52 protein-coding genes (1 of these 52 running past the window's edge) are annotated in these 56,609 nt (G+C 66.0%); 35 read left to right on the forward strand and 17 right to left on the reverse strand.

Annotation, left to right across the window (positions count from 1 at the left end; genetic code table 11):
* Positions 1-19: 19 nt before the first annotated feature.
* A complete protein-coding gene (locus tag PVW49_RS17775) occupies positions 20-589 on the reverse strand; it encodes a sulfatase-like hydrolase/transferase (protein WP_274591192.1) in 570 nt (189 codons plus the stop codon).
* Positions 590-725: 136 nt separating this feature from the next.
* Here PVW49_RS17775 and PVW49_RS17780 point away from each other — a divergent pair, with 136 nt between their 5' ends.
* The 5 genes from PVW49_RS17780 to PVW49_RS17800 all read left to right on the forward strand — a co-directional run bounded on the left by PVW49_RS17780 (position 726) and on the right by PVW49_RS17800 (position 5,603).
* Positions 726-1,949: an ABC transporter substrate-binding protein gene (locus PVW49_RS17780; RefSeq protein WP_274591193.1), complete on the forward strand. Its 1,224-nt coding sequence runs from the start codon at positions 726-728 to the stop codon at positions 1,947-1,949.
* Positions 1,950-2,013: 64 nt separating this feature from the next.
* The gene (locus PVW49_RS17785; protein ID WP_274591194.1) at positions 2,014-2,883 is read left to right on the forward strand and encodes a carbohydrate ABC transporter permease; all 870 of its coding nucleotides are present in this window, start codon (positions 2,014-2,016) and stop codon (positions 2,881-2,883) included.
* A complete protein-coding gene (locus tag PVW49_RS17790; RefSeq protein WP_211568850.1) occupies positions 2,880-3,761 on the forward strand; it encodes a carbohydrate ABC transporter permease in 882 nt (293 codons plus the stop codon). Before PVW49_RS17785 ends, PVW49_RS17790 begins: the two co-directional genes overlap by 4 nt.
* The gene (locus tag PVW49_RS17795) at positions 3,758-4,516 is read left to right on the forward strand and encodes an SDR family NAD(P)-dependent oxidoreductase (RefSeq protein WP_274591195.1); all 759 of its coding nucleotides are present in this window, start codon (positions 3,758-3,760) and stop codon (positions 4,514-4,516) included. Before PVW49_RS17790 ends, PVW49_RS17795 begins: the two co-directional genes overlap by 4 nt.
* Before the next feature lies 1 nt (position 4,517).
* Complete coding sequence (locus tag PVW49_RS17800) at positions 4,518-5,603, forward strand: ABC transporter ATP-binding protein (protein WP_274591196.1); 1,086 nt, start codon at positions 4,518-4,520, stop codon at positions 5,601-5,603.
* Between the two features lie 10 nt (positions 5,604-5,613).
* On the opposite strand, the gene PVW49_RS17805 is transcribed toward PVW49_RS17800, so the two are convergent.
* Complete coding sequence (locus PVW49_RS17805) at positions 5,614-6,468, reverse strand: SMP-30/gluconolactonase/LRE family protein (RefSeq protein WP_274591197.1); 855 nt, start codon at positions 6,466-6,468, stop codon at positions 5,614-5,616.
* 98 nt (positions 6,469-6,566) lie between these two features.
* On the opposite strand from PVW49_RS17805, the gene PVW49_RS17810 reads away from it, so the two are divergent.
* Positions 6,567-7,277, forward strand: a complete 711-nt coding sequence (locus PVW49_RS17810) for a GntR family transcriptional regulator (RefSeq protein WP_274591198.1) — start codon at positions 6,567-6,569, stop codon at positions 7,275-7,277.
* 107 nt (positions 7,278-7,384) lie between these two features.
* Here PVW49_RS17810 and PVW49_RS17815 read toward each other — a convergent pair whose 3' ends face one another.
* Positions 7,385-8,422, reverse strand: a complete 1,038-nt coding sequence (locus PVW49_RS17815) for a LacI family DNA-binding transcriptional regulator (RefSeq protein WP_274591199.1) — start codon at positions 8,420-8,422, stop codon at positions 7,385-7,387.
* A gap of 283 nt (positions 8,423-8,705) precedes the next feature.
* On the opposite strand from PVW49_RS17815, the gene PVW49_RS17820 reads away from it, so the two are divergent.
* From PVW49_RS17820 to PVW49_RS17860, 9 genes are read left to right on the forward strand one after another with little or no spacing between them, the layout of a single operon-like run.
* Positions 8,706-9,497 (forward strand): ABC transporter permease, encoded by a 792-nt coding sequence (locus PVW49_RS17820; protein WP_274591200.1) that lies wholly within the window; start codon positions 8,706-8,708, stop codon positions 9,495-9,497.
* 5 nt (positions 9,498-9,502) lie between these two features.
* A complete protein-coding gene (locus PVW49_RS17825; protein ID WP_274591201.1) occupies positions 9,503-10,297 on the forward strand; it encodes an ABC transporter permease in 795 nt (264 codons plus the stop codon).
* Positions 10,298-10,332: 35 nt separating this feature from the next.
* Positions 10,333-11,121, forward strand: coding sequence for an ABC transporter ATP-binding protein (locus PVW49_RS17830; RefSeq protein ID WP_048530960.1), 789 nt, complete (start codon positions 10,333-10,335; stop codon positions 11,119-11,121).
* 31 nt (positions 11,122-11,152) lie between these two features.
* Positions 11,153-12,163 (forward strand): ABC transporter substrate-binding protein, encoded by a 1,011-nt coding sequence (locus PVW49_RS17835; protein ID WP_274591202.1) that lies wholly within the window; start codon positions 11,153-11,155, stop codon positions 12,161-12,163.
* Between the two features lie 29 nt (positions 12,164-12,192).
* Positions 12,193-14,457, forward strand: coding sequence for an arylsulfatase (locus tag PVW49_RS17840; RefSeq protein WP_274591203.1), 2,265 nt, complete (start codon positions 12,193-12,195; stop codon positions 14,455-14,457).
* Between the two features lie 27 nt (positions 14,458-14,484).
* Positions 14,485-14,841 carry an FGGY-family carbohydrate kinase gene (locus tag PVW49_RS17845; RefSeq protein ID WP_274591204.1) on the forward strand — a complete coding sequence of 119 codons (357 nt, stop codon included), beginning with the start codon at positions 14,485-14,487 and terminating at the stop codon, positions 14,839-14,841.
* A complete protein-coding gene (locus tag PVW49_RS17850; protein ID WP_274591205.1) occupies positions 14,838-16,412 on the forward strand; it encodes an FGGY-family carbohydrate kinase in 1,575 nt (524 codons plus the stop codon). Before PVW49_RS17845 ends, PVW49_RS17850 begins: the two co-directional genes overlap by 4 nt.
* The gene (locus PVW49_RS17855; protein WP_048530969.1) at positions 16,409-17,449 is read left to right on the forward strand and encodes a 2-hydroxyacid dehydrogenase; all 1,041 of its coding nucleotides are present in this window, start codon (positions 16,409-16,411) and stop codon (positions 17,447-17,449) included. The genes PVW49_RS17850 and PVW49_RS17855 overlap by 4 nt, the downstream gene beginning before the upstream one ends.
* A 9-nt stretch (positions 17,450-17,458) precedes the next feature.
* Entirely contained in the window at positions 17,459-18,118 is a 660-nt protein-coding gene (locus PVW49_RS17860) for a class II aldolase/adducin family protein (RefSeq protein WP_274591206.1), read from the forward strand.
* A 184-nt stretch (positions 18,119-18,302) separates the two neighbouring features.
* Here PVW49_RS17860 and PVW49_RS17865 read toward each other — a convergent pair whose 3' ends face one another.
* Complete coding sequence (locus PVW49_RS17865) at positions 18,303-19,232, reverse strand: LysR family transcriptional regulator (RefSeq protein WP_074835108.1); 930 nt, start codon at positions 19,230-19,232, stop codon at positions 18,303-18,305.
* Between the two features lie 111 nt (positions 19,233-19,343).
* Between PVW49_RS17865 and PVW49_RS17870 the strand changes: the two genes are divergently transcribed.
* The 5 genes from PVW49_RS17870 to PVW49_RS17890 are packed head-to-tail and all read left to right on the forward strand — an operon-like array spanning position 19,344 to position 25,145.
* A complete protein-coding gene (locus PVW49_RS17870) occupies positions 19,344-20,285 on the forward strand; it encodes a tripartite tricarboxylate transporter substrate binding protein (RefSeq protein WP_074835106.1) in 942 nt (313 codons plus the stop codon).
* Between the two features lie 29 nt (positions 20,286-20,314).
* Positions 20,315-20,875: a hypothetical protein gene (locus PVW49_RS17875; RefSeq protein WP_074835104.1), complete on the forward strand. Its 561-nt coding sequence runs from the start codon at positions 20,315-20,317 to the stop codon at positions 20,873-20,875.
* The gene (locus PVW49_RS17880) at positions 20,875-22,458 is read left to right on the forward strand and encodes a tripartite tricarboxylate transporter permease (protein ID WP_083415939.1); all 1,584 of its coding nucleotides are present in this window, start codon (positions 20,875-20,877) and stop codon (positions 22,456-22,458) included. The genes PVW49_RS17875 and PVW49_RS17880 overlap by 1 nt, the downstream gene beginning before the upstream one ends.
* 19 nt (positions 22,459-22,477) lie before the next feature.
* Positions 22,478-24,004 carry a sulfatase-like hydrolase/transferase gene (locus PVW49_RS17885; protein ID WP_274591207.1) on the forward strand — a complete coding sequence of 509 codons (1,527 nt, stop codon included), beginning with the start codon at positions 22,478-22,480 and terminating at the stop codon, positions 24,002-24,004.
* Between the two features lie 10 nt (positions 24,005-24,014).
* Complete coding sequence (locus PVW49_RS17890) at positions 24,015-25,145, forward strand: alpha-hydroxy acid oxidase (protein WP_274591208.1); 1,131 nt, start codon at positions 24,015-24,017, stop codon at positions 25,143-25,145.
* Positions 25,146-25,225: 80 nt separating this feature from the next.
* Here the strand turns inward: PVW49_RS17890 and PVW49_RS17895 are convergent, their stop codons facing one another.
* The 3 genes from PVW49_RS17895 to PVW49_RS17905 are packed head-to-tail and all read right to left on the reverse strand — an operon-like array spanning position 25,226 to position 27,781.
* Positions 25,226-26,467 carry a saccharopine dehydrogenase family protein gene (locus PVW49_RS17895; RefSeq protein WP_274591209.1) on the reverse strand — a complete coding sequence of 414 codons (1,242 nt, stop codon included), beginning with the start codon at positions 26,465-26,467 and terminating at the stop codon, positions 25,226-25,228.
* Positions 26,468-26,511: 44 nt separating this feature from the next.
* Positions 26,512-27,606 (reverse strand): carboxynorspermidine decarboxylase, encoded by a 1,095-nt coding sequence (locus tag PVW49_RS17900; RefSeq protein WP_274591210.1) that lies wholly within the window; start codon positions 27,604-27,606, stop codon positions 26,512-26,514.
* A 46-nt stretch (positions 27,607-27,652) separates the two neighbouring features.
* Positions 27,653-27,781 carry a hypothetical protein gene (locus PVW49_RS17905; RefSeq protein WP_274591211.1) on the reverse strand — a complete coding sequence of 43 codons (129 nt, stop codon included), beginning with the start codon at positions 27,779-27,781 and terminating at the stop codon, positions 27,653-27,655.
* Between the two features lie 137 nt (positions 27,782-27,918).
* Between PVW49_RS17905 and dusA the strand changes: the two genes are divergently transcribed.
* From dusA to PVW49_RS17920, 3 genes are all read left to right on the forward strand, one after another.
* Complete coding sequence (dusA, locus tag PVW49_RS17910; protein WP_074835095.1) at positions 27,919-28,920, forward strand: tRNA dihydrouridine(20/20a) synthase DusA; 1,002 nt, start codon at positions 27,919-27,921, stop codon at positions 28,918-28,920.
* Between the two features lie 59 nt (positions 28,921-28,979).
* The gene (locus PVW49_RS17915) at positions 28,980-29,804 is read left to right on the forward strand and encodes a sulfite exporter TauE/SafE family protein (RefSeq protein WP_074835094.1); all 825 of its coding nucleotides are present in this window, start codon (positions 28,980-28,982) and stop codon (positions 29,802-29,804) included.
* Between the two features lie 118 nt (positions 29,805-29,922).
* Entirely contained in the window at positions 29,923-30,684 is a 762-nt protein-coding gene (locus tag PVW49_RS17920) for a hypothetical protein (protein ID WP_274591212.1), read from the forward strand.
* A gap of 7 nt (positions 30,685-30,691) precedes the next feature.
* Here the strand turns inward: PVW49_RS17920 and PVW49_RS17925 are convergent, their stop codons facing one another.
* On the reverse strand, positions 30,692-30,928 hold the full coding sequence (locus PVW49_RS17925; protein WP_074835091.1) for a DUF1289 domain-containing protein: 237 nt from the start codon (positions 30,926-30,928) through the stop codon (positions 30,692-30,694).
* A gap of 14 nt (positions 30,929-30,942) precedes the next feature.
* Positions 30,943-31,416, reverse strand: a complete 474-nt coding sequence (gene ruvX / locus PVW49_RS17930) for a Holliday junction resolvase RuvX (protein WP_048530996.1) — start codon at positions 31,414-31,416, stop codon at positions 30,943-30,945.
* A 162-nt stretch (positions 31,417-31,578) separates the two neighbouring features.
* Between ruvX and PVW49_RS17935 the strand changes: the two genes are divergently transcribed.
* From PVW49_RS17935 to PVW49_RS17965, 7 genes are all read left to right on the forward strand, one after another.
* On the forward strand, positions 31,579-32,823 hold the full coding sequence (locus PVW49_RS17935) for a sarcosine oxidase subunit beta family protein (protein ID WP_048530998.1): 1,245 nt from the start codon (positions 31,579-31,581) through the stop codon (positions 32,821-32,823).
* Between the two features lie 109 nt (positions 32,824-32,932).
* Entirely contained in the window at positions 32,933-33,193 is a 261-nt protein-coding gene (locus tag PVW49_RS17940; protein ID WP_274591213.1) for a hypothetical protein, read from the forward strand.
* A 252-nt stretch (positions 33,194-33,445) separates the two neighbouring features.
* A complete protein-coding gene (locus PVW49_RS17945; protein ID WP_048531007.1) occupies positions 33,446-33,664 on the forward strand; it encodes a hypothetical protein in 219 nt (72 codons plus the stop codon).
* 78 nt (positions 33,665-33,742) lie between these two features.
* Positions 33,743-34,066 (forward strand): sarcosine oxidase subunit delta, encoded by a 324-nt coding sequence (locus PVW49_RS17950; RefSeq protein ID WP_048531008.1) that lies wholly within the window; start codon positions 33,743-33,745, stop codon positions 34,064-34,066.
* A gap of 61 nt (positions 34,067-34,127) precedes the next feature.
* Positions 34,128-37,118, forward strand: coding sequence for a sarcosine oxidase subunit alpha family protein (locus tag PVW49_RS17955; protein ID WP_274562997.1), 2,991 nt, complete (start codon positions 34,128-34,130; stop codon positions 37,116-37,118).
* Positions 37,111-37,689, forward strand: a complete 579-nt coding sequence (locus tag PVW49_RS17960) for a sarcosine oxidase subunit gamma (protein WP_048531012.1) — start codon at positions 37,111-37,113, stop codon at positions 37,687-37,689. The genes PVW49_RS17955 and PVW49_RS17960 overlap by 8 nt, the downstream gene beginning before the upstream one ends.
* Before the next feature lie 146 nt (positions 37,690-37,835).
* The gene (locus tag PVW49_RS17965; protein WP_274591214.1) at positions 37,836-38,444 is read left to right on the forward strand and encodes a superoxide dismutase; all 609 of its coding nucleotides are present in this window, start codon (positions 37,836-37,838) and stop codon (positions 38,442-38,444) included.
* An 88-nt stretch (positions 38,445-38,532) separates the two neighbouring features.
* On the opposite strand, the gene PVW49_RS17970 is transcribed toward PVW49_RS17965, so the two are convergent.
* Positions 38,533-39,087 (reverse strand): TIGR00730 family Rossman fold protein, encoded by a 555-nt coding sequence (locus PVW49_RS17970; protein WP_074835084.1) that lies wholly within the window; start codon positions 39,085-39,087, stop codon positions 38,533-38,535.
* A gap of 281 nt (positions 39,088-39,368) precedes the next feature.
* Here PVW49_RS17970 and PVW49_RS17975 point away from each other — a divergent pair, with 281 nt between their 5' ends.
* Complete coding sequence (locus tag PVW49_RS17975; RefSeq protein WP_274591215.1) at positions 39,369-41,555, forward strand: LysM peptidoglycan-binding domain-containing protein; 2,187 nt, start codon at positions 39,369-39,371, stop codon at positions 41,553-41,555.
* Between the two features lie 45 nt (positions 41,556-41,600).
* On the opposite strand, the gene PVW49_RS17980 is transcribed toward PVW49_RS17975, so the two are convergent.
* From PVW49_RS17980 to PVW49_RS17990, 3 genes are all read right to left on the reverse strand, one after another.
* Positions 41,601-43,430, reverse strand: coding sequence for an ABCB family ABC transporter ATP-binding protein/permease (locus PVW49_RS17980; RefSeq protein WP_274591216.1), 1,830 nt, complete (start codon positions 43,428-43,430; stop codon positions 41,601-41,603).
* 107 nt (positions 43,431-43,537) lie between these two features.
* On the reverse strand, positions 43,538-47,248 hold the full coding sequence (locus PVW49_RS17985) for an efflux RND transporter permease subunit (RefSeq protein WP_274591217.1): 3,711 nt from the start codon (positions 47,246-47,248) through the stop codon (positions 43,538-43,540).
* Positions 47,245-48,567, reverse strand: coding sequence for an efflux RND transporter periplasmic adaptor subunit (locus tag PVW49_RS17990; protein WP_048531022.1), 1,323 nt, complete (start codon positions 48,565-48,567; stop codon positions 47,245-47,247). The genes PVW49_RS17985 and PVW49_RS17990 overlap by 4 nt, the downstream gene beginning before the upstream one ends.
* Positions 48,568-48,826: 259 nt before the next feature.
* Between PVW49_RS17990 and PVW49_RS17995 the strand changes: the two genes are divergently transcribed.
* The 4 genes from PVW49_RS17995 to PVW49_RS18010 all read left to right on the forward strand — a co-directional run bounded on the left by PVW49_RS17995 (position 48,827) and on the right by PVW49_RS18010 (position 52,922).
* Positions 48,827-49,483, forward strand: a complete 657-nt coding sequence (locus tag PVW49_RS17995) for a tetratricopeptide repeat protein (protein ID WP_274591218.1) — start codon at positions 48,827-48,829, stop codon at positions 49,481-49,483.
* Positions 49,484-49,583: 100 nt separating this feature from the next.
* The gene (locus PVW49_RS18000) at positions 49,584-50,867 is read left to right on the forward strand and encodes a PQQ-like beta-propeller repeat protein (RefSeq protein ID WP_338020396.1); all 1,284 of its coding nucleotides are present in this window, start codon (positions 49,584-49,586) and stop codon (positions 50,865-50,867) included.
* 41 nt (positions 50,868-50,908) lie between these two features.
* A complete protein-coding gene (der, locus tag PVW49_RS18005) occupies positions 50,909-52,372 on the forward strand; it encodes a ribosome biogenesis GTPase Der (protein ID WP_274591219.1) in 1,464 nt (487 codons plus the stop codon).
* A gap of 313 nt (positions 52,373-52,685) precedes the next feature.
* Positions 52,686-52,922 (forward strand): hypothetical protein, encoded by a 237-nt coding sequence (locus tag PVW49_RS18010; RefSeq protein ID WP_048531031.1) that lies wholly within the window; start codon positions 52,686-52,688, stop codon positions 52,920-52,922.
* A gap of 124 nt (positions 52,923-53,046) precedes the next feature.
* Here the strand turns inward: PVW49_RS18010 and PVW49_RS18015 are convergent, their stop codons facing one another.
* From PVW49_RS18015 to secF, 4 genes are all read right to left on the reverse strand, one after another.
* The gene (locus PVW49_RS18015) at positions 53,047-53,760 is read right to left on the reverse strand and encodes a hypothetical protein (protein WP_074835075.1); all 714 of its coding nucleotides are present in this window, start codon (positions 53,758-53,760) and stop codon (positions 53,047-53,049) included.
* A gap of 28 nt (positions 53,761-53,788) precedes the next feature.
* Positions 53,789-55,081, reverse strand: coding sequence for a serine--tRNA ligase (serS, locus tag PVW49_RS18020; RefSeq protein WP_074835074.1), 1,293 nt, complete (start codon positions 55,079-55,081; stop codon positions 53,789-53,791).
* A 73-nt stretch (positions 55,082-55,154) separates the two neighbouring features.
* A complete protein-coding gene (locus PVW49_RS18025; protein ID WP_048531037.1) occupies positions 55,155-55,907 on the reverse strand; it encodes a sulfite exporter TauE/SafE family protein in 753 nt (250 codons plus the stop codon).
* Positions 55,900-56,609: the 3' portion of a protein translocase subunit SecF gene (gene secF, locus PVW49_RS18030; RefSeq protein ID WP_074835072.1), read on the reverse strand. Its footprint extends 259 nt past the window's final position; only the last 710 of its 969 coding nucleotides appear in the window; its start codon lies beyond the right edge, outside the window; it ends in the stop codon at positions 55,900-55,902. The genes PVW49_RS18025 and secF overlap by 8 nt, the downstream gene beginning before the upstream one ends.

Consider the following 56,609-nt stretch of genomic DNA (forward strand, 5'->3'; position numbering starts at 1 on the left):
CCTGATTGTCGCGCTGATCTCACCCTGATTGTCGCGCTATAGTCAGCCGGTCCTTGGCCCGGTCCCAGCGCCTCTGGCCGCCGCCGTGCAGATCGAGCCAGTATTCGTAATGCAGCGCTTCGGGCGGCGCGTACCATTGGGTGTGGTGATGCGGCCGCAGCATCAGTTGCACATCTTCAAATCCCATGTAGCTGCCCCGCCAGTCGGGGGCGAAATCGCCGGCGCTCTTGTAACATTCGGGTCGGCCGGTGGGCGCAAAGGTCTGCTGGCTGGAGAGATGCGCCTTGCCGATGAAATGCGTGGCATATCCGGCCTTGCCAAAGGTGCCGCCGAGGCCCGCCGCGGCCAGCGCCTCGTCCAGGTCGCGGCCATTGTCACGCACGCCGTGGCTGTAGGGTAGCTTGCCGGTCAGAATCGATGCCCGCGCCGCCTGACACATGGGATGCGGGGTGATGCATCTGGAAAACCGCACCCCGGCCCGGCCGATCCGGTCAAGGTTGGGGGTGCGGACGCCGCGCCCCTCCGCGCCGATGCAATCGCCACGCTGCTGATCGGTCGAGATCAGGATGACATTGGGTTTTCGCGTCATGACAGGGCTCCTTGCGTCGGTCTTGGCATCGGGCCTGGGCAGGCTTTGCCGTGAGTTCAGGTTAAACATATTATGAAAGATGTACAATTCCAAAAATATAATGTACGAAATGTCAGAAGAGAGAGGAGCTTCAGAAATGATTCGTACTTTTGGCATTGCGGCAACCCTGACCGCTGGTCTGATCGGCGCGGCGCAGGCGCAGACCGTGCTTGATGTGGTTGCCTGGAAGGGCAATGAGGCCGAGCCCGCGGGGCTGCCCGGGCTGATCGAGAAATTCGAGGCCGCGCACCCCGATATCGAGGTCGAGCTGACTTATGTGGCGCGCAAGGATGTGGACAAGGTGATCCCGCCGCGTCTGCAAGGCGGCAATCCGCCGGATGTGACGATGGTCGACAGCGCGCTGGTCGATCTCTGGGGCGGGGCGGGATTTCTGACCGATCTGGGCACCGACAGCCCCTGGTATGACCGCATGGTGCCAGCGGTGCGCGAGGTGATGACAAGCGACGGGCAGATCCTTGTCTATCCGCTGGAAGTCATCGGCATGGGCAATTTCGTCAACATGGACCTCTTGGCCAAGGTGGGGATCGAGACCGCGCCGGTCACCCTCCAGGCGCTGAAAGCCGCCTGCCGGACGCTGGCGGAAGAGGGGATCGCGCCGATGATCTTTGCCGGCGGCTTTCCCGCCATGCTGTTTGTCGGCGCAAACGGCATCGATCCCAAGGGCATCTCGCCAGCGGAATACGGCACGGGCGCGCGGATGTTCGTGGAGGACGCCAATTTCAATGCGTCGCTGGATTCGGTGCGCGATCTTGTGGCCGCCGAGTGTTTCGACCCCGCGCTTCAGGCCGGGCTGGACCCCTGGGCCACCGCGCCGCAGGAGTTTCGGGCCGGCAATGTGGCGATCCTGCCGCAGGGCGCATGGAACATCGGCAACTTCTCCGATGTCGAAGGTCTGACCTATCAGTTCGCGCCGATGCCGTCGGCCTTTTCCGATCACGGCCTGGCGCTCGATCTGGTGGGGCCGGGCTGGGCCATTCCGCGCGACGCCGAACATCCCGAGGCCGCGCGTGCCTGGATCGATTTCTTCGCCGAAGAGGAAAACCTGCGCGTGTTCCTCGAGGCCGAGGGCGCCTACAGCCCCTATGTCGGCGGCCGCGACACGATGCCGGACCTGGCAGCCCCCTATACCGCCGCCCGGGCCGCAGGCAGCCTGATCCTCTGGCCGTTCTCGACGCTGGCCTTTCCCAAGCCGCTGCAATCGGAGTGGGAAGACAGCATCACCGGCTTCCTGCTGAACATCGACAAGCCCAACGAGGACACGTTGCAGCGTTGGGATGACGTGGTCGAAGACAATCTCTGACCCATGGGTGGCCCGGCGCAACCATGCTGGGCCACCACCACCATCAACAGTGCAGGAGGGGGCCATGCGGGCGCGACACTCACTTTACCTTTTCACCATACCGGCGCTGCTGGTGATCGGGCTGTTCTTTGTCCACCCGATCATTCTGACCTTCGACATGAGCCTGACCAACTTCAAGGGCATCGGCGAGGCCAAGGAGGTGGGCTGGCGCAACTACGAACGCATCTTCGGCCGTGACCGCTACCTCCGCGAAATCTGGCTGACGCTTTGGTATACGGTGATCGTGGTCTCGGCGCTGACCGTGACGGGGCTGTTCTTTGCCGCCATGCTGCACCGGTTGCCGCTGATCCGCAATTTCAGCCGCGCCGCGCTTTATACCCCGGCGATGATGTCTTTTGTCGTGGTGGGGTATGTCTGGCAGTTCCTCTATTCGCCCCTGAACGGCGGCATCAACGTGGCGCTGCGCGATCTGGGGCTTGGCGGCTGGGAGCAAAACTGGCTGGGCGATCTGGCGCTGGCGCTCTATTCCGTGGCCTTCACCCAGGTCTGGATGTTCACCGGCTTCACCTGTGCCATCTTTCTGGCCGGCTTTGCCGGCATTCCCGAAGAGATCAACGAAGCCGGGCGGCTCGAGGGCGCATCCTCATGGCAGCGCTTTCGCTATCTCGAGCTGCCGCTGCTGGGGCCGTCGATCACCGTCTCGGTGATGCTGACAACCATCGGCACGCTCAAGACCTTCGAACTGCCGTTCATCCTGACCAAGGGCGGGCCGGATGGTGCCACTCGGCTGTTGTCCATCGACATCATCGACAACCTCTTTGGCCAGTACAAGTTCGGCTTTGCCAGCGCGCTGTCGATCGTCATGCTGGTGATCGTGCTGGCGGTGGCCTTCCTTCAGAACAAGATCCTGCGGGATCGGGAGCACGCGCAATGAGCATGACAGATGTACACAGCGCGCCGCGCGCAAACCATGGTGCGGACTGGGACCAAATCCGGCGCCGGGCGAAATCCATCCTCGTGCATGGTATCGTGCTGGCCCTTGTCGGTCTTATGCTGCTGCCGCTGGTCTACATGGTGATGATGTCCTTCAAGACCTCGACCGAGATCGCGCAGGACCCGCTGGGCCTGCCTGACAGCCTTTACTGGGGCAATTACATGGCGGCGCTCAGCTCGATGGGCTATCTTCGGTCGGTGCTGAACTCCCTGGGCATCACGCTTTCGGTGATCGTCGTGGTGGTCTTTGCCGGCGCCATGGCCGCCTATCCGCTGGCACGCCTGGAAAACCGCATCAGCCGCGTGATCGTCATGGTCATGGCGCTGGGGCTGGCGACGCCGAATTTTGTCACCATCACCCCGATCTACGTGATCTTCCGCGATCTCGGGCTTCTCGACAGCTATCTCGGCATCGTGCTGGCCTTTGCCGCGCTGAAACTGCCGCTGGCGGTGTTTTTCTACACCAGCTTCATCGCCGCCATTCCGATCGAGCTGGAAGAGGCCGCGCGGCTCGACAATTGCAATAACTGGCAGATCTTCTGGCACGTGATCCGGCCCTTGCTGGCGCCGGTGACGGCCACCCTGTCGCTTTTCGTGATGATCATGGTGTGGAACGATTTCATCTATCCGCTGCTGCTGCTGACCGACAAGGACAAGCTGACGGTGATGATCGCGGTCTACAAGTTCGTCGGCAACACCGGGATAGACCCGACCAAGCTGTTTCCGGCCGCAGTCCTCGGTTCGCTGCCGCTGCTGATCATGTTCGCCCTGTTCCAACGCAAGATCATGGCCGGGGCCACGGCGGGAGCGGTGAAATGAACCTCGACGGCAAGCATATCATCGTCACCGGCGCGGGGGCGGGCATCGGGCTGGGCATTGCCCGGGCCTGCCGGGCGGCGGGCGCCGAGGTGACCGGCTTCGACTGGAAGACCGACGGCGCCGGCAGGCTCGCAGAGATCGGCGCGCGTTTCATGCAGGTCGATGTCACCGACCTCGACGGGTTCGAGGCTGCGATAGCCGCGGCCCATGCCCGTGAAGGCCGGCTCGACGGCATGGTCAACAACGCCGGTGTCACCATCAAGGTGCCATTCCTCGACATGACCCGCGCGCAGATGGAAACGCTCTGGACGGTCAACCAGCGTTCGGTGCTGGTCGGCTGTCAGGCGGCGGGGCGGATCATGACCGGGGCCGGGGGCGGGGCCATCGTCAACCTGTCTTCGGTCCACGCCCGCGCCACCAACCCCGGGCATGAGGCCTATGCCGCCACCAAGGCCGCCATCGCCGCGATGACCCGCGCCATGGCCTGGTCGCTGGGCCCGAAGGGCGTGCGCGTCAATGCGATCTGCCCGGCGCTGGTGCGCACCGAGATCGTCGATGCGGCGATGCAAGACCCGAACCAGGCGGCGCAGTTCCGGCGCTACAACCCCGAAGGCACCGTCACCACGGTGGACGAGATCGGTGCGCTGGCGGTGTTCCTGCTGTCGGATGCGGGCGCGGCGCTGAACGGGTCTGAGGTGATGGCCGACCGCGCCATGTCGGCGCTTCTGGATGTATTCGATGCGAGGAGGGATTGAGATGGCCGAACTGGCGCTCAACAACGCGATCAAGCGCTACGGCGCGACACAGGTCATCCACGGGGTGGATTTGCAGGTCGAGGATGGCGATTTCTGCGTCTTTGTCGGCCCTTCGGGCTGTGGCAAGTCCACGCTCTTGCGGATGATCGCCGGGCTCGAGGACACCACCGAGGGCCGCATGACCATCGGCACCCGCGATGTCACCCATGCCGATCCGGCCCGGCGCGGCGTTTCCATGGTGTTTCAGACCTATGCGCTCTATCCGCATATGACGGTGCGGGAGAACATGAGCTTCGGGCTCAAGATCGGCGGCACGCCCAAGGCAGAGATCACCCGCAAGGTCGATGAAGCGGCGCAGATTCTCAAGCTGACCGACTATATGGACCGCAGGCCCAAGGCGCTTTCCGGCGGCCAGCGCCAGCGGGTCGCCATCGGCCGTGCCATCGTGCGCCAGCCCGATGTGTTTCTGTTCGACGAACCCCTGTCGAACCTCGATGCGGAACTGCGCGTGGAAATGCGGGTCGAGATCGCCAAGCTGCACAAGCAATTGGGCGCGACGATGATCTATGTCACCCATGATCAGGTCGAGGCGATGACAATGGCCGACAAGATCGTGGTGCTGCGCGCTGGGCGGATCGAACAGGCCGGGCCGCCGGCCCGGCTTTACGAAGACCCCGACAATCTCTTTGTGGCGGGGTTCATCGGATCGCCGCGGATGAATTTCTTTGAGGGCGTGGTGGAGCGGACCGAGAGCGGCCAGGCGCTGGTCTCCTTGCCATGTCTTGGCGGCGTGGCCGTGCCGGTCGCCGTCACAGCGGCGTTGCGGCCGGGGCAGGCGGTGAAAATCGGCCTGCGGCCCGAGCATTTCGAGCCCGGCGGCCAGATACAGGTCGATCTGAACATCGAGGTGATCGAGAATCTTGGCGGCGTGTCTTATGCCTATGCGGCCGGCGCGCAGGACACCCATCCGGTGATCGTCGAGATGCGCGGCACGTCCAGGCCGACCGAGGGCGGCGCGCTGACCATGGGCTTCGATCCCGCCGTCGCCCTGCTGTTCGACAGCGAGACCGGGCTGCGCCTGCGCTAGCCTGCCGGTCTCAGCCCGGCCAGTGCGCGCGGTAGGGCGCCGTGCCGGGCACCGCCATCTCCACCGCGAACAGCCCGCCGGCCTGGGGGTTGGCGGCTTTCTCGGCCGCACTCATGCTGAAGGTGCCGGTGGTGATGTAGAGCGTGCGCAGATCGCTGCCGCCAAAGCAGCAATTGGTGACGATTTCACAGGGCAGGTCGATCCGGGCCGTGATCTCGCCGTCGGGTGTCAGGCCCAGCACCTGGCCGCGGTCGCAGATCGCCACCCAAAGGGTGCCCCGCGCATCCACCGCCATGCCATCCGGTTTGCCGGTGAGCGCGTCAAAGGCGCACAGGACACGCCAGACGCCGTTTTCCAGCACATGCATCACACCCGGCACGCTGTCGACAAAGTAGAGCCGGCTGCCGTCCGGGCTCCACCCGAGGCCGTTCGAGATCGACGTGCCCGTCATCATCGCGCGCGGCCGGCCGGCGTCATAGCGATAGAGGCTGCCGGTCGGGCCTCTGGCGCCCTCGGACATGCTGCCCACCCACAGCGCCCCGTCCGGCCCGGCGATCATGTCGTTCAGCCGGTTTCCCCGGCTCTCGGGTTCGGGATCATGCAGGAGGGCAATCTCGCCCGTCGCCGGATCGACCCGGCCCAGCCCGCGGGCCGTGGCGATCAGCAGGCCGTCATTCTGGTCCAGCGCCAGGGCGCTGATCAGCCAGGGCAGGGCGATGCGCCTGGCGCGACCGGTGGCCGGTTCGTAGCAATGCAATGCCTCGCCCGAGATGTCGACCCACCACAGGCAACCTCGCGTGACGTCCCAAAGCGCGCCTTCGCCGCATCCGGCCTTGGCCGCGTCCACGCATCTGGGTACGGGCATTCCGATATCCTTCTTGAAATAATGTACGAAAAGTTATACTTCATGCGTAAACTGGCGAAAAGCCTTGGCGTCAAATTTTCCTCGATCTGCGGATTCTCATGAGCAACACCGGTCCCATAGCAATTGCCGCAGAAAAGGAGGGCACCGGCACGTCCTCTTCCTCGATCTACGACGCGATCCGGCACGACATCCTGTCAGGCGCGCTGGAGGCGAATGCGCGCCTCAAGGTGTCCGAACTGGCCAGAACGCACAACACCTCGACCAACCCGGTGCGCGAAGCGCTGCAACAGCTGCGGGGGGAAGGGCTGGTGCTGATCACGCCGAACCAGGGCGCGCGGGTGCGGCCGATCGACATGGAGTTCGTGCGCGACGTGGCCGAGGTCGGCTATCAGCTCGAGCCCTATCTGCTGCGGTTCTTCGTCGAAACCGCCAGCGCCGAGGACATCGCCGAGCTCCAGCGCATCCAGTCCGAGATCGAGGCGCTGAACTTTTCCGACAAGGCGCGGCATACCGAACTCAACCATCAGTTTCACGAAACGATGTATGACCGGCATTACAACCGCGTCGCCTTTGGCGTCTGGAGGCAGCATCGCGAAATCCTCGGCTCGATCAGCACGCGGATCCCGATCGCCATTGGCCGGCAGGAGGCGATCATCACCGAACACCGGGCCCTGATCGCGGCGATCAAGGCGCAGGATGTGGCGGCAGCGGTGACCGTGCTGGATCAGCACATTCAGGATGCCGGGCGCCATGTGGTGGACCAACTGCGCATCGCCGAGGCCCGGGCGTCGCACAGACGTATCGGGTGACGGTGCGCTCATCCGCGCGGCGGGCCGGAATGCACCTGCCAGCGCTGCGGTAAATGGCCGGCGGCGCTGTCGCAATCGCGGCCCGGCACGCAGGCATCAGCGCCAGCTCAGCGGGCGCCCGGCACCTCCTGCTGTCGCGCCGCGGTGCCGGCGCAGGTCGAGGCGCGGGCGATGACCTCGCTTTTGTAGACGATGTTCTGCACCGGGCCGGTGTCGGCCTCGAGCCGGGCGCGGATCCTGTCCCAGACGGCTTTGGCGACGGCATCGACCGGTTGCGCCACGGTGGTGACGGGCACCCGGCGGGCGGTCATCCAGAGCGAGTCGTGAAAGCCCGCCAGCATGATGTCGTCCGGCGGCTCGATCGCCCGCGTCGCAAAGGCCGACAGCGCCGCGAGGGTCATCACGTTGGTCAGCCCGATCAGCGCGCAGGGCCGGGGTTGGGCGTCAAGCCAGTGTCCCAGCGCCGCGGCCGCGGGCTCCGGCGCGGGGCCGGCGATCAGCGACGAGACGGTGACGCCCCGGGCCTCGGCCGAGCGGCTCTCGATCCCGCGCATCCGTTCCTTCTGGGTGAAGATCAAATCGCTCGAGGCCAGCATCAGAAGTGACGTGGCGCCGCGCCCGATCAGATGGTCTGCCACCGCCCGCCCGGCGGCAAAATCGTCGATGGTAACGGTGTCATATTGCGACAGCGCCGGGTTGACGCGGTCGACGGCGACCACCGGCACCTCGGGATGTTCTTTCTCGAGCAGCGCCGGTACGGTGTCGATGCAGGGCACGATGATCAGGCCGCTGGGCCGCCAACCCATCAGTGCGCGCAGCCGCTCGCGTTCGATCCTCGGGTCGTCGCGCGAGCAAGAGACAATCACCTGAAATCCGGCCTCCTCCGCCAGCGCCTCGATCAGCGAGATGAACCGGTTGAGAAACAGGTCTTCGAGGCTGGGCACCAGCACGGCGATGATATTGGTGCGCCGCGAGCGAAGCTGCGCGGCCATCCGGTCGACGGTATAGCCCAGCCGGTCCGCCGCCTTGCGCACCTTGTCGGCCGAGGCCGGGTTTACCCGCTTTTTCCCCGAGAAGACATGTGAAACAGTTGCCGTCGAGACGCCCGCCTCGCGCGCCACATCCTTGATCGATGGCTTTTTCACTGCGGACCTCATTTCCCCGAGATGCTTGATATATAATCGATTAACCAGAATCCCGGAAATCGGCAAGGAAAATGCGACTTTGGTGGCGGTTTTTCGGAGCTTTTCAGAAGGAAATGTGTTTGGAGTAAAGATTTATTATGATTATTTACAGAATGATAGATCGACAATCTCTGCTTGACGGCAAGAATTTCGGTTTCGCCAGCTTGACAGTTAAACGATTAACTGCAAGCTTGCCGCCACATCCCGACAACTCGGGAGAGGGGTTCGGCAAGGGGAGGGACCGATGCGGCGACCAGCCAATGGCAGCCTGTTTGTGATCAGCGTGATGGCAAGTTTCGCCTGGGTCGCGGCCTGGGCCTGGATCACCCGGAGCGAGGGGCCGGTGTCCTCGCTGTTCCTGGCGTCGCCGGGCGATGTGCTCGACCGCTTCGCCCGCATGTGGGTCAAGCCCTATATCGGCAGCACTCTGCTCGGCCATGTCTTCAGCTCGCTGTCGATCGTGCTGGCCGGCTGGGCGCTTGGCGGCGTGATCGGCGTGCCTCTGGGCATTGCCATGGCCTGGTGGCCGCGGGTCAAATGGATCGTCTTTCCGATCTTTCAGCTCGTCCGGCCGGTGCCGCCATTGGCCTGGATTCCGCTGACCCTGGTCTGGATGGGCATTGGCGAGCCGGCGCGGATCTTCGTGGTCTTCATCGCCGCCCTTGTGCCCTGGCTGATGAACTCGATGCAGGCCGTCGGTTCGGTCGATCCGCTGCTGATCAACGCCGGCCGCACGCTGGGCGCCAGCGACCGCCGGATTCTGACGCGGATCGTCTGCCGCACGGCGCTTCCGACACTGATCGCCGGGGCACGGATCGCGCTTGGCAATGCCTGGACAACGCTGGTCGCGGCCGAGCTGCTCGCGGCGACCGCCGGGCTTGGCTACGTGGCGCTCAATGCCTCGCGGATGCTCGACACCGATGTGCTGGTGGTGGCGATGCTGCTGATCGGCCTGCTCGGCGTGCTGCTCTCGGTCCTCATGCAACTGGCCACCCGGGTGCTCGCCCCGTGGTCTCTGCCGCAGAAGAAGGGGTGAGCAAGATGCCTGCCACAAAATCCATCAGACCTGTCCTGCCACGGCCGCTGGCCTATGGCGCCGGTTCGCTGGCCTTGCTGGGGGCGCTCTGGGTGCTCACCACCAGCGGTCTCGGTTGGGTCGGCCCCGAGGTGCTGCCGTCGCCCGCCGCCGTCTTCGCCCGCTTTGGCAGCCTGATCGCCACGCCCTTTGCCGGCGCCGATCTCTGGGGCCACATCCTCGCCTCGCTCGAGCGCTGGTCCTACGGCGTGCTGCTGGCGATTGTCTTCGGCGTGCCGATCGGTGTCTTCTTTGCCTGGGCGCCGTGGTTTCGTGCCGTCGTCAACCCGCTGTTCGAGACCCTGCGTTACATTCCGCCGTTCGCCTGGGTGCCGATTGCCATCCTGTGGTTCGGCGCCTCGACCACGACCCAGGCGATGGTGGTCTTCATCGCGGCCTTTCCAGCCTGCGTGATCAATGCCCAGCTTGGTGTGCAGCAGGTCAACGGCATCCTGGTCCAGGCCGCCCGGGTGTTTGGTGCCGGCCCGGCGCAGACCCTGCACCGCGTTGTCGTGCCGGTGGCCACGCCCAGCATCTTTACCGGCATCCGCATCGCCATCAGCAACGGCTGGATGGCGCTTGTCGGGGCAGAGCTGGTGGTGGGCAAGACCGGTCTCGGCTTTCTCATCGCGCAGGGCCAGCAGAACGACTCCGTCTCGACGATCTTCGTCGGCATCATCTCGATCGGCGCCCTCGGTATGCTGATCGACCTGCTGGTGCAGCGCTCGGAACTTCGCCTCATGCCGTGGAGACAGAGATGAACGCCCCCAGACCCGATTTTTCAAGGAACCGCCCGATGACCGACACGCCCAAGCTCGAACTGCGCAACATCACCAAATGGTACGGCCCCGAAGGCAAGGGCGTTCTGGCGGTCGACGATTGCTCTGTCTCGGTGCGCAAGGGCGAATTCGTCTGCGTCGTCGGCCCCTCGGGCTGTGGGAAATCCACCCTGATGACGGTGGGCGCCGGGTTGGAAGCGGCGACGCGCGGCGAGATCTTGATCGATGGTGAGCCGGCCGGCAAGCCCGGGCCACGGCGCAGCGTGGTGTTTCAGAAATTCGCGCTCTTTCCGTCAGAGACGGTGGCCCAGAACATCAAGTTCGGGTTGCAGATGACCCAGGTGCCGCGCGACGAACAGGAGCGGCGCTTGCAGCAGCAGCTCGAGATCATGGGGCTGACCCAATTCCGCGACAGCTATCCCAGCCAGTTGTCGGGCGGCATGCAGCAACGGGTGGCGATTGCCCGCGCGCTGGCGATGCAGCCCGAAATCCTGCTGATGGACGAACCCTTCGGCGCGCTCGATGCCCAGACCCGGACGCTGTTGCAGGAAGAGGTGCAGCGGCTCAGCCACCAGATGAATTATACCGTGCTCTTCATCACCCATTCAGTGGAAGAGGCGGTCTATCTCAGCGACCGGGTGATCGTGATGTCGCGCCGTCCCGGGCGCATCAAGAAGGAAATTCACCTGCCGCGCGATGTGGTCTGGAAACGCGGCGATATCGAACAGGCCGCCGAACACCCCGAATTCATCGAGGCCCGCCGCGAGATCTGGTCGCTCGTGCGCGAGGAAATCATGGCGGCCTGAGCCGTCGAACGACCAACAGGAGGATACCCCCATGACTTTCAAACGAATGCAGCGCCTTGTCGCTGGCGTGGCACTGGTGGCGTTGACCGCCGGCGGCGCGCTGGCGGAGACCCGGCTCAACCTCAACAGCCAACCCAACGAGGCCGGTTATCCGATGTGGCTGGCCGATCATCTGGGCCTGTTCGCCGATCACGGGCTGACGGTCGAGACCACTTATTTCCCCAATGGCGGCGCGGCGTTGGCCTCTGGTGTTTCGGGCGGCTGGCAGGCCGGCTGGACCGGCGGGCCGCCGGCGATCTCGGGCTGGGACAAGTTCAAGCTGATCTCTTTCGGCACGATGCAGAAGGAGAGCCGCAATCTCAAGCTGGTGATGCGCAAGGATGCCATGGCGGGCATGACCCCGGCCGAGGCGCTGGCGCAAGTGCGCATCGGCACCGTTCCGAATTCGACCTGGAGCCAGGTGCTCTTTGCCTGCGCCGATCATCTGGGTGTCGCACATGGCGATCTGGAAATCGTGCCGCTCGATCCGCCGGTGACGCGCCAGTCCTTGCGCAATGGCGAGGTCGGCGCCGGCACCACCGCCGCCTCGGCCGATTTCGACATTGTGATGGACAAGGCGCAGTTCGAGGTGATCTGCGACGGTGAAATTGCCGGAACCTCGGTGATCGCGCCCTGGATCGTCACCAGCCGGTTCTGGCAGGACGATCCCGAGGCGGCGGCGAAATTCGTCGATGCGGTCTACAAGGCCAATGAATTCATCCGAGACAATCCGGACAAGGCGGTCGACCTCGCGCTTCAATATTACGCCGACACCGGCATCGAGGGCGACAAGGAAACCGCCGCCTATGCCTTCAGCCTGCGCGATTTCCAGACCCTCGACGAAGCCATCGCCGACATGCAGTCGGGCGCCACGATCGACACGCTGATCGCCGGGGCCAAAGTGCTGGTGGCGGCGGGCGCCTATGACGATGTGCCCGATCTCGAATCCATGCAGCCGGTCGCGCTCGAGGTGCTGATGGCTGCCAAGTCCCTGCGAAACTAAGGCCTCAGGCCCAACCAAGGAAAGACATGATGAGCATCACGAGCGATACGGTGACCGAAGATTTCAAGGGCCAGATCGGCCGGACCTACCGGGACTCGACCCCCTGGTGGCCCGAGGTCAAGCGGGCCCGGCCTGACAGTCCCAATGTCCTCGTGATCCTCTTCGACGATCTCGGGTTCGGCAGCCTCGGCTGTTATGGGGGTGACGCCGAAACGCCCAATATCGACCGGCTGGCCAGGGGCGGGCTGAGGTACAACAATTTCCACACCACGGCCCTCTGTTCGCCCACCCGGGCCTCTCTCCTGACGGGCCGGGATCACCACGCTGTCGGCATGTCGATCATCGCCAATGCCGACAGCGGCTTTCCCAGCAAGCGCGGCGCGATCCGGCACAATGCCGGAACCATCGCCGACATGCTGGCGGGCGAGGGTTACAATTCTTATGCGGTCGGCAAATGGCATCTGGCGCCCGCCGATCAGATGTCGGCGGTCGGCCCCTTCGATCACTGGCCGCTGGGCCGCGGCTTCAACAAGTTCTACGGCTTTCTCGAGGCGCTGACCGATCAGTTCCGCCCCGCTTTGGTGCGCGACAACCAGCATGTCGCGCCGCCGCGCACCCCCGAAAAGGGGTATACGTTGAACGCGGACCTGGCCGACAATGCCTGCACCTTTCTCACCGATCACGTGTCGCTGGCGCCGGACAAGCCATTTTTCATGTATTACGCGCTTGGCGCGATGCATTCGCCGCATCAGGCGCCGAAAGACTACCTCGACAAGTACAAGGGCCGTTTCGACGAAGGTTGGGATGTGGCCCGCGAACGCCGGCTGAAACGGCAGATCGAAATGGGTATCGTGCCCGAGGGCACCAAGCCGGTGCCGCGCAACGACGGCGTCGAGCCCTGGGATAGCCTGAGCGACGATCAGAAGCGGCTCTATTGCAAGTTCGAGGAGGCCTATGCCGCCTTTCTTGATCACGCCGACGCCGAGCTGGGCCGGGTCTTCGACCATCTCGAGAAACTGGGCAAGCTCGATGACACGATGATCTTTCTGATGTCGGACAATGGCGCCAGCCAGGAAGGCCAGATCCACGGCTCGACCAGCACCACGTTCTACGAGAACATGGATGCCGAGAGCTTTGACTACAATCTCGAGCGGATCGATCAGATCGGCACCATGTATGCCAAGAACAACTATCCGATCGGCTGGGCCCAGGTCGAGAACACGCCGTTGCGCCGCTACAAGCAGAACACCCATGCCGGCGGGGTGCAGGACCCGCTGATCGTGCATTGGCCCAAGGGCCTCAAGACGCCCGGCGTGCGCGGCCAGTTTCACCACGTGATGGATATCGTGCCGACCATCCTCGGCGTGCTGGGCGCCGAGGCCCCGGCCGAGATCAAGGGCATTCCACAGATGAACATCCACGGCACCAGCATGAAGTATTCCTTCGACGATGCCGCCACGCCGACCCGCAAATCGGCGCAGATCTTCGAGATGTTTGGCCACCGCGCGATCTGGCACGACGGCTGGAAGGCGGTGGCCTATCACCGCCGCTATTCCGATTACGACGAGGATCAATGGGAGCTCTACCATGTCGCCGAGGATTTCTCGGAAAGCACCGATCTGGCGCGGCAGGAACCGGAGCGGCTGCAAAAGCTGATCGAGCTGTGGTGGGCCGAGGCCGGGCGCTACGACGTGCTGCCATTGGATGACAGGGGCTTTGCCGAACGCCGCGCCATGTCGCGCCCGCGCGCGGAATCGCCGCGCATCCAGCAGGAATTCACCTTCTATCCGGGCATGACCAATATCCCCGGCGGCGCCGCGCCCTTTACCATGGATCGCTCTTACGAGCTGGCGGCGCGCGTCCGGGTGCCCGAGGGCGCCGAGGGCGTCATTGCCGCCTGCGGCGGGCTCTGTGGCGGCTATACGCTGTACGTCAAGGACGGCCGCATCGTGCATGCCTACAACTACTACCAGCAGATGTTCGAGGTCGGCGCCGATGTGCCGAAGGGCGGCGACTGGATCGACGTGCTCTACAAGTTCGACAAGACCGGGGTGCGGCAGGGCGCGGGCCGGCTGCTGATCAACGGGGCCGAAGTGGCGCGGATCACCCTGCCGGAAACCTATCGCTATTTCATGGACTGGGAGGGATTCAGCCTCGGGCGCGATTCCGGATCGCCGGTCAGCCCGGTTTACGAGGGCAGGCAGGGCTTTGCCTTTACCGGAGAGATCGACCGCCTCCGCATCACGCTGGGCGATGATATCGCAGGGCCCGGCGATTACGAAGGCGAGGATTGAGGCGCGGTGCAAGGACAGGACAGGCGGATGACACGCTCACTTGACGGAAAGACAATCGCCATCACCGGCGCGGCCTCTGGCGTCGGGCTGGCCTCGGGCGGGGCCGGGGCCAGCCCGCTGATTAAGCAACTGCTCGCCGATGCCACCGGGATCGCCACCGCCGAGCCGGCCACCTCGGAACCGGTGCTTCTGGGCAGCGCGATGCTCGGCGCGGTGGCTTCTGGCCGTTTTGACACGCTGATGACGGCGATGGCGGCTATGTCGCGCATCGCCCGGCGGTTCGACCCGGCGCAGGGCCGGATCCGGGCGCTGCACGATCGGCGATATCGCCGCTTCACCGCCTTGCAGGCGGCGGCCGGCGCCGGTGCGGAGGGCGCCGCGTGAGCCGGGACATCCTGATCGGCCTCGACGCCGGCACCTCGGTGATCAAGGCGGTGGCCTTCGATCTGGCCGGGCGCCAATTGGCGGTCGCGGGAACGCGCAACCAATACCGCAGCGGCGGCGATGGCGCCGTCGAGCAGGACATGACCCGGACCTGGCAACAGGCGGCGCGGATGCTGCGCCAATTGTCCGAGACGATCCCCGATCTGGCGGGCCGCGCGCTGGCCATGGGCGTCACCGGACAGGGCGACGGCACCTGGCTGATCGACGGGCAGGGCGCGCCGCTGGGGCCGGCGATGCTCTGGCTGGACGCGCGCGCCCGGGAGGACGCCCGCGCCATCACCGAAGGCGCGGGGCATGACACGATCTACCGCGCCACGGCAACAGGGGTGAACCTCTGCCAGATGCGGGCGCAGCTGCGCTGGCTGCAACGGACCGATCCGGCGCGGCTCGGCGCCGCGCGCCATGCGCTGCATTGCAAGGAGTGGCTGTATCATCGCCTGACCGGCGCGCTTGTCGCCGATGTCAGCGAGGCGGTGCTGAACTTTGGCGATATCCGCAGCCGCGCCTACAGCGATGCGGTGATCTCGGCGCTGGCGCTTGACGGGCTGCGGCATCTGCTACCGCCGATTGTCGATGGCAGTGAGACCGCGCATTCGCTGGAGGCCGCTGCGGCGGCCGAGATCGGGTTGCCCGAGGGCCTTCCGGTCTGCCTCGGCTACATGGACATCGTGACCTCGGGGATCGCTTCGGGGCTGTGTGACCCGCATACCCGGCCGGGGCTGTCGATCCTCGGTTCGACCGGGGTGCACACCCGGTTTGCCGCCGGCGCCGATGAGATCGTGCTAAACCCGGACCGGACCGGTTATACCGTGGCGCTGGCCGGCGACGCCTTTGGCCAGGTGCAGACCAACATGGCGGCGGCGATCAACATCGACTGGATCGCCGGCATCGCGCGCGATGTGCTGAACGCCGGCGGTCGGCCGGGAGACAGCGCCGAGATCCTCGCCGGCTTTGACGAACTGGTCGCCGGCGCGCGGCCGGGCGCGGTCACCTATCATCCCTACATCGCGACGACGGGTGAACGCGGGCCGTTCTCCGATCCCTGCGCTAGGGCCAGCTTTACCGGGCTCGACCGCAGCGTCGGCTGGGCCGAGCTGCTGCGCGGCGTCTATGAGGGGCTGGCGATGGCGGCGCGCGATTGTTACGCCGCCATGGGCGAGACGCCGGCAGAGATCCGGGTGGCCGGTGGCGCGGCGCGCTCGGCGCAACTGGTGCATATCCTCGCCGCGACACTGAACCGCCCGGTGCGCGCGGTGGCGCGGGATGAGGCCGGCGCCGCCGGGGCGGCGATGATCGCGGCGGTGCAATCGGGGGTCTTCGTCTCGCTGGCCGAGGCCGATGCCGCCTGGGTCCGGCCGCTGCTGCGCGCGCCGGTGCCGCCCGATCCCGATCTCGGCCCGCTGTACGACAGGCTTTACCTGGCCTTCCGGGAGGGGCGGGCCCTCATGCGGCCGCTTTGGCACAGCCAGGCCAGAAACAGCCAATCCAGCACAAGGAAACACATCACATGACGACGCAAGTGGCGATCATCGGCGACCGGTTCATGCTGTCGGAGACCTTCGAAGAGCACATCCTGTCGGCCTGCGGCGACCGGGTTTCGGTGCGCCGAATGGATTACGACTGGCCAGACGCGCCGCTGGAACAGGGCTATCAGGGCTCGCGCATCGCGGGCATCCTCGAATTTCAGGGCGACCCCGACGAGGTGGTTGCCCATATCGGCAGCGCAGAGGTGGCGGTAATCCATCACGCGCCGCTTTCGGCCGCGATGATCGCGGCGCTGCCGGGGCTGAAACTGGTGGCGGTCAGTCGTGGCGGGCCGGTCAATGTCGACATGAAGGCGGCCCGGGCGCGCGGCATCACCGTGGTCAACACCCCCGGCCGCAACGCCAGCGCGGTGGCCGAATTCACCATTGCCGGCATGCTGGCCGAGCTGCGCAATCTGGCGCGTGGCCACGAGGCGCTGCGCCAGGGCGACTACCGGACCGACCTGTATCGCGCCGCCGTCACCGGCGACGAACTTTGCGACATGACCGTCGGGGTCATTGGCTACGGCGAGATCGGCAAGCGGGTGGTCACCCTGCTGCGCGCCTTCGGTTGCCGTATCCTGGTCTGCGATCCCTATGTCCAGCTCACCGCTGCGGATGTGAACGCCGGCGTGGAGATGGTGGCCCTGGAAAGGCTTCTGGCCGAGGCCGACGTGGTCTCGCTGCATCCACGGGTGACCGAGGAAACCACCGGCATGATCAATGCCGAGACCCTGGCCGCGATGAAACCCGGCAGCACGCTGATCAACACCGCCCGCGGCCCGCTTGTCGACTACGACGCCCTGATCGCGGCGCTGCAAAGCGGTCATCTTCGCGGCGCCATGCTCGAGACCTTTCCGATCGAGCCGGTGCCGCTGGATTCGCCGCTGCTGACCCTGCCCAATGTCACCCTGACCCCGCATATCGCCGGCGCCTCGCTGCGCACCGTGCGCACCGCGGCAAGCAAGGCCGCCGAGGAAGTGCGGCGCTGGCTTGGCGGCGAACCTCCCCTGAATCCCTGTTGAGAGAGACCGATGCAAGATATCGAAACCACCCTCCGCCAATCGCTTGTCGACGCCTGCCAGAGCCTGGGCCGGCTGGGGCTGTCGCAAGGCACGTCGGGCAATATCTCGGTCCGGTGCGGCGACAGCATGCTGATTTCTCCCTCGGCCACGCCCTATGAGGAGATGACCGCCGAGCTGATCGCCGAAATGCCGCTGGACCGCAGCGACGGTACATGGTCGGGGCCGCTCAAACCCTCGACGGAATGGCGCTTTCACCTCGATGTGCTGCAATCGCGGCCGGATGTGAACGCCGTGGTGCATGGCCATCCGACCTATTGCACGGCGCTGGCCATCGCCCGCAAGCCGATCCCGCGCTGTCACTACATGGTGGCGGCCTTTGGCGGCGACGACGTGCGCTGCGCCGGCTATGCGCGCTTCGGCAGCGCCGAGCTGTCGCGGCTGGTCATGGCGGCGATGCAGGACCGGACGGCCTGTCTGATGGCCAACCACGGGGCGCTTGCCGTCGGGGCCGATCTGCCCAAGGCGCTCTGGCGCGCGGTCGAGCTCGAGACGATCGCCAGGCAGTATTACCTGACGCTGGCAATTGGTGGGCCGGTGCTGCTGAGCGAACAGGAGATCGCCGAGACCCACGCGGCCTTTGGCGGCTACGGGCGTCCGGACGGCGACTGACCGGGCGGCGCGGCCTGGACACCGCCGTGCCGGGCCCGGACCGCAGGGGAGGGGCAAGTGCCGGTCGGCCCGCCGGATCAAGCGATGAGGCGACATCGGGCGGCCAGGGCGCGCTGTGCGGGCCCTGGATCGCCGGATTCGACAGCGGTGTTCCGAATGTCGTCTCTCCGGTTTATCGCCGTCTTCAGGCCCGCACCGGCTTGCCCGAGAGCTTGCCCGCCGCGACCAGCGATTGCACCTCGGTCATGATGACGTCGTGCACCACCTTGGTGGCCGGCGCCAGATCCCGGACCGGCCGGTGGCAGAGCGAATGCACCCGCGAAACGCCGGGCTCGGTCACCAGCCGCGCCGAGACCTGGCCCGAGGCGATCCGGTCCAGCCAATGGGTCATCGGCACGATGCTGGCCACCATGCCGCGTTCGACCATGGCATCGATCACGTTGATGCTGCCGGTTTGGTATTTCACGTTCAGCGTCACGCCGATGCTGCCGGCGGCCTCCTCGATGCGACGGCGCAGGTCGTGGCTGCGGAACGGCAGCACAAGCGGATGTTCGGCCGCTTCCGACAGCCGGATCGTGCGGGCCGGGGCGCGTGGCGTGGCCTTGGTGAGAAAGTGAAAGCTTTCCTCGAACAGCGGCCGTGAACGGAGCTGCGGGAATTCCGTTGCGGCGTTCGGCATGACGGCCAGATCGGCCTCTTCGTTCAGCAGGGCCTGGCCGGCGCGTTCCGAAGGGAAATCGACGATATGCAGTGAGATGCCGGGATATTCCTGCTCCAGCCGCGGATAAAGCTCGGTCGCGAGGGTGGGGGCGAGCGAGGAAATGACGGCCACCACCACCTTGCCGGTCACATCTTCCGCTTCGGTGTGGATCGCCTGCCGGATCGCCTCCATCCGCCGGATCAGCTCGGCCGCCTCCTGCCGCAGCTTCTCGCCCGCGCGCGTCAGCGTCACACCGCGCGAATGGCGCTGGAAAAGCTGCGCATCCAGCTCATGCTCGAGCTGCGACATCTGCTTGCTGAGCGCCGGTTGCGCGATCCCCAGCTCCCGTGCCGCACCCGACATCGTGCCGTGACGACAGATGGCGAGAAATTGTCTGAGAAGGCGAGGGCGCATGGCGGGCTATAACCAGTTTGGCATACCTAACATAAGTAACTAATATTTCCGTGTCTATGAAGGCTGTTTTATGGTGTTTCCATTCGACACTGTCGAACTTTGGGAGGACACATGAAAACGCTCGTCACCACCGCCGCCGCGGTGTTTCTTTCCGCATCCGCCGCCATCGCCGACTGGGCGCCGACCGGGCCGGTCAAGGTCCTGATCGGCTTTGCCGCCGGCGGCGGCGCGGATTCGCTCGCCCGCCTGATCGCCGAGGACATCGAGGCCGAATACGGCTGGACGCTGATCCCCGAGAACCTGCCGGGTTCGGGCGGGGCGGTCATGGCCCGCGCCGTCAAGGACGCCGCGCCGGACGGTCAGACCATCGGCGTCGGCATCACCGACACCTTTGCCTATGGGGTTCTGGCCGCGCGCGATCCCGGCTATACCACCGGCGATTTCACCTACCTCAGCACCATCGCCGGCACCCAGATGGGCATCGTCGCCAAATCCGAGCGCGGCTGGACCACGATGTCGGAGGTGATCGAGGCCGCCAGATCGGGCGCGAGTATTTCCTTTGGCACCATGACCCCGCGCCTTGCCGATGCGGCGTACTACATCGGCAAGGTCAATAACGTCGAGTTCAACATCGTCTCGGGCTACAAGGGGGGCCGTGCGGTGCTGAACGCGATCACCGCCGATGACGTGGATATCGGCTGGGTCGCCGGCCCGCAGAAGGCCGGGGTCGAATCCGGCGATCTGCGCAATCTCGCCAATGGCGAGGATCAGCCGTTGGCCGTTTCGCCCGACGCGCAGGAGCTGAGCGAGATCGGGGTCGATTTTGCCTTTGGCGCCACCTTCGTGGCCATTGCCCCGGCGGGTCTCTCCGAGGCGGCGCAAGGCGCCTTGTCAGAGGCCATCGCCACCGTGATCGGCTCCGAGGGCACCAAGTCCAACGCCTTCATCACCCGGGTCTTTGCCTTGAAGGTGAAAACCGGCGAGGCGGCGCGCGGCTTTGTCGAACAGGAGCTGGCCGACGCCGAAGCCCTGCTTGACGCCACCGCAGAATAAGCCATCGCAGCCAGACCGGGAGCATCGCCATGACACCTAGAGGACACCTCCGCAACCTCGCGGTCGCCCTGACGGGCTGCGGCTTTGCCCTGCTGGCGCTGGCCGTCTGGATCCCGCTCGACGTCGACACCGGCGTGATCGACGTCTGGCGCCGCAATGTGCGGATCGGCGATGCCATGCTGCCGGTGTTCTCGGCGGCGGGCATGGCGCTGGCGGGGGCGGTGATCGGGGTGCGCAGCCTGCTGCGCGATGCCGAACCGGCGGCCGGCCGCATCGATCCGCGCTTTCTTGCTTGGCTCGCCGCCACCCTGGCGGCGGGGCTGGCGCTGATGCTGCTGACCGGGCCGATCCTGGCCTGGATCGTCACCGGCGGCGAGACCCCGTACCGGGTGCTGCGCGCCACGGCGCCGTGGAAATACCTGGGCTTCGCGCTGGGCGGCACGGTGATGACCTTCGGCCTCATCGCGCTTTCGCAGCATCGCCCAAGCTGGCGATTGGCCGCCTTGGCCTTCGTCGCGACGCTGGTGATCGCGCTGCTTTATGACCTGCCGTTCGACAATCTTCTGCTGCCGCCGAACGGTGATTTCTGATGGGTGTGTTCGACTATATCCTCGCCGGGGTCTTCGAGGCCTTCACCGCCAACCCGGCCCTGGTGCTCGGACCGCTTGTCCTGTCGTGGCCGGTGATCCTCGTGGCGCTGGGCTTTTTCACCGGCGTGCTGATCGGCGCGACGCCGGGGCTCTCCGGGCCTTTCGTCATGGCTCTGGCGCTGCCGATCCTGATCTCGATCTTCGGCTTCACCCCGGATGCGCTTCTGCCGGTGCTGGGCTTTCTCGTCGGCGTCATGAAGGGCGCGACGCTGGGCGGCGCGGTGCCGGCGATCCTGTTCAACACGCCGGGCACGCCCGATGCCTTCATGACCACGCTCGACGGCCACCCGATGGCCAGAAACGGCCAGGGCGGCAAGGCGCTGCGGGTGGCGCATTTCGCCTCGGTCAGCGGCGACAGCTTTTCCGATATCGTGCTCTTTGTCTGCGCGCCCTTCCTGGCGATCAGCATCGAGGCCTTTCTCGGCCTGCCCGAAAAGGCCGCGCTGATGATCCTGTCGCTCTCCTTTGTCGCCGTGGTGGTGGGCAAGGACACCTGGAAAGGCCTGCTGGCCGCCTGTTTCGGGCTCTTCGTGGCGTCGATCGGCACCGGCACCGACAGTTATCCGCGGCTGTCGCTGGGCAGCGACGTACTGGCGCCGGGCCTGCCGACCATCGCGGTGGTGATCGGCGTGCTCGTGGTGGGCGAGATCCTTGTCTCGCTGCAAGAGATGTACCTGTCGAAACGCGCCCGCCGGGCGGCAGCCGAACAGCTCGCGCCGGGTGACAGCGCGCTGAGCCTTGCCGAGCGCCGCAGGCTCTTGCCCTTCATCGGCGTCTCGATGAGCATCGGCACGATGATCGGCGCGCTGCCCGGAATCGGCACGACGCTGGCCGCCGCCATGGGCTATACCGCCGGCCGCAAGATGCACCGCGGCACGCCCGCTTTCGGCCAGGGCGCGCCGGAGGGGATTGCCGCCACCGAGGCCGCCAATTCCGCCGTCTCGGGCGCCAACCTGATCCCGGCGCTGTCGCTCGGCATTCCCGGCAATGTCGCCGCCGTCTTCATTATCCTCGCCGCCGACACCATCGGCGGGTTCAATCCCGGGCCCGCAGTATTCCGCTTTTCCGCCGAGGAGGTGAACCCCGAACTGGTGGTGGCCTTTGCACTCTTTACGCTGATGGTGGTGGCCAATCTGCTGAACTGGCTGACCGGCGCATGGTTCATGCGGCTGCTGGGCGGGCTGATCCGCATTCCCAAGCAGGTGCTCCTGCCGATCGTGCTGCTGCTGACGCTTACCTCGGTCTATGTCGAAGGCAGCGCGATGAGCGATGTCTACATCCTGCTGGGCTTTGGCGTCCTCGGCTACCTGATGCGCCAGTCCGGGGTGCCGATCCTGCCCTTCGTCATCGCCTATATCCTCGCAGGCCCGCTGGAAACCGCGATCCGAAACGCCTTCGAGGCATCGGGCAGCGACCCCTGGTTCCTGTTTTCCAGCCCCGTTTCGCTGCTGTTCCTGGCCCTGTCCGCCGCCATCGTGCTGGGCGCCGGCTGGCTGCGCGGTACGCCAACCCCCGATTGCTGATCCCCCGTTAGGAGACCCCATGACCGAAGAAAAGCCCCGCCCGAACATCCTCTTCATCACCTCCGATCAGCAGCGCGGCGATTGCTACGGCTTCCGCGGCCGCAAGGTGCAGACACCGCATCTCGACCTGCTTGCCAGCGAGGGCACCAGCCTCGAGACCGTGGTGACGCCCTGCGTCGTCTGTCAGCCCGCGCGCGCCTCGATCCTGACCGGACTTCTGCCGCGCACCCATGGGGTGCATGACAACGGCATCGATCTTGACCCGGAGCTCGGTGAAAAGGGCTTTGCCGGCTCGCTTTCGGCCGCGGGCTATCACACCGCCAAGATCGGCAAGGCGCATTTCGCCACCTATCACGTCTTTGGCGACAGCGACACGGTCGAGTCGATCCCGGGGTCGGCCCGCGTGCCCGCGGGCTGGCGCGGGCCCTACATGGGGTTCGACCATGCCGAGCTGGTCCATATCGGCCACAACTGGTGGCTGCCCGAAGAGCCGCCCGCCGGGCTGGCCTATGAGGAATGGTATTACGGCGACGGCCGCGGCGCCTGGAAGAACAAGCTGCTGTGGGAAAGCACACGCGATCACAAGGGGGCGCCGCAGACCTGGTCGTCGAAGCTGCCGGTGGCCTGGCACAACTCGACCTGGATCGCCGACCGCGCCGTCGATTTTCTCAGGCAGGACCATGGCAAGCCCTTCTGCCTCTGGGTCTCCTTTCCCGATCCGCACCACCCGTTCGACTGCCCCGAGCCCTGGGCCTCGCTGCACCGGCCCGAGGATGTCGACCTGCCCGAGCATCGGACCCGCGATTTCGAGGGGCGCCCGTGGTGGCACCAGGCGGCGGTGGAAACCGAGATCCCGGCGGAGCACGCCGAGATCCGGGCGAAATATTCCCGTCTGGCGGAAATGTCCGACGCGCATCTGCGCGAGGTCATCGCCAACACCTATGGCCAGCTTGCGCTGATCGACCATTCGGTCGGCCGGATCCTCGCCGAGCTCGAGGCGCAGGGTTTGGCCGACAACACCTATATCGTCTACACCGCCGATCACGGCGACTGGCTGGGCGACCATGGGCTGGTGCTGAAAGGGCCGATGCCCTTCGAGGGGTTGCTCAACGTCAAGGCCATCATCAAGGGGCCGGATGTGCCGGTGGGCCGCGTCAGTCACGAGCCGTTGTCGACGCTCGATCTGGGCGCCACCTTCATGGATTGGGCCGGCGCCGACAGCCTGATGGACACCCACGGCCGGTCGATGCGCGACGTGATCTCGGGCGAGGGCAGCCGCGACGGCGCGCTCAGCGAATGGGAACTGCTGCCGGGGCGGGTGGGCGTCGGCCTCAGCCTGCGCACGGTGCGCTCGAAGACCGCCAAGCTGACCATGGATCTGCAATCCGGCGCCGGCGAGATGTATGATCTGGCGGCCGATCCGCAGGAATTGCACAATCTGTTCGACAACCCGGATCATACGCGGCTGCAAGCCGACCTGACCGATATCCTGATGTCGCGCCCCGACGACATCCAGCCCAACCGCGTCCCCGTGGGCATGGCGTGAGGCGCCCGGCATGACAATCACCTGCACCGAGGATTTCCGCCAGCTCTACAAGGCCCGCGTGCCGAAGATGTTCTATGACTACGCCGAAAGCGGCTCTTATACCGAGAGCACTTTCCGCCGTAACGAGAGCGATTTCGCCCGGCTCAACATCCGCCAGCGCGTGGGCGTCGATATTTCCGAGATCGACACATCGGCGCGGATGGCGGGCGAGGCGGCGGCGTTGCCGGTGGCCTTTGCGCCGGTCGGGATGCTGGGCATCCAGAACATCGGCGGCGAGATCAAGGTGGCCAAGGCCGCACGGCAATTCGGCGTGCCCTTCATCCTGTCAACCATGTCCATCGCCTCGGTCGAAGAGGTGGCCGAGGCCACCGGCGCGCCATTCTGGTTTCAGCTCTACGTGGTCAAGGACCGCGAGTTCGTCCGTGACCTGATCCACCGCGCCAAGGCGACGGGCTGTTCGCAACTGGTGGTGACAATGGACCTCGCGATGCTGGGGCAGCGGCACAAGGACGTCAAGAACGGGTTGTCGATCAAGCCCGGCCTGAAAAACCTGATCAATATCGCCACCAAACCCCGCTGGGCCTATGACATGCTGACCGGGCCGAAGCTGAGCTTTGGCAATGTGGTCGGCCATGCCAAGGGGGTCGACGATCTGGCCAGCCTCCTGACCTGGGCGGCGGAAATGGTCGATCCGGCGCTGGACTGGGACGACGTGGCCTGGATCTGCAAGGAATGGGGCGGGCCGGTGATCCTCAAGGGGGTCATGGACGTCGACGACGCCCGCATCGCCGCCGACATGGGGATCGAGACCATCGTGGTGTCGAACCACGGCGGCCGGCAACTCGACGGGGCGGGCAGCTCCATCTCCTGGCTGCCGCAGATCGCCGATGCGGTGGGCGACCGGGTCGAGCTGATACTCGATTCAGGTGTCCGCACCGGCATGGATATCTTTCGCGCCCGCGCCCTGGGCGCATCGGGCGTTCTTCTGGGCCGGGCCATGGTCTATGCGCTGGGGGCGATGGGGCAGCCGGGGATCGAAAAGCTCCTGACCCTGCTGGAGAAGGAACTGCGCACCACCATGGGCCTCGCCGGCAAGACGCGGGCCGGCGACATCGGGCGCAGCGACATCTATCGGGCATAGATCATCCGCGGCGGCGGGAGGCATGGCTCCCGCCCGAAGGCCCGCCACCTGCCGTCAGCCGGCGGGCCGCCGTCTCCGGCTCAGGCGCGGTGCCATTCCCGGTCGCCCTTTGCGTCCTTGACCCGGGTGGGCAGGCCGATCCGGTCCAGCAGGGCAAAAAGCGGCTTGGGGTCAAGCTCTTCGACATTCATCATGGCGCCGTGGTCATAGGTGCCATCGGCCACCAGCATCGCCATCGCCACCGGCGGCACCCCGGCGGTGTAAGAGATGCCCTGGCTGCCGACCTCGGCATAGGCCTTTTCGTGGTCGGAGACGTTGTAGACAAAGACCTCGACCTCTTCGCCGTCCCTGGTGCCCTTGACCAGATCGCCGATACAGGTCTTGCCGGTGTAATTCGGCGCCAGCGTCGAAGGATCGGGCAGCACCGCCTTGACCACCTTGAGCGGCACCACCTCGAGCCCCTCGGCAGTGGTCACCGGCTGTTCCGACAGCAGCCCGAGGTTTTGCAGCACGGTAAAGACATTAATGTAGTGATCGCCGAAGCCCATCCAGAACCGCACATCCGCCTGCGGATAGTTCACCGCCAGCGAATGCACCTCGTCATGGCCAGACATATAGGCCCTTTGCGTGCCGACCACCGGCAGTTCCCAGTCGCGGCCGACTTCGAACATCTTGTTGCTCTGCCAGGCGCCGTCCTGCCAGCTGTAGACGGTGCCGGTGAATTCGCGGAAATTGATCTCGGGGTCGAAGTTGGTCGAGAAATACTTGCCGTGATCGCCGGCGTTGATGTCGACGATGTCGATCGATGTCACCTCGTCCATGAATTCGTCGATGGCAAAGCGGGCAAAGGCATTGACCATGCCGGGATCGAAGCCGGCGCCGAGCAGCGCGGTCACCCCGGCCTTGGCGCAATCCTCGCGGCGCTTCCATTCGTAGTTGGCATACCACGGCGGGGTTTCGCAGATCTTGGCCGGGTCTTCATGGATCGCGGTGTCGATATAGGCGGCCCCGGTGCGGATGCAGGCCTCGAGCACGGTCATGTTGACGAAGGCCGAGCCGACATTGATCACGATCTGCGCGCCGGTCTTGTCCAGAACCGCCGCGACCGCATCGCTGTCCATGGCGTCGACCGCATGGGCCTCGAACACGCCGTCCTGTTTCATCGCCTGTTTGTCATGCACGCTCTGTATGATCGCGTGGCATTTCGCAACCGTGCGGCTGGCGATATGCAGATCGCCCAGCACATCGTTGTTCTGCGCGCATTTGTGCGCCACGACCTGTGCGACGCCGCCGGCACCGATGATTAGAACATTGCGTTTCATGTGTTCAACAGACCTCATGTATTTGCCAGAAGGGGTTTCCCGTCTCAGGAAAGCGCGGACCGGAAATCCGCGTAATCGAAATCGCGCACCCTGGTGAGGCTGCCGTCGAGTTCACGGATCGCGATGCCGGGCATCTTTACGCCGTTGAACCAGTTTTTCTTGACCATCGTGTAACCGGCGGCATCCTGAAACGAAATCCGGTCGCCAGGCGCGAGCGGCGCGTCGAAACGGAATTCGCCGAAGATATCGCCCGCAAGGCAGGATTTGCCGCAGATCATCCATTCATGCGGGCCGGTGTCGGGCGCGACTTTGGCGTTCTCGCGGTAGATCAGCAGATCGAGCATATGCGCCTCGATCGAACTGTCGACGATGGCCAGGTTCTTGCCGTTGAAGAGCGTGTCGAGCACCGTGACTTCGAGCGTCGCCGCCCCGGTGATCGCCGCCTCGCCGGGTTCGAGGTAGACCTGCACGCCGAAGCGCTCGGAGAACTGCCGCAGCCGGGCAGCCAGCCGCTCCAGCGGATAGCCCGCTCCGGTGAAATGGATGCCGCCGCCGAGGCTGACCCACGCCATCCGGTGCAGGGTCTCGCCAAAGCGCTCTTCGATCAGGGTCAGCATCGCGTCGAAGCGGTCGAAATCCGCGTTCTCGCAATTGTTGTGGAACATCAGCCCGCTGATCCGGTCGGCCACGGCGGCGATGCGCGCCGGGTCATGTTCGCCCAGGCGGCTGAACGGACGCGCCGGATCGGCCAGATCGAAATCCGAGGTCGAGACGCCGGGATTGACCCGCAGGCCACGAACCCGGCCTTCCGAGGCCGTGTCAAACCGGTCGAGCTGGCCGATGGAGTTGAAGATGATCTTGTCGCAATGGGCCAGCACCTCGTCGATCTCGTCATCGGCGTAGGCCACGGAATAGGCATGGGTCTCGCCGCCGAATTTTTCGTGGCCCAGCTTCACTTCGTAGAGCGAGGACGAGGTCGATCCGTCCATGTACCCGGCCATGAAATCGAACACAGACCAGGTGGCGAAACATTTCAGCGCCAGAAGCGACTTGGCCCCCGAGGCCTCGCGCAGCCAGGCGATCTTTTTCAGGTTCGACAGCAGGCAGGACTTGTCGATCAGATAAAAGGGGGTTTGCAAGGCAAAATCCTTTCCGTGGGCCGATCCCTCTGGCGGGGAGTCCCGATTAGAGCATGTCGCCGGACAACGCAAAGCCCTTGATCGCCAACCGCCGCAGCGGAGCGCGGGTCTGCCGGAACGGCCGGGCTTTCTCGGGCGGTTCGGGGTGGTCCGAGCGCGAAGGGAGGTGCCTCATGGGGCTGTCCGCGCAACATGAAGTCGCGGTGTCCTGTCGGCGCCGGTGTGCTACACGGTGGCAATCCAGAATCGAAATCCCCGGAAACCCGCGCAGAACGTGCTACATGTGGCTCACCCGGTGTTGAGGTTAAGACGTTGAAACGTAATGTTGAAAATGCTGCCCGCCTGTCCGTCGCCCCGATGATGGACTGGACCGACCGCCATTGTCGCTACCTTCACCGCCTGCTCAGCCGTGAGAGCCTGCTTTATACCGAGATGGTGACGGCGCCGGCGCTGGTGAGGGGCGGGGCGGTGCATCTGCTCGACTTCTCGCCCGAAGAACATCCCGTCGCGCTGCAACTGGGCGGGTCGGATCCGGCAGAACTGGCCGCGGCCGCGCGGCTGGGAGCCGAGGCGGGGTATGACGAGATCAACCTCAATGTCGGCTGCCCCTCGGACCGGGTGCAATCGGGCACCTTCGGCGCGGTGCTGATGAAGCAGCCCGAGCTGGTGGCCGAGTGCTGCTCCGCGATGCGCGCCGCGGTGGATGTCGAGGTGACGGTGAAATGCCGCATCGGTGTCGATGACCAGGAGCCGCGCGAGGTGCTGCCGGCGTTTCTCGAGACGGTGGCGGCGGCCGGGGTGGGCCGCTTTGCGATTCACGCCCGCAAGGCCTGGTTGCAGGGGCTGTCGCCCAAGGAAAACCGCGATATCCCGCCGCTGGACTACCCGCTGGTGCAGGAGATGAAGGCGGCGTTTCCGCAGCTGCATCTTTCGGTCAATGGCGGCATCGCCTCGCTGGCGCAGGCGCGGGCGTTTCTCGATGCCGGGCTCGACGGGGTGATGATCGGGCGCGCCGCCTATCACCAGCCCTGGGATGTCCTCGGCACGGCCGACGCGGCGATCTTTGGTCAGGCCGACGGGCTTGCGGGGCCGGATGCAGCGGTGCGCGCCATGCTGCCCTATATCGAGGCGCATCTGGGGGCGGGCGGCCGGTTGCACCAGATCACCCGGCACATGCTCGGGCTGTTCGCCGGGCGGCCGGGGGCGCGGCAGTGGCGGCGGGTGCTTTCGGAAGGGGCCTCGCAAAAGGGCGCGGGGCCTGAACTTGTCCTGCGCGCATTGGCCGAGGTCGAGGGAGTGGCGGCCGCGGGCTGAGCGGCTTTTCCTTTGCCGCCCAACGGTGTATGGCCAGCCGACCCTTTAGGAGACAGGCCATGCCCGACACGATGCTGCTGATCCAGATGTTTGTTCTGCTGACCGTGATCGGCGGCTTTGCCGGCGTGCTGGCCGGGCTGCTTGGCGTCGGTGGCGGTATCGTGCTGGTGCCGGCGTTTTTCTACGCCTTTCAGACGCTTGGCTATGACGGGCCGCAGCTGATGCAGATGTGCCTGGCGACCTCGCTGGCGACGATCATCGTCACCTCGATGCGTTCGGTGCTGAGTCACAACCGCAAGGGCGCGGTGGATTGGGGCATTCTGCGGACCTGGGCGCCGGGCATCGCCATCGGCGCGGTGCTCGGGGTGCTGGCGGCGGCGTCCTTGCGGTCGGTGACCTTGCAGGCGCTGTTTGGCGTCCTGGGCATCGTGATCGGGCTCTACCTGGGCTTTGGCCGTGCCCATTGGCGGCTGGGGGATGCCATGCCGGGCGGGCTGCGGCGGGCGGTGATGTCGCCGGCGATGGGCTTTCTCTCGGTGCTGATGGGGATTGGCGGCGGCAGCTTTGGCGTGCCCTTGATGAGCCTGTACAACGTGTCGATCCACCGGGCGGTGGCGACGGCGGCGGGCTTTGGCGTGATCATCGCGGTGCCCTCTGTGGCGGGGTTCCTGTTCCTCGAGATCGCGCCGGACAACCGGCCGCCGCTGACTTTTGGCGCGGTCAACCTGGTGGCCTTCGGCATTGTCATCGCCATGACCCTGATCACCGCGCCGCTGGGCGTGCGGATTGCCCATGCGATGGATCCCAAGCCGCTGAAACGGGTGTTTGCCGCCTTCCTGATCCTGGTGGCGCTCAACATGCTGCGCAAGGCGATCTGGGGCTGACCGGCCGGCAAGCCCGGCGGCGCATTTCTGCCATATCCTGAACCGAAACAATCTCATTTCCGTCCAATTCGTCCCCAATTGCCTGCCTAATTTGGCGCAGAGGCAAAAGGAGAGACCCATGCTGGAAATGCTTATGCTGTTGGGAACCGGGCTGGCCGCGGCAGGTATCGCCGGCATGACCGGCATCGGAAGTCAGTCGGAGGATTCGGCGGCGGAACCTGCATCGGCCGCGGCCAAGGATTACGATCTCGGCGAGGATTACGAAGGCGGCGAGGGCGAAGACCTGTTGAGCCAGGTGCGCCGGATGGGCGCCTCGCTCGATCTGGCCAAATTCATGCCGGGTTCGGCTGGCGCCGATTCCGCTGGCGGCGATGACGCCGCCGGGGAGACGGCCGCAGACGCGGACAACGCGCCGGAAGAAGACGAGACGTCGGTCGACTGGGAGGCGCTAATGGTGCCGCCCGAAGGCCTCGACGCTGACGATTATCCGCAAGAGATCGCGGAAGACGTGGCCCAGGACGATGCAGCCGTGCAGCCGACCCTCGATGAAGACGCGGCGTCAGAGCCCGAGAGCGACACCGTGGCGCCAGAGCCCGAGAGCGACACCGTGACGGAGGAGGCCGAGAGTGTTGCCGAGCCGGCCGAGGACGACGACGTGCCGGTGATCTCCGATTTCGCCGCCGGGGCCGAGCAGCTTCTGCTGATGCTGCCGGAGGGCATGGGCGAGGATACCAAGGTCAGTATCGAACCCAGCGGCAGCGAAGGCATGGATGCCGCCGTTGTGCTCGAAGACGACCAGGGCGGGTTGACCGCCGTCATCGTCGCCGGCGCCTACGGCACCTTGAACGCCGCGGATGTGGTGCTCGAACGCGACGGCTGACCGACGCTCAGCCCTTGCGCCCTTGACGTGCCGCGCGCCCGCCGCGACGCTTTTTCAGGTGGCCGCGCCGGTTGGGCAGCTCGTCCATGATGGCGCGGCGTTCCTCCGAGTGCATTTTTGACCAGCGGGTGATTTCCTCGACCGAACGCAGGCAGCCGGCGCAGATTCGCGCCTCGGGATGGATGACACAGATCTGCACGCAGGGGCTTTCGATCTCGTCGCGTTTCCAGATCTCGTCCTTCATCCGATCTCCTCTTGTCATGCGCCCCCCAAATGGCGCATCCGGTCCAGCACCCCTTGCAGGATATAAGAGGCGGCGACGTGATCGATCACCTCGGCGCGACGTTTCCGAGACGTATCCGCCTCGAGCAGCGCCCGTTCGGCGGCGACGGTCGAAAGGCGTTCATCCCAGAATCCGATCGGCCCGTCCCAGAGCCGCGAAAAATTGCGCGCAAAGGCGCGAGTGGATTGGCAACGCGGCCCTTCGGAGCCGTCCATGTTGCGCGGCAGCCCCAGGATCACCCCGCCAATGCCGCGCGCGGCAAGGATCTCTTGCAGCCGGGCGGCATCCAGCCCGAATTTCTTGCGCCGGATGGTTTCCAGCGGCGTCGCCACCGAGCGGAAGCTGTCGGACACGGCCACCCCGATGGTCTTGTCGCCCAGGTCAAGCCCGGCAATCGCCGTCATCGGCGGCAGGGCTTTGGCGAAATCTGCGATATCTTCCACGATCATACACCCCTCTAACGCGCCGGGCGGGCAGGGGAAAAGCCTGTAGGGCCCACCATGTCGTGATTGATCGGCATTGTGGCGGATTTGATAGGCGGGCAGACTGGCCTAGTCTTCTAGAACCACCACAGAGAGAGCCCCGACAGGCACAATTGGGATTCGAGCCAGATGAAGCGATATTCAGCCTTTGCCGTCGCCCGCGAAGCCGCGCGCTATCACCTTGGATGGGAGCGCGCCTGGGCCTCACCGGAGCCGAAGAAACACTATGATGTGGTCATCGTCGGCGCCGGCGGACACGGGCTGGCGACCGCCTATTACCTTGGCAAGAATTTCGGCATCACCAATGTTGCGGTGATCGAAAAGGGCTGGCTCGGCGGCGGCAACACCGGCCGCAACACCACGATCATCCGCTCGAACTACCTGCAAGATCCCTCGGCCGCGATCTACGAAAAGGCGCGGTCGCTCTATGAGACAATGAGCCAGGACCTGAACTACAACGTGATGTTCAGCCCGCGCGGCGTGATGATGCTGGCCCAGACCCAGCACGAGATCCGCGGCTATCAGCGCACCGCCCATGCCAATGCCCTTCAAGGGGTGCAGACGGAGTGGATCTCGCCCGCCCGTGTCAAGGAACTGGTGCCGATCATCGAGCTCAAGGGGCCACGCTATCCGGTGCTCGGCGCGCTTTGGCAGGCCCGGGGCGGCACCGCGCGCCACGATGCGGTGGCCTGGGGCTATGCCCGTGCCTGTTCGGCCATGGGCATGCACATCATCCAGCAATGCGAAGTCACCGGCGTGCGCCAGCAGGACGGACGGGTCACCGGCGTGACCACCTCGAAGGGCGAGATCGCCTGCGACAAACTCGGCCTGGTGGTTGCCGGCCATTCCGGCGTGCTGGCCGAGATGGCGGGGTTCCGGCTGCCGGTGGAATCGGTGGCGCTTCAGGCGCTGGTCAGCGAGCCGATCAAGCCCTGCATGGATGTCGTCGTGATGGCCAATACCGTGCATGGCTACATGAGCCAGTCCGACAAGGGCGAGATGGTGATCGGCGGCGGCGCCGACGGCTACAACAACTACACCCAGCGCGGCAGTTTTCATCACATCGAGGAAACCGTGCGCGCGCTGATCGAAACTTTCCCGATGATCTCGCGGCTCAAGATGCTGCGGCAATGGGGCGGCATCGTCGACATGACCGGCGACCGTTCTCCGATCCTGTCGAAAACCCCGCTTGAGGGCTGTTTCATCAATTGCGGCTGGGGCACCGGCGGCTTCAAGGCGATCCCCGGCTCGGGCTGGGGCATGGCCGAGCTGATGGCCAAGGGCCATTCGCCGCTGACCGAGGCCTTCTCGCTTGATCGCTTCCGTGAAGGGCGGTTCATCGACGAAAGCGTCGCGGCGGGGGTGGCGCATTGACCCCATCGGCGGAGTTCCGCACTGCGGCGCGTTTTCGTCGGGCCGCCGGGAACCCCGGGCACCGGCCTGACGTTTGCCCTGTGAACGAACGCTTCACAGGAGACCTGACATGGTTGACCATACCGACCGCGAACGCCTCAACACCACGACGACAACCACCACGAACAGCTCGGGCGGCAACAGCGGCCTGGCCTTTATCGTCGGCATCCTGGTCGTTGTCGTGGCGATCATCGCCTGGTTCCTCTTTGCCGGCGGCGACGTGCCCGGCCCGGCCGGCGGCACCAGTGACGTCAATGTCACCATCGAAGGCGCCGGCGAGGCCGTCGAAGGTGCGGGCGAGGCCGTCGAAGACGCCGCCGAAGGCCAGTAACGCCTGGCGCAGTACGGCGAAAGGCCCGGCGGCGCTGCCGTCACCGGGCCTTTCGGCATGGGGTCAGCGGGTGGACGCCCGAGGCGCTGGGACGGTCCCGGGGCCGCAATCCGGCAAGGCTTCGGCCAAAGCCGGCCTATTTTTCGGGTGCGCATCCGCGAAATCCGGCTCATCGCCCGCCAGGACCGCGCGCCTCCCTGTCCGGCCACCCTTGGGCGACCTATCTTTTGCAGTGCGAAAGGAGGATTTCCCATGCCTGACCCGATCCCTCGGACCGACCCGCTGCGCACCCGCGCACCGCGCGGCCGCCCCTGGATGTGGATTGTCGCTGCCTTGCTGGTGCTGCTGCTCATCCTCTGGGTGGCCTTTGCCGGCACCGGTGGCAACATCACCGGCGCCGAGGCCGTCAATGCGCCTGCGGCCACAACAGAGCCGCTGGCCGATGATGCCGCGCCCGTCGCGGCCGACTGACCCGATCCAGATCCACCAAGCTGCAAGGCGGGCGTCGCTTGGCGCCCGCCTTTTGCTGCGCCAAGACCGGAGCCTGCCATGCTGACCCTGCATTGCCCCTATTGCGACGTCCAGACCGATGAAACTGAGCTGACCCCCGGCGGCGAGGCCCATCTCACCCGTCACGGCCCCGGCTCGGATGACGACGCCTTTCACGACTACCTGTTTTCCCGCGCCAACCCGCGCGGCGTGCATTTCGAACGCTGGCGCCATGCCTATGGCTGCGGCAAGTGGTTCCTCGCGGCGCGCGACACCCGGACACTCGAGGTTTTCGGCACCTACGAAGCGCAGACCACCGAGCCGCCCGACCACATCCTTGCCGCCATCCGCGACAAGCGCCCGGGCTGGACCCGCGCCTCCTGATGCCTTCACTTCTCGTCAATACGCATGTCCGCGGCCAGCCCCGCACGAAAGGGTCCGACACATGAGCACACGCCTCGCCACCGGCGGCCGGTTGATCGACCGCTCGAAACAGCAGAGCTTCACCTTCAACGGCAAGCGCCTGACCGGCCATGCCGGCGACACCCTCGCCTCGGCGCTGCTCGCCAATGACCAGATGCTGGTGGGCCGCTCGTTCAAATACCACCGTCCGCGCGGCATCGTGGCCTCGGGCGGCGAAGAGCCCAATGCGCTGATGGGGCTGGGCGAGGGGCACCGGTTCGAGCCCAACCAGCGCGCCACCACCACCGAGCTTTTCGACGGGCTGAGCGCGCAGAGCCAGAACCACTGGCCCAGCCTGGAAACCGATATCGGTGCGGTCAATGCCGCCTTTTCGGCCTTTCTGCCGGCGGGGTTCTATTACAAGACCTTCATGAAGCCGCGCGCCTTCTGGAAACACGTCTACGAGCCGTTCATCCGCAAATCCGCCGGTCTGGGGCGCGCGCCGGATGCCGAGGCCCGCGATCCCGACACCTACGAGCATTTCCATGCCCATGTCGATACGCTGGTGGTAGGCGGCGGCCTCGCCGGGCTCGAGGCGGCGAAACGCGCGGGCGCGGCCGGCGGCCGGGTGCTGCTGGTCGAGCAATCCGCCCAATGGGGCGGTCGCGCGCCGGTGGATGGCGGCGAGATCGACGGCCATTCGACCGAGGCCCATGTGGCCCGGCTGCTGGCCGATCTCGAAGCGATGGAGAATGTCACCCTGCGCAGTCGCTGCATGGGGGCAGGGGTCTATGACCATGGCTATGTGCTGGCCTACGAACGTCTGAGCGATCATGCACCGCAGGCCAAGGGCCCGCGCCACCGGCTCTGGCGGATCCGCGCCGGGCAGGTCATCACCGCCACCGGAGCCATCGAACGGCCGCTGCCCTTTGCCGGCAACGACATTCCCGGCGTGATGCTGGCCTCGGCGGTGCGTGACTATTTGGTCAACTGGGCGGTCAGCCCCGGCGACCGCACCGTCGTGGTCACCAACAACGACGATGCCTATCGCACCGCTCTGGCCCTGCGTCGCGCCGGGCTCGCCGTGCCGGCGATCATCGATGCCCGTGTCCTGCCGAAAGACAGCCCGCTGATGGCCGAGGCCCGCGCCAAGGGCATCCGCATCCTGCAAGGCCATGCCATCGACCATGTGATCGGCGGCAAGCGGGTTCGCGGCGTGGCGATTTGCAGCCATGCCGGTGAAGGCGGTGCGGTGATCGAGGAAATCGCCTGCGAGGCCGTGGCCATGTCGGGCGGCTGGTCGCCGGTGGTGCACCTCTGGTCGCATTGCGGCGGCAAGCTGATCTGGGACGAGCGCCGCGTCATGTTCCGCCCCGATCCCGACCAGCCGCCAACCGGTGAGAAGGGTCAGCCGATGGTCACCGTTGTCGGCGCCGCCAATGGCGCGTTGAGCCTGCAAGAGGTGCTCGACGATGCCGCGCGCCTTGGCGATGAGCCGGCGCCGCAGGCCAGCGCCGAGGCGGAAACGCCGCTGGCGCCGGTCTGGATGATGCCGCAGGGTGCCAGCATCAAGCACCGGATGAAGGCCTGGCTGGATTATCAGAACGACGTCAAGGTTTCTGACGTTCAACTGGCTGCCCGCGAGGGATTCGAGAGCGTCGAACACGCCAAGCGCTATACCACGCTGGGCATGGCCACGGATCAGGGCAAGCTGAGCAATATCAACGGGCTGGCGACGCTTTCGGGTGCGCTTGGCGCGACGATACCCGAGGTCGGCACCACCACTTTCCGCCCGCCTTACACGCCGATCTCCATGGGCGCGATCGCCGGTCAGGCCCGGGCCGAAATTTTTCAGCCGGTGCGCGAAACCCCGATCCACGGCTGGCTTGACGCCAATGGCGCCGAATGGGAGCCGGTGGGCCAGTGGCGCCGGCCCTACGCCATCCTGCGTCCCGGAGAGAGCACGCACGACGCGGTCATGCGAGAAGTGACCAACACCCGCGAAAACCTCGGGCTGCTCGACGCCTCGACCCTGGGCAAGATCGTCGTCAAGGGACCGGATGCCGGAAAATTCCTCGACATGCTCTACACCAACATGATGTCGACGCTGAAACCCGGCAAATGCCGCTATGGGCTGATGTGCAACGAAAACGGCTTTCTGATCGATGACGGGGTCGTGGCGCGGATCGATGATGAAACCTTCCTCTGCCACACCACCTCGGGCGGCGCCGATCACATCCACGCGCAGATGGAGGATTGGCTGCAATGCGAATGGTGGGACTGGCTGGTCTATACCGCCAATGTCACCGAGCAATTCGGCCAGATCGCCGTGGTCGGCCCCAAGGCGCGCAAGCTGCTCGAGGCGATCGGCGGCATGGACGTCAGTCAGGAGACACTGCCCTTCATGGGCTGGGCCGAGGGCGAGTTGGGCGGCATTCCGGTGCGGATCTACCGCATCTCGTTTTCCGGTGAGCTGAGCTTCGAGATCGCGGTCAAGGCGGGCTATGCGCGCCAGCTCTGGGATCTGCTGATGACCGTTGGGCGGCAGTTCGACGTCATGCCCTATGGCACCGAGGCGCTGCACATCATGCGCGCCGAAAAGGGCTTCATCATGATCGGCGACGAGACCGACGGCACGGTGATCCCGCAGGATCTCGGGCTGGACTGGGCGATTTCCAAGAAGAAAACCGACTATCTCGGCAAACGCGCGCAGCAACGACCCGACATGACCCGCGACGACCGCTGGAAGCTGGTCGGGCTCGAGACTGTCGACGGCTCGGTGCTGCCCGATGGCGCCTATGCGGTGGACGAGGGCGAAAACGCCAATGGCCAGCGTAACGTGCAGGGGCGGGTGACTTCATCCTATCATTCGCCGACCCTGGGTCGCGGCATCGCCATGGGGCTGGTGCGGCACGGGCCCGACCGGATGGGCGAGGTGATCCGCTTTGCCAAATCCGACGGCACAACCATGATCGAGGCGCGGATCGTGGATCCGGTCTTCTACGACAAGGACGGGGAGAAACAGAATGTCTGAGGCGCTGGCAACACCGGTCACCGCCCTTGGCGGGGCACAGTTCGACGGTCTGGTCTCGGTCCGGGAAATGCCGGCGCAGGGCATGATCTCATTGCGCGGCGATCTGGCCATGCCGCCGCTCAAGAATGCCGCGACCGGCGTCGCCGGGGTCGACATGCCGGCGCAGCGCGCGGCCGAATGCGAAGGGGCGCGCGGCCTGTTGTGGATGGCGCCCGACGAGCTGCTGGTGCTCTGCCCCTATGACGAGACGGCCGAGGCCGTCGCCTCGATGGACAAGCTGCTTTACAGCTACCATGCGCTGGTAACCGACGTTTCCGATGCCCGCGCGATGTTCGAACTGCGTGGCGGCGGGCTGCGTGACGTGCTGGCCAAGCTGACGCCGGCGGATATGTCGGCCGCCGCCCTGCCGCCGGGCGAGCTGCGCCGCTCGCGGCTGGCGCAGGTGCCGGCGGCCTTCTGGCTGAGGAGCGAGACCGCGGCGCAGGTGATCTGCTTCCGCTCGGTCGCGCGCTATGTCTTCGACCTTTTGAAGACCGCGGCGCAGCCGGGATCGGCGGTCGGATTCCACTAGGCTGACCACGGGGCAGGCGCGGCCGACCCGGCGCGCCGCTTCTTCGGACGGCGAAGGGCGTCAACCCGCTCGGCAGGGGTTGACCTCTCCGCCGCACGCGCTCACTTATACCGGGAACGCGACCATCAAGAAAAAGGGGTGTACCCATGGCTTTCGAACTTCCCGATCTTCCCTATGCGCACGATGCCCTTGCCGGCCAAGGCATGAGCAAGGAAACGCTCGAGTACCACCACGACATCCACCACAAGGCCTATGTCGACAACGGCAACAAGCTGATCTCGGGCACCGAGTGGGAAGGCAAGACGCTCGAAGAGATCGTCAAGGGCACCTATGACGCCAACGCCGTGGCGCAATCGGGCATCTTCAACAATGCGTCGCAGCACTGGAACCACATGCAGTTCTGGGAAATGATGGGCCCGAACAACGCCAGCCTGCCGGGCGAGCTGGAAAGCCGCCTGAAGGATGGCTTCGGCTCGGTCGACGAGTTCAAGAAGCAATTCGCTGCGGCCGGCGCCGGTCAGTTCGGCTCGGGCTGGGCCTGGCTGGTTGTCGATACCGACGGCTCGCTGAAGGTCACCAAGACCGAAAACGGCGTCAACCCGCTGTGCTTCAACCAGACCGCGCTGTTGGGCTGCGACGTCTGGGAGCACTCCTATTACATCGATTTCCGCAACAAGCGCCCGGCGTATCTCGACAACTTCCTCGACAACCTGGTGAACTGGGAAAATGTCGCGGAACGTCTCGCAAGCGCCTGATATCGCTTCTGAACGCTGAATTTTGGCCCGCCCGTTTCCCACGGGCGGGCCTTTTCGTTGCAGCTGTCCGGGCCAAAGCCGGCCGGGATCAGCGACCCAGCGCGGTGCGCAGCTTGGCCACGCAATCGGCGACGTTTTCGGCCGGTTCCCAGAAGGCGCGCAGCGAGGCTTCGGCAAAGCCCTGATCGATCACGTGATCGAGCAGCGCCAGCAGCGGGTTCCAATAGCCCGCCACGTTCAGCAGGATCACCGGCTTGTCATGCAGGCCAAGCTGCGCCCATGTCAGCACCTCGAAGAATTCGTCGAGCGATCCGGCGCCGCCGGGCAGCAGGATGACCGCATTGGCGTTCATCAGCATGACCTTCTTGCGCTCGTGCATGGTTTCGGTGACGACAAAGGTCGAGAGATCGCGCTTGCCGACTTCGACATCCAGCAGGTGTTTGGGGATCACGCCAAAGGTCTCGCCGCCGCTATCCTGCGCGCTGCGCGCCACGCGCCCCATGAGGCCGACGTCACCGGCACCGTAGACCAGCCGCCAGCTCTCGTCGGCCAGCGCCCGGCCCAGCGTTTCGGCGGCCTCGGCATAGGCCGGATCTGAGCCATCACGCGAGCCGCAGTAAACGCACACAGAGATGTCGGTCATTGTCACTCGCTCCTGCCTCGGTCGTCCTGTAATCTCTGGACATGTTGCGCGTGCAGCATGGGAAGTCAACGCACCCGGCCGGTCCTGCGGCGCGCGCAGGCCGCTGCGGGGCGGAGGGTGTCCGAAAATGTCGCCGGAAATCCACATTTTGACCGTGATGACCGCCCCTGCTAGTGTTTTGTACGTTTTTTCCCAGTGGTTTCACGGTTAATTGAGGACATCTGCCGGGAATTAGGGGGCCGCGCGCTCCGGACTGCCCAATGCGCGCAAAGGGGACCAAAATGGCGAAATGGATCGGATATCTGGGCGGAGGCGCGGCCGGCGCGGCTGTGGCCATTGCGGGGTATGTGGTCATGACGCTCTATGGCGATCCCGAGACGCCTCGCGAGACCCCGGCGGCACTGATCACGCCCGAGCCCGCGAATACGCCGAAGCCCGAGAGCGACGCGGCGCAAGACGAGGCGCAAGACTCGGGGCCCGCGCCGGTCGTCGAGAGCGTTGACAGCGACCCGGCGCCGGAGGCCGAGCCTGCCAAAAAGCCGGACCGCGACCCCGCACCGGAAGCCGAGCTTGCCGAGCTGCCCGACAGCGACCCCGTGCCGGAGGCCGAGCTAACCGAGGTGCCGGATAATGGCCCGGCGCCGGAGGCCGAGAGCGCCGAGATGCCGGACGACGAGCCAACGCCGGAGGCCGAGATCGCCGAGCTGCCGGAGGAGGAGCCTGCGCCGGTGGCCGCGCCAGAGCCTGCACCGGACGCCGGCGCCGCGCCGGAAAACGCGGGCGCAATCGCCTCTGACCCCGACCCGGCACCGGACGCCGAAAGGGCCGAGGCCCCTGAGGCCGTGCCAGAGGCCGAAACTGCCGAACTGCCCGACAGCGACCCCACACCGGATCCTGCAACCGCAGAGCCGACGCCGCCAGAACCCGAGCCCGTGGACAAGGCCGCGCCGCCGCTTGTGCCGCCGACCTTCGATCTGGTGCGGATCGAGCCCGACGGCTCGGCGATCGTGGCGGGCGAAGGCGCGGCCCGGGCGCCGGTGCGGATCTTTCTCGATGGCGGCGAGATCGGCGAAACCACCTCGGGCAGCGACGGCCGTTTCGTCAGCCTGCTGCGCATCCCGCCCAGCCGCCAGCCCCGGCTGATGACCCTCGCCACGGGGCTGGCCGACACGGAGGTCTTTTCCAAGACCGAGATCATCGTCGCGCCCTTTGGCGCGGTGGACAAAGCCGCGCCCGATGAAGCGGCCCCGGCGCCCGAGGCCGTGGCCGAGAAGACACCGGTGGAATCCGAACCGCGTGACCGCGCCGCTCTGCCCGACGCGGAGGGCGCCGAAACGGCAGCGGATGCGGAAATCGCGCCCGCCGGCGACATCGCGGAAGTCGTAAAACCGCAACCTGCCGGTTCCGATGGCGGCGCAGCGGCGGACGCAGGGGAGACCCCGAGCGCAGAAGTGGTGGCCGAGCGCCCTGTTGCCGGGGCAGCAGACGAAAGCCCCGAGCCGGAACGCACGACAGAGGCCGTGGCCGCGCTGGACGTGCCCGAGGGCGCCGCCGCCAGTCCGGAGAAGATCGACCCCCCGGTGCAGACCCCCGCCGCGCCCGAGCCCGTGGCGACAGCGGCCGTAACGGAACCGGCTCCGGACGAGGCAGACCCCGCAGTGCCGGATCGCCCCGCCGCGGTGGACACTTCGGCGCCGGCATCCGCCGGCGCGGACCGGTCCGAAGACATCGCCGCCGCGGATACCTCCGAGCCGCCCGCCGGGGTCGGCGCCGCCCCGGTGCTGGTTGCGCCCGCGCCCGCGGCAACCGCGGCCGATCCGGTGGCCGAGGTGGCCGAGACGGTCAGCCGCGACACCGACCCGCTGCGCGCGGTGCCGGAGGCGGTGGAGTCCCCGGCGGCGCCGGAACCCGAGACGCCACCGACCTTGTTGGCCTCGGACAATGAAGGAGTGCGGGTGCTGACCGGGCCGGAGGTGCTGGACCGGGTGGCGATCGACACGATCAGCTATGACAACGCCGGCGATGTTGCGCTTGCCGGGCGCGGCACCGGCGGCGAGGCCGGCGGTTTTGTCCGGGTCTACCTGGACAACACGCCGATCACCACGTCGCGGGTCCGCGCCGATGGCTCCTGGCGGGTGACGCTGCCGCAGGTCGACAAGGGGGTCTATACCCTGCGCGTCGACGAGGTGGACGGGGCGGGCGAGGTCACCTCGCGCGCCGAAACACCATTCCTGCGCGAGGACCGCGAGGCGCTGGACAAGGCGTCAAACGCCACCGAGGGCGACGGGCCGGTCAGGATCGTCACCGTGCAGCCGGGCAATACCCTCTGGCAGATCGCCCGCGACCGCTATGGCGAGGGCATCCTTTATGTGCGGGTCTTCGATGCCAACCGGGGGCAGATCCGCGATCCCGACCTGATCTATCCGGGGCAGGTGTTCGACCTTCCGGCAGAGGAGGCGGCGGAATAGGCGCGCCGCCCCCGTAAACGCTTCTCGGCCCAAGTGGCCGGGGCCTCAGGCGGCGTCGGCTTCCGCCTGTTGCCGGCGCCAGAGGCTGGCATAGCGGCCGTCGCGCGCCAGCAGATCGGCATGGGTGCCGCGTTCGACGATCTCGCCGTCCTGCAACACGATGATCTGATCGGCCTCGGCCACGGTCGAGAGCCGGTGCGCGATCATCAGCACCGTGCGCCCCTCGGCGGCGCGATCCAGCGCGCCCTGGATTTCCTGTTCGGTCTCGCTGTCGAGCGCCGAGGTGGCCTCGTCCAACAGCAGGATCGGCGGGTTCTTGAGCAGGGTGCGGGCGATGCCGACGCGCTGTTTCTCGCCGCCCGAGAGCTTGAGCCCGCGTTCGCCGACCATGGTGTCATAGCCTTCGGGCAGGCTCTTGATGAAGTCGTGGATCTGCGCGGATTTCGCGGCGGCGATGATCTCGTCGCGGCTGGCCCCTTCGCGGCCATATTCGATGTTGTAATAGATCGAGTCGTTGAACAGCACCGTGTCCTGCGGCACCACGCCGATGGCGTCATGCAGACTGTCCTGGGTCACGTCGCGCACGTCCTGGCCGTCGATGGTGAGCGACCCGTCGGTTACGTCGTAGAACCGGAACAGCAGCCGGCCGATGGTGCTCTTGCCAGAGCCCGAGGGGCCGACGATGGCCACCTTTTGACCCGCCTGCGCGGTGACCGATACCCCCTTGAGGATGGGCCGGGCCGGATCATAGCCGAAATGCACGTCATTCAGCGCCACCGTGCCGCCGACAACATGCAGCGCCGGCGCGCCGGGCTTGTCAGCGATCTCGGCCGGTTGTTCGAGCAGGCCGAACATCTCGCCCATATCGACCAGGCTCTGGCGGATCTCGCGGTAGACCGTGCCGAGAAAGTTCAGCGGCATGGTGATCTGGATCATGTAGGCGTTGACCATGACGAAATCGCCCACCGTCAGATCGCCGTTCTGCACCCCGAGCGCCGCCATCACCATGACCCCCACCAGCCCGGCGGTGATCAGGAAGGACTGGCCGAAATTGAGGAAGGCCAGTGAATAGGAGGTCTTGAGCGCCGCGCGTTCGTACCCTGCCATGGCCTGGTCATAGCGCGCCGCCTCGCGGGCTTCGGCGCCGAAATACTTGACCGTTTCGAAATTGAGCAGGCTGTCGATCGCCTTCTGATTGGCGTCGGTGTCCTGATCGTTCATCTGGCGGCGCAGTTTGACCCGCCATTCGGTGACCTTGAAGGTGAACCAGACATAAAGCGCGATGGTCACCGCCACCACGGCCAGATACCAGACGTCGAACAGGAAAAACAGCACCACGGCGATCAGCAGCAGTTCCAGCACCAGCGGCCCGACCGAGAACAGCATGAAGCGCAGCAGGAACTCGACGCCCTTGACCCCGCGTTCGATGATGCGGCTCAGCCCGCCGGTCTTGCGGGTGATGTGATAGCGCATCGACAACCGGTGGATATGGGTAAAGGTCTCGAGCGCCAATTGCCGCAGGGCACGCTGGCCGACCGCCGCAAAGAGCGCGTCGCGCAGCTGCTGAAAGCCGTTGGTCATCAGCCGCGCCATGCCATAGGCCACGGTGAGCCCCACCGCGCCGAGCAGCAGGGTCGAGCCTTCGCCTCCGAGGGTGTCGACCGCCGCCTTGTAAAGCATCGGCGTGCCGACGGCGATCAGCTTGGCCAGCACCAGCACCGCCATGGCGGCGATGACGCGTTTCTTGACCCAGGGGTGATCGTCGGGCCAGAGGTAGGGGGCGACGCGGTTGATGGTGCGCCAGCCGGAACGGCGTTCCTCCCGGGCGATGGCGGCGTTGGCGTCCTCGGCGGGCTGCGCGTCGGTGGCTGTCATTTGCAAGTCTTTCGGTCGTCTGATGGGGCGGCGCAGGATCTGTCGGCGGATCCTGCCTGAATTCCTGAGAATTCAGGGCCGGATTCTTCGAGGCTCCGGCCCTCCGCTCATTCCGCCGCGCGCAGCGGCAATTCGGGTTGCGTCTCGGCCGGCGCGGGCGCGGGCGGCGCGGGATCGTCGACCCAGAGGATTTCCGGGTGCTTGATCCGCCGCGCCTTGCGGTTCAGTGCCCAGTCGCGGGCGGCCCGGCTCGACCGGCCCTGACCCAGCCGGGCCAGCAGACGGGCGAACCAGAACACATAGGTCCAGAACCAGACCCGCATCGCCAGCATGGCGGGGGTGAACACCAGCGTCAGCACCGTGGCGATACCAAGGCCAAAGACCACGGCGGTGGCCAGCTGTTTCCACCAAAGCGCGGTGGGGCTGTCGATGGAATAGCCGCCGGCCCAGAAATCCAGGCTGAGCCCGAACATCATCGGCGCCAGGCCCGCCATTGTGGTGATCGTGGTCAGGAGCACCGGGCGGATGCGGTCCTCGGCGGTGCGCACGATGGCCTCGATCCGCGGCATGTAGCGCGAATATTCCATGTAGGTGTCGATCAGAACGATGTTGTTGTTCACCACGATGCCGGCGAGGGCGACGATGCCGGTGCCGGTCATGATGATCGAGAAGGTCTGATCCATCACCAGCATGCCGATCAGCACGCCGGTGGTCGAGAGCACCACGGCCAAGAGCACCAGCACCGAATTGTAGAAGCTGTTGAACTGCGCCAGCAGGATGATGAACATCAGCCCCAGCGCCCCGGCAAAGGCGGACATCAGGAATTGCTGGCTTTCCTCCTGATCCTCCTGATCGCCGGTCCATTCGGTCTCGATGCCCGGCCCCAGCGGCGCGGTCCCGAGCCAGTCCGTAAGCTGCGCGATACGCTCATTGGCGGTCAGCGGCACGGCGCGCAGCTCGGCGGTCTTCAGCGTCTCGAGCGTCTGTCCCGCGCCATAGCCCTCGATCAGATAATCGGTGGCGCCGACGGTCAGGTCGCCGGTCTCGCCCTCGGGGACGGCCCGGCCATGGGCGAGGATCCGGGCGGATTCGCCGTCGCCGGTGACAAAGGTGGTCAGCCCGGGCCGTACCGCGGCCTTGACGTCGAAATAGCGTTTCTGGTCGACACGCGCGATCTCGGCCAGTTTGGCGACCGGCTGGCGGGTGACGAAATTCGACAGCGGCACCAGGCCATCGGCGGTGCGGACCTTGAGCGTATCGAGCGTCGACAGCACGCGGTCGGCTTCGGGCAGGCGGACGCGAATGTCGATCTCTTCGTCCGAGCTGTCCACCCGCATGGTGTCGAGCAGGATGCCGCGGGTCACGAGCTGCACCATGGCGCCGACGGTAGCCACATCGGCGCCGAAGCGGCCGGCCTTTTCGACATCGACGTCGATCTGCCAGTCGATGCCGGGCAGGGGCAGCGTGTCTTCGACCAGGTGCAGCCCCGGGGTCGCCTCGAACCGCGCGCGGGCGGTTTCGGTGGCGGCGATCAGGTCTTCCCAATTGTCGCCCTTGAGACGCAGATGCACCGGCTTGGCGCTGGCCGGGCCGCGCGCCTGGGCCAGGATCTCGATGCGCACGCCGGGGATTTGCTCGAGCTCGGCCTGCAATTCCTCGAGGATGATATCGCCGTCGAGATCGGGGCGGTCGGTGCGGTCTTCCCAGGGGATGGTCTCGAGCTGGACCTGGCCGATGGTTTCCTTTGGCGGCTCGGCGCCGCCGGTGTTGGAATTCAGCCCGCCGTCCCCGGCAAAGGCAAAGGCATTATCGACCCCGGGATGGGCCAGCACGATGTCCTCGGCCTGGCGGACGATGGCATCCTTTTCCTCGAGCGAGAGATTGCCGCGCGCCAGCACATAGACGATGGCCTGTTCCGGCTCGCTTTCGACAAAGAATTCGACGCCCCTGTTGTTCTCGCCGAAGTAGCCAAAGACCGACATCACAAAACCCAGCACCGCCGCGGCGGTGACGATGGGCATGATCGGGTTGCCGGCGATCAGCTTGATGAACCAGCCAAAGAGCGTGCGGCGCCGGCCGGCGCGGATACGCTTGCGCTGCCAGTGAAACTCGACCGCGCCCAGCGTGACCGAGGCCATGAAGGCGCCGGCGAGAAAGATCGCCGCACCGGGCAGCACCGCCAGCGCGCCTTGCAGCGGCGTGGCGAAGAGGTAGGCCGGGTTGAGCACCTGCATGGCACCGACAAAGATCACCATCAGCGAGACCGGCACCAGCGCGGCGCGGACGATCCAGGGGAAACGCCGCTCGAGCCAGTCGGACGAGCGGGCGAACATCCGGCTCATCCGCCCGGTCACGCCGCCCATCACCGGCAGGTAGATCAGCGCCACGATCAGCGAGGCCGAGAGCACGAAGATCAGGGTAACCGGCAGCATGCCCATGAACTCGCCGGGAATGCCGGGCCAGAACAACATCGGCAGGAAGGCACAGAGCGTCGTGGCGGTGGATGAGACGATCGGCCAGAACATCCGCTTGGCGGCCTCGACATAGGCATGCATCGGGCCGACGCCGTCGCGGATGCGTTTGTCGGCATATTCCACCACCACGATGGCGCCATCGACCAGCATGCCGACGGCAAGGATCAGTCCGAACATGACGATGTTCGAAATCGTGATGCCCATCACGCCCAGAAGCACGAAGCAGAGCAGGAACGATGTGGGAATGGCAAATCCGACCAGCAGCGCCGGCCGTGTGCCGAGCGCCGCCAGCACCACGATCATCACCAGCGCGATGGCGGTCAGCACCGAGCCCTCGAGCTGGCTGACCATCGATGCGACAACCCGGCTCTGGTCATTCGAGGTGCCCACTTCGACGGCGGCGCGCAATTCGTCCGGCCAGTCGGCCTGCGCGGCGGCGACCTCTTCCTTTACCTGAGCTGCGGTGTCGATCAGGTTGAAACCCTTGCGCTTTACCACCTGAAGGGCCACCGTCTCCTCGCCGTTGAAACGGGCGGTGCCAAGCCGGTCTTCGAAGGTGAGCTGGATCTGCGCCAGATCGCCCAGCGTCACCACGCGGTCGCCGTTTGTCTTGACCGGCAGATTGAAGATGTCCTGCGGCTCGTCAAAGGAGGAGGGGATCTTGACCGCGAAGGTGCCCTGCGCGGTTTCGACCTCGCCGGCGGCAATCAACTGGTTGTTGTTCTGCACCACGCCGATCAGCTCGCCGGCCGTGACGTTGTAGGCCTCGAGCCGCAGCGGATCGATCACCACCTCGAGCATCTCGTCGCGCTTGCCGGCGATCCCGGCCTCGAGCACGCTGTCGAGCCCCTCGATCCGGTCCTGCAAATCCTCGGCGACGCGGGCCATGGTGCGTTCGGGCACGGCGCCGGTCAGGTTGACGATGACGATGGGAAATTCGGAAAAGTTGATCTCGTTGATGGTGTATTGCTCGGCGCCATCGGGAAAATTCGCCTCGGCCGATTTCATCGCATCGCGGACGTCGGCCATGACCTTGGTCTTGTCCCAGCCGAACTCGAACTCCAGCGCCACGCCGGCATAACCCTCGGCGGCGGTGCCGGAGAGCGTCTCCAGCCCGTCGAGATCGGAAAGCTCGGTTTCCATCGGTTTGACCAGCAGCGTCTCGGCATCGGCGGCGGAAATCCCGGGGAAGGGGACCGAGACAAAGAGCGCCGGGATCTCGATATCCGGCTCGCCCTCTTTCGGCAGCCCCACATAGGCAAAGCCCCCCGCCAGAAGCGAGAGGGCAATGAAGGCCAGAACCATCCGCGCGCGGTCAGCCGCCCAATCGACCATGCCGGTCATTGGCTGACCTCCGCGGTTGCCTCGCGATAGGTGGGGATCACCCTGACACCGCTTTCGACATATTCCTGCCCCAGGGTGATGACATCGACCGTTTCGGGCAGCCCGGCCAGCCAGACGCCCTCGCGCGTGTCACGCAGCAAGGTGACCGGCAGAAAGGCGGCGGTGCTGTCCGAGGTGACGCTGCGGATGCCGAGGGTGCCGTCATCGTTCAGCGTCAAGACCGAGGCGGGCAGGAGATGCGCGGCAACGCCGGCGGTGGAAATGGCGATCTCGGCGGTCTGGCCGTCACGGATCTTCAGATCGGGATTGGCGGCGGTGATCTCGACCCGGAAGGTGCGGGTGGTGGGATCGGCCGAGCGTGACAGGAAGGTGACCTGGCCGGCCACGTCGCGGCCTTCGGCCAATTCGGCCCCGGCCAGGGCGCCAAGCTCGACGCGGGCAACTTCGGTTTCCGGGACATAGGCCACCAGCTTGATCGGATCGAGCTGGATGATCGTGGCGCAGAGCGCGCCCGGCTGCATCAGCGTGCCAAGCTCGGCCGCGTCCGATTCCAGCAGGCCGGCGAACGGTGCCCTGACCTCGAGCCGGTCGATTTCCTTGCGGGCGGCGGCGACGGCGGCCTCGGCGGTACGGATTGAGGCCTGCGCGCCCTTGAGGCCGGATTTCGCGATCTCGAGCCCGGCACGGGCCGCGCTGACCGAGGCTTCGGCGCTGCGCACGGCGGCGGCGGTCGCGGCGACGCGGGTGTCGGTGGAAAAACCGTCTTCCTTGAGCGCCTTGGCGGCGCGGGCATTGATTTCGGCCTCGTCGAGACGGGCCAGCGCCTCTTGCAGCCGGGCTTCGGCCTCGGGCACCCCGGCCTCGATGCCGGGCACCCGCGCCTCGGCCTCTTCCAGCCGCGCCAGCGCCTCGTCGAGCGAGGCGCCGCGGGTGCCGGGATCAAGCTCGCACAAAAGCTGGCCCTGTTCGACAAAGGCGCCCTTGCGCAGTGGGTCCGAGACAACAAGACCGCTGGTTTCGGCCATCACGTTGACTTCGCGGGCGGCCTCGGTCTGGCCGCGCAGGATCACGGCGGTATCAACCACCTCGGCCTGCGAGTGCCGCGCCACCACGCGCACGCCCTGCGGTGCCGGCGTTTCCGGGACGGGCTCCGGCTCTGCCTCCGGCTCGGATGCGGCGGCCTCGTCCTCGGGGGCATCGCCCAGCACCAGCGCCAGGTGATTTTCGCGCGCGAAATCGAACAGGGCGTCGCGTTGCAACACGGCAACCACCAGAAAAGCTGTCACGGCAATTGCCGTCAAAAGTGGGATAAGTCGCATACCATGCTTTCTTCGAGTCTCACACACCGCAAAATCCGGCGCAGCAGATCACTCTCCTGCGCTTACCGAGGTCATATAAGGATGATACGCTGAACAGACCAGTTCAGTTTATACTTTTCCTTGCCAGGCTGCAATAAAGCCGCAGCGCCGCCGGGTTTCGAAGCGGTTGCCCGGCCCTTGGCACTTGCACCGGGCCGGGGTAAGAGGGGCGGGATCGACCCGCTCGCCGCACCATCGGCGCAAGACATGAGGCAGTGACGTGAGCCAGACCGACAGTTTCATCGAAGAAGTGACCGAAGAGGTCCGCCGCGACCGGCTTTTCCTGCTGCTCAAGCGGTACGGCTGGATCGGCGTGCTGCTGGTGCTGCTGATCGTCGGCGGCGCGGCATGGCGGGAATATTCCCGCGCACAAGAGCAAGCCGAGGCCGAGGCGCTTGGCGATTCGATGCTGGCCGCGCTCGAGACCGAAGAACCCGAGGCCCGGATTGCCGCCCTTGGCGAGGTCGCGCCCGGCTCTGCCGGTGGCACGGCGCTTCTGGCCCTGCTGACCGCTGCCGAACAGGCGAGTGCCGAGCGGGAGGCCGCCGCCGCTGAAACCCTTGCCGCGATTGCCGCCAATGGCGAGGTGCCGCAGATCTATCGGGACATCGCGGCCTTTCGCATGCTGCTGCTGCAATCCGACAGCCGCGAGGCCAGCGAACGTCGCACTTCTTTCGAGGCGCTGGCCCGGGCCGGCAGCCCGCTGCGGCTGCTGGCGGAAGAGCAGATCGCGCTGATCGAGGTGGAAACCGGTGACACCGAAGCCGCAATCGCGCGGTTTCAGTCCATCCTCGCCGATGCCGAGGTGACGGCGGGCTTGCGCCAGCGGGTCTCTCAGGTGATTGTCGCCTTGGGCGGAGAGCTTGACGCCGCCTGAAGCGTGTGAGGTCAATGGTTTGGCCGACGAAAGGCCGACCGGTAAAAGAATGACGGGGACGGGTTTGGTGAAAACGGCAAGGAACAGGACGGTGTTGGGCGTGGCTGCGCTTTGCTTGGTGGCGGCCTGTACGCAGAACGAGGTGATCCTGCCCGGCGAGCGCGAGCCGATCCGCGCCGAAGAGGCTTCACTTGCCCCCGAGACGGCGCCGGCGGACGCGCTGGCGCTGCCGGCGGTACAACGCAATGCATCCTGGCTTCAGGGCCATGGCACACCCGCCACCCGCACCGATCATCCGGCCTTCGGCTCCGCGCCGCGCACGCTCTGGACCGCGCCGATCGGCAAGGGCGACACCCGCAAGCTGCGCATCACCGCCGATCCGGTGATCGCCGACGGCCGCATCTTCACCCTCGACAGCGAAGCGCTGGTCAGCGCCACGTCGACGGCCGGCAAAACCCTCTGGACGCGCAATCTCGCACCGGCACGCGATGGCGCCGGGCAGGGCTCGGGGGGCGGGCTGGCGATTGGCGGCGGGCGGCTTTATGTCACCTCCGGTTACGGCACGGTCACCGCGCTCGATCCGGCCAGCGGCGCCGAGATCTGGAGCCAGAAGTTGCAGGCCAGCGGCACCGCCGCGCCAAGCTACGACGGCGAGATCGTCTATCTGGTGGCCGGCGACCGCACCGCCTGGGCGCTCGAGGCCGACACCGGCCGCATCCGCTGGCAGATCGACGGGCTGGAAGACGTCAACAACGTGCACGGCGGCCCGGCGCCGGCGGTGACCGATCAGTTCGTGATCTTCGGCTATGGCTCGGGCGACGTGCAGGGCGCCTTCAAGAAGGGCGGTCTGCGGATGTGGAACGCCACGCTGGCGGGCAACCGCAACGGTTTTGCCATCAACCGGGTCAGCGACATCACCGGCGATCCGGTGGTGGTGGGCGATACGGTCTATGTCTCGAACCACAGCGGCCGGCTGGTGGCGCTCAACGCAGTCTCCGGCTCGCGCAAGTGGACGGTGCGCGACGCGGCGCTGCAACCGGTCTGGGTGTCCGGTGGCGCGGTGTTCTTCATCTCCGACCGAAATGCGCTCAAGCGGGTCAATGTTTCGGACGGAGCCGAGGTCTGGTCTGTCGAACTGCCCGGCTATACCACCCAGCGGCCGCGCAAACGCGACGAAATCCATGGCAACTACGGGCCGATCCTGGCCGGCGGGCGGCTTTACGTGGCCGGCGGCGACGGGCGTCTCCGGGCCTTTGATCCTGACAGCGGCGCGCTGCTCGGGACCGCCGAAATCCCCGGCGGCGCGACCACCAATCCGGTGGTGGCGGGCGGTGTCATGTATATCGTGACGAAAAACGGCCAGTTGCAGGCCTTGGGCGGCTGATGTATCGGGGCGTCTGATACGTTCCGGAGCCGTGTAGACAAATGTCCTTTACCCTCGCCATCGTGGGCCGCCCCAATGTGGGCAAATCCACGCTGTTCAACCGCCTTGTGGGCAAGCGCCTGGCGCTTGTCGACGACCAGCCGGGCGTGACCCGCGATCTGCGCGAAGGCGAGGCGCGGCTGGCCGACCTGCGGTTTACCGTGATCGACACCGCCGGGCTCGAGGATGCCACCGACGACAGCCTTCAGGGCCGGATGCGGCGGCTGACCGAGCGTGCCGTCGACATGGCCGATGTCTGCCTGTTTATGATCGACGCCCGGACCGGGCTGACACCGGTGGACGAGATGTTCGCCGAGATCCTGCGCAAGCGCGCCAAGCACATACTTGTCGCCGCCAACAAGGGCGAGGGTGCCGCCGCCGATGCCGGAGTGATCGAGGCCTGGAACCTCGGGCTGGGCGAGCCGATCCGGCTGTCTGCCGAACATGGCGAAGGGCTCAATGATCTCTACACCGCGCTGCTGCCGATCACGGAAGAGCTGGCGCTGACACAGGTCGAGGATGCGCCAGACACCGATGTGGCGGTGGATGTCGACGCCGAGGCGGCGCCGGACCATGCGCCGACCAAAAGCAAACCCTTGCAGATCGCGGTGGTCGGCCGGCCGAATGCGGGCAAATCGACGCTGATCAACCAGATTCTCGGCGAAGATCGCCTGCTGACCGGCCCCGAAGCCGGGATCACCCGCGACGCCATTTCGCTTCAGATCGACTGGAACGGCACGCCCTGCCGGATTTTCGACACCGCCGGCATGCGCAAGAAGGCGCGGGTGCAGGAAAAGCTCGAGAAACTCTCGGTCTCGGACGGGCTGCGCGCGGTCAAATTCGCCGAGGTGGTGGTGGTTCTGCTCGACGCCGCCATCCCGTTCGAACAGCAGGACCTGCGGATTGCCGATCTGGCCGAACGCGAGGGCCGGGCCGTTGTGGTCGCGGTCAACAAGTGGGATGTGGAGCCGGAGAAGCAGCAGAAGCTGCGCGATCTCAAGGAGGCCTTCACCCGGCTGCTGCCGCAGCTCAAGGGCGCGCCTCTGATCACGGTTTCGGCCAAGACCGGCAAGGGGCTCGACCGGCTGCACGCCGCGATTGCCCGGGCGCATGACATCTGGAACCGCCGCGTCACCACCGCCCAGCTCAACCGCTGGCTCGAAGGCATGGTCGCCGCGCATCCGCCGCCGGCACCTCAGGGCCGCCGGATCAAGCTGAAATATATGACTCAGGCCAAGACTCGGCCGCCGGGCTTCGTGGTGATGTGCTCGCACCCCGACAAGATGCCGGAAAGCTACACCCGCTATCTGGTCAACGGGTTGCGCGAGACATTCGACATGCCCGGCACGCCGATCCGGCTGACGCTGCGCGGGCAGGGCGACAAGAATCCCTACAAGGGCCGCAAGAAACCCGGCCCCTCGAAGCTGCGCAAGCACCTTGGCAAGGGCCGGGCCGACGACCGGTAGCGGCTTTCGACACCTCGATTTTGACGGCTGAAACCCGCCGGAACCGCGCCTCGGTTCCGGCGGTCTCTTTTTGCGCGGGGACCGGCCGATTTGGGTGGCGGAGGCTTGCCGCCGGCCCGGTGTATCGCAACCCAAAGGCGATTTTTCGCGCAGATTTTCGGCCGAAACTTGCCACCGTATGGCAAGGCTTTGCCAGTCGAGAGTTTTCCGATTTTCTTGGGTAAACAGAGGGTTGTGGGTCAAAGTGAAGGTAGCCAGATTGACCGGGACAGCGCAGATCGCTGTCTGTTAGTGAAACCACAGGAGTACCATTATGACCACCAAATCCCTCACTCTCGCAGCCTTTGTCCTCGCCGCAGCAAGCCCTGCGCTGGCCCAGGTGACGGTCGAAGACACCGACGCGGATGGCAGCTTCTCGATGCAGGAGTTGCAGGCCGCCTATCCCGAGATGACGGTCGAGGTGTTCGCCCAGATCGACGTCGATCAGAGCGGTGATGTCAGCGAAGATGAGTTGTCGGTGGCGCTCGAGGCCGGGCTGCTCACGGAATGACCCGGACACCGGTTTCGGGTGGGGGCCTGTGCCGGCCGTCGATGACGGCGGGCGCAGGTCGGGCCCTCGGGTCCTGACCGAAACCGGGGGGCGGCGCCTTCGTCATGAAGGGCGTCGCCCCATGTTACCCCGTCGGCTGCGCCCGGCGCAGCACCGCCAGACCGGCAAGGGCGAGAGCCCCGATGATGACCACCACCAGAACCGCGACCGGCCCATCCTGCCAATTGGCCACCAGCACGCCGATCAACGCCCAGATCACCGCGATCGGAAAGCCCGGCGCATCCGGCCGGTGCAGGATCACGCCTCCGGCCAGCACCACCGCCAGAGGGAGCGTCAGCAGCGCCGCCAGCAGCGCATCGGTGACGCCGTAGCCCGCCAGCAGCAGCGCCAGAGAGACGCAGGAGGCCGCTGTCAGCCACCCGGCATAGAGCCCCACCGGCCAATGCCCGAACGCGCCGTCCCGGACTGGCGCACGCAGCAGCGCCAGCACCGCGCCGCCCCACATCACCCAGATCAGCAGGGTTGCCCAGAGCGGGCTGACCTGCGCCACCGCGAGCCAGGGCGCGCCGACCACCAGCGAGACGATGAGCGGCAGGCGCATCGGTGCCCAATCCGGTGCATCGTGGCGCCTGAGAAGCTGAAACCCGGCGCCGAGGATGAGCCAGACATAGATCGGCCCCCAGATCGCAAAGGCGTAGCCCGCCGGCTGGGCCGGCGGATTTTCCTGCGGAACGGGGAATTGGCCGGCGTCAAAACCGTTGAAGCCGGGCGCGGCGAACGGACCAAGCGCAAAGGCGATGGCGGCGGCAAACAGCAAGATGGCAAGGGCACGTGTCATGCCCTAACCATTTAAGTCAGGCTTTTGATCAGACCAGTGCGCCGTCGGCAGAAAGTGTCGTCTTGCCACGAAGGTAGGGGTGCAGCACCTCCGGTAACGTCACCGAGCCGTCGGCCTGCTGGCCATTCTCGAGCACCGCGATCAGCGTCCGGCCCACCGCAAGCCCCGAGCCGTTGAGCGTGTGCAGGAACTCGGGCTTGCCGCCGTCCGCCGGCTTCATCCGGGCGTTCATCCGCCGCGCCTGGAAATCGCCGCAGACCGAGACAGAGCTGATCTCGCGATAGCTGTCCTGACCGGGCAGCCAGACCTCGATGTCATGGGTCCGCCGCGCGCCAAAGCCCATGTCGCCGGTGCAGAGCACCACGGTGCGATAGGGCAGGCCCAGCCGCTCGAGAATGCCCTGGGCGCAGCCGGTCATCCGGTCGAGCTCGTCGCGGCTCTTCTCGGGGTGGGTGACCGAAACCATTTCGACCTTTTCGAACTGATGCTGGCGCAGCATTCCGGCGGTGTCACGCCCGGCGCTGCCCGCCTCGGAGCGGAAGCACTGCGAATGCGCCACATAGCGGCGGGGCAGGTAGCTTTCGGCCACCGTCATGCCGTTGACGATATTGGTCAGGGTCACTTCCGAGGTCGGCACCAGCCACCAGCCATTGGTGGTCTGATAGCTGTCTTCGCCGAACTTGGGCAGCTGGCCGGTGCCATACATCATCTCTTCCTTGACCAGCACCGGTGTCCAGGTTTCGGTCAGGCCGTTTTCCTCGACATGGGTGTCGACCATGAACTGCGCCAGCGCCCGGTGGATGCGGGCGACCGCCCCCGAAAGCACCACGAAGCGGCTGCCTGACAGTTTGGCGGCGGTCTCGAAATCCATGCCGTCGGCGACGCCCGCGAGGTCGTAATGCTCCTTCGGGGTGAAATCGAAGCTGCGCGGCGTGCCCCAGCGGCGGATTTCGACGTTGTCGTCCTCGTCGGCGCCCTCGGGCACATCGTCATACGGCAGGTTGGGGATCGACATCAGCGCGTCGGTGAGCTGCTGGTCCAGCTCCTTGGCGCGGGCCTGCATGTCGGAGACCTCGGCCTTCTTTTCGCCGACCAGCGCGCGCAGCCGTTCGAATTCGGCCTCGTCGCCCTTGGCCTTGGCGGCGCCCACCTGCTTGGCGGCGGCCTTCTGATCGGCCTGCGCGGTCTCTGCCGCATGGATGGCGGCGCGGCGCGCCTCGTCGATCTCGAGCAGGGACGACGAGGCGTTTTCCACTCCACGGCGGGCCATGGCGGCATCAAAAGCAGCCGGATTTTCGCGGATGGCGCGGATGTCGTGCATCTCTTCGTCCTCTGTTTGGTGTGAGTCGCGCCGAGGTTATGCAACACCTGAGCGCAAAGCGGTAGGGGCCGCCTCAGTCCAGCAGCGGCGCGCCCGAGACCACGGCCAGCGCGATCACCACATAGGCGATCCGGCGATAGGCCGTTTCATAGGCCGGGTCGAACAATCGCTGGCCGATCAGCGCGGTCGCCACGTAGGGCACCCCCAGCGCCACGGCCACGGCGATCATCGCCGGGTTCGACAGGCCGGCGAGGATCAGGTTGGCAAAAACCACCACGTCGAGCAGCGCCAGATAGAGGATGGTATTGGCCCGCACCACCCGCGCGGCCTTGAGCCCGGCGAGGTAAAAGAGGATCACCACCGGACCGGTGAGCCCGGTCATGCCGCCGATCAGCCCGGCCGCCAGCCCGATCATCCCCAGCCCGACGCGCCCCAGCGTGCCGCGAAAGCGCCAGCCGGTCATCAAGGCCAACAGCGTGCCGCCCGAGATCGCGGTGACCACCCAGCGGATCGAGGTCTCGGGCAGCGCCTGCATCGCCTGTACGCCCAGCGGCACCGTCAGCACGGCACAGAGCGCCATCAGTCCGACCTCGGCCTTGTCGGCATCCTTCCAGGCGCGCGGCAGCAGTGCCACGGTCGAGCCGACGCCGGTGAGGGTGATGAGCAGGATGACATCGGCCGGCGGCAGGAATTGCCCGGCCACCGGCACGAAGATCAGCGCTGTTCCGAAGCCGGTAAAGCCGCGGACGACGCCCGCGGCCGCGATGGTAAAGACCATCCAGCCCAGCCCCGGCACGGCAAGCACCGGAGCGAGCCAGTCAGGCATCCACGTTGCCGAACTGGTTGCCGGTGGTGTCCTGCGATTTGCTCCAGTCGCGCTTGACGCCCAGCATCAGCAGCACGGTCGAGGCGACGAAGATCGAGGAATAGGTGCCGACCACGACGCCCCAGATCATCGCAAAGACAAAGCCCCGGATCACGTCGCCGCCCAGCACGAAGAGCGCGATCAGCGCAAGCAGCGTGGTCAGCGAGGTCATGAAGGTCCGGCTCAGGGTCTCGTTGATCGAGAGGTTCAGCACCTCCCGCAGCGGACGTTTCTTGAACTTCATCAGGTTCTCGCGCACCCGGTCAAAGACCACCACGGTATCGTTCAGCGAATAGCCGACGATAGTGAGCAGGGCGGCGATGATGGCGAGGTCGAACTTGATCTGAAGCTCGGAAAACACCCCGATCGTCAGGATCACGTCATGCACCAGCGCCGCCACCGCGCCAAGCGCGAACTGCCACTCGAAGCGCAGCCAGATGTAGACCAGCACCGCCGCGATGGCGAGCACCACGGCAATCGCCGCCGTCTGGATCAGCTCGCCCGAGACCTTGGGCCCGACCGATTCCACCGAGACGAAGCGGATGTCGGATGCCACGGACTGAAGCGCGGCTTCGACCTGGGCCACGACCTCGGCGGTCACGCTTTCCTGGCCTTCCTGCGCCTGGATGCGGACCATGGCGACATTCTGATCGGCATCGAAGG

This window comes from Marinovum sp. PR37 (assembly GCF_028807375.1).
Taxonomy (GTDB): Bacteria; Pseudomonadota; Alphaproteobacteria; order Rhodobacterales; family Rhodobacteraceae; genus Marinovum; species Marinovum algicola.

Bases quoted from the DNA above. Each gene is read 5' to 3' on its own strand.
- PVW49_RS17955 (WP_274562997.1), top strand. From the start codon at position 34,128: ATGAGCACACGCCTCGCCACCGGCGGCCGGTTGATCGACCGCTCGAAA.
- PVW49_RS17780 (WP_274591193.1), top strand. From the start codon at position 726: ATGATTCGTACTTTTGGCATTGCGGCAACCCTGACCGCTGGTCTGATC.
- PVW49_RS17960 (WP_048531012.1), top strand. From the start codon at position 37,111: ATGTCTGAGGCGCTGGCAACACCGGTCACCGCCCTTGGCGGGGCACAG.
- PVW49_RS17835 (WP_274591202.1), top strand. From the start codon at position 11,153: ATGACTTTCAAACGAATGCAGCGCCTTGTCGCTGGCGTGGCACTGGTG.
- PVW49_RS17795 (WP_274591195.1), top strand. From the start codon at position 3,758: ATGAACCTCGACGGCAAGCATATCATCGTCACCGGCGCGGGGGCGGGC.
- PVW49_RS17945 (WP_048531007.1), top strand. From the start codon at position 33,446: ATGCCTGACCCGATCCCTCGGACCGACCCGCTGCGCACCCGCGCACCG.
- PVW49_RS17920 (WP_274591212.1), top strand. From the start codon at position 29,923: ATGCTGGAAATGCTTATGCTGTTGGGAACCGGGCTGGCCGCGGCAGGT.
- PVW49_RS17940 (WP_274591213.1), top strand. From the start codon at position 32,933: ATGGTTGACCATACCGACCGCGAACGCCTCAACACCACGACGACAACC.
- PVW49_RS17965 (WP_274591214.1), top strand. From the start codon at position 37,836: ATGGCTTTCGAACTTCCCGATCTTCCCTATGCGCACGATGCCCTTGCC.
- PVW49_RS17790 (WP_211568850.1), top strand. From the start codon at position 2,880: ATGAGCATGACAGATGTACACAGCGCGCCGCGCGCAAACCATGGTGCG.
- PVW49_RS17785 (WP_274591194.1), top strand. From the start codon at position 2,014: ATGCGGGCGCGACACTCACTTTACCTTTTCACCATACCGGCGCTGCTG.
- PVW49_RS17880 (WP_083415939.1), top strand. From the start codon at position 20,875: ATGGGTGTGTTCGACTATATCCTCGCCGGGGTCTTCGAGGCCTTCACC.
- PVW49_RS17980 (WP_274591216.1), bottom strand. From the start codon at position 43,430: ATGACAGCCACCGACGCGCAGCCCGCCGAGGACGCCAACGCCGCCATC.
- PVW49_RS17830 (WP_048530960.1), top strand. From the start codon at position 10,333: ATGACCGACACGCCCAAGCTCGAACTGCGCAACATCACCAAATGGTAC.
- PVW49_RS17805 (WP_274591197.1), bottom strand. From the start codon at position 6,468: ATGCCCGTACCCAGATGCGTGGACGCGGCCAAGGCCGGATGCGGCGAA.
- PVW49_RS17870 (WP_074835106.1), top strand. From the start codon at position 19,344: ATGAAAACGCTCGTCACCACCGCCGCCGCGGTGTTTCTTTCCGCATCC.
- PVW49_RS17840 (WP_274591203.1), top strand. From the start codon at position 12,193: ATGAGCATCACGAGCGATACGGTGACCGAAGATTTCAAGGGCCAGATC.
- PVW49_RS17935 (WP_048530998.1), top strand. From the start codon at position 31,579: ATGAAGCGATATTCAGCCTTTGCCGTCGCCCGCGAAGCCGCGCGCTAT.
- PVW49_RS18010 (WP_048531031.1), top strand. From the start codon at position 52,686: ATGACCACCAAATCCCTCACTCTCGCAGCCTTTGTCCTCGCCGCAGCA.
- PVW49_RS17820 (WP_274591200.1), top strand. From the start codon at position 8,706: ATGCGGCGACCAGCCAATGGCAGCCTGTTTGTGATCAGCGTGATGGCA.
- PVW49_RS17915 (WP_074835094.1), top strand. From the start codon at position 28,980: ATGCCCGACACGATGCTGCTGATCCAGATGTTTGTTCTGCTGACCGTG.
- PVW49_RS17855 (WP_048530969.1), top strand. From the start codon at position 16,409: ATGACGACGCAAGTGGCGATCATCGGCGACCGGTTCATGCTGTCGGAG.
- PVW49_RS17950 (WP_048531008.1), top strand. From the start codon at position 33,743: ATGCTGACCCTGCATTGCCCCTATTGCGACGTCCAGACCGATGAAACT.
- PVW49_RS17800 (WP_274591196.1), top strand. From the start codon at position 4,518: ATGGCCGAACTGGCGCTCAACAACGCGATCAAGCGCTACGGCGCGACA.
- PVW49_RS17985 (WP_274591217.1), bottom strand. From the start codon at position 47,248: ATGACCGGCATGGTCGATTGGGCGGCTGACCGCGCGCGGATGGTTCTG.
- PVW49_RS18015 (WP_074835075.1), bottom strand. From the start codon at position 53,760: ATGACACGTGCCCTTGCCATCTTGCTGTTTGCCGCCGCCATCGCCTTT.
- PVW49_RS17905 (WP_274591211.1), bottom strand. From the start codon at position 27,781: ATGAGGCACCTCCCTTCGCGCTCGGACCACCCCGAACCGCCCGAGAAA.
- PVW49_RS17885 (WP_274591207.1), top strand. From the start codon at position 22,478: ATGACCGAAGAAAAGCCCCGCCCGAACATCCTCTTCATCACCTCCGAT.
- PVW49_RS17775 (WP_274591192.1), bottom strand. From the start codon at position 589: ATGACGCGAAAACCCAATGTCATCCTGATCTCGACCGATCAGCAGCGT.
- PVW49_RS17895 (WP_274591209.1), bottom strand. From the start codon at position 26,467: ATGAAACGCAATGTTCTAATCATCGGTGCCGGCGGCGTCGCACAGGTC.
- PVW49_RS17865 (WP_074835108.1), bottom strand. From the start codon at position 19,232: ATGCGCCCTCGCCTTCTCAGACAATTTCTCGCCATCTGTCGTCACGGC.
- ruvX (WP_048530996.1), bottom strand. From the start codon at position 31,416: ATGATCGTGGAAGATATCGCAGATTTCGCCAAAGCCCTGCCGCCGATG.
- PVW49_RS17925 (WP_074835091.1), bottom strand. From the start codon at position 30,928: ATGAAGGACGAGATCTGGAAACGCGACGAGATCGAAAGCCCCTGCGTG.
- PVW49_RS17975 (WP_274591215.1), top strand. From the start codon at position 39,369: ATGGCGAAATGGATCGGATATCTGGGCGGAGGCGCGGCCGGCGCGGCT.
- PVW49_RS17990 (WP_048531022.1), bottom strand. From the start codon at position 48,567: ATGCGACTTATCCCACTTTTGACGGCAATTGCCGTGACAGCTTTTCTG.
- PVW49_RS17890 (WP_274591208.1), top strand. From the start codon at position 24,015: ATGACAATCACCTGCACCGAGGATTTCCGCCAGCTCTACAAGGCCCGC.
- PVW49_RS17810 (WP_274591198.1), top strand. From the start codon at position 6,567: ATGAGCAACACCGGTCCCATAGCAATTGCCGCAGAAAAGGAGGGCACC.
- der (WP_274591219.1), top strand. From the start codon at position 50,909: ATGTCCTTTACCCTCGCCATCGTGGGCCGCCCCAATGTGGGCAAATCC.
- PVW49_RS17860 (WP_274591206.1), top strand. From the start codon at position 17,459: ATGCAAGATATCGAAACCACCCTCCGCCAATCGCTTGTCGACGCCTGC.
- PVW49_RS18025 (WP_048531037.1), bottom strand. From the start codon at position 55,907: ATGCCTGACTGGCTCGCTCCGGTGCTTGCCGTGCCGGGGCTGGGCTGG.
- serS (WP_074835074.1), bottom strand. From the start codon at position 55,081: ATGCACGACATCCGCGCCATCCGCGAAAATCCGGCTGCTTTTGATGCC.
- PVW49_RS17875 (WP_074835104.1), top strand. From the start codon at position 20,315: ATGACACCTAGAGGACACCTCCGCAACCTCGCGGTCGCCCTGACGGGC.
- PVW49_RS17825 (WP_274591201.1), top strand. From the start codon at position 9,503: ATGCCTGCCACAAAATCCATCAGACCTGTCCTGCCACGGCCGCTGGCC.
- PVW49_RS17845 (WP_274591204.1), top strand. From the start codon at position 14,485: ATGACACGCTCACTTGACGGAAAGACAATCGCCATCACCGGCGCGGCC.
- PVW49_RS17970 (WP_074835084.1), bottom strand. From the start codon at position 39,087: ATGACCGACATCTCTGTGTGCGTTTACTGCGGCTCGCGTGATGGCTCA.